Origin of the sequence: Nostoc sp. (genome assembly GCF_036917615.1) — a bacterium.
In the GTDB taxonomy this organism is placed as follows: domain Bacteria; phylum Cyanobacteriota; class Cyanobacteriia; order Cyanobacteriales; family Nostocaceae; genus Nostoc.
In genome coordinates, this window is the sequence record NZ_JBALCZ010000040.1 from 1 (window position 1) to 57,671 (window position 57,671).

43 protein-coding genes and 3 pseudogenes are annotated in these 57,671 nt (G+C 42.1%); 22 read left to right on the forward strand and 24 right to left on the reverse strand.

What is annotated here, in order from left to right; genetic code table 11:
* Window positions 1–247 precede the first annotated feature (247 nt).
* Entirely contained in the window at window positions 248–1,285 is a 1,038-nt protein-coding gene (locus V7K85_RS13930) for a FecCD family ABC transporter permease (RefSeq protein WP_334814241.1), read from the reverse strand.
* A 272-nt stretch (window positions 1,286–1,557) separates the two neighbouring features.
* Window positions 1,558–2,181: a 4Fe-4S single cluster domain-containing protein gene (locus tag V7K85_RS13935; RefSeq protein ID WP_334814242.1), complete on the reverse strand. Its 624-nt coding sequence runs from the start codon at window positions 2,179–2,181 to the stop codon at window positions 1,558–1,560.
* Window positions 2,182–2,461: 280 nt separating this feature from the next.
* Between V7K85_RS13935 and V7K85_RS13940 the strand changes: the two genes are divergently transcribed.
* The 3 genes from V7K85_RS13940 (at window position 2,462) to V7K85_RS13950 (ending at window position 5,979) form a co-directional block, all read left to right on the forward strand.
* A complete protein-coding gene (locus V7K85_RS13940) occupies window positions 2,462–3,655 on the forward strand; it encodes an NAD(P)/FAD-dependent oxidoreductase (protein ID WP_334814243.1) in 1,194 nt (397 codons plus the stop codon).
* A gap of 178 nt (window positions 3,656–3,833) precedes the next feature.
* Window positions 3,834–4,481: an HAD-IA family hydrolase gene (locus V7K85_RS13945; RefSeq protein WP_334814244.1), complete on the forward strand. Its 648-nt coding sequence runs from the start codon at window positions 3,834–3,836 to the stop codon at window positions 4,479–4,481.
* 346 nt (window positions 4,482–4,827) lie between these two features.
* Window positions 4,828–5,979 (forward strand): alkaline phosphatase family protein, encoded by a 1,152-nt coding sequence (locus V7K85_RS13950; RefSeq protein WP_334814245.1) that lies wholly within the window; start codon window positions 4,828–4,830, stop codon window positions 5,977–5,979.
* A gap of 241 nt (window positions 5,980–6,220) precedes the next feature.
* Here the strand turns inward: V7K85_RS13950 and V7K85_RS13955 are convergent, their stop codons facing one another.
* Complete coding sequence (locus V7K85_RS13955) at window positions 6,221–7,564, reverse strand: polysaccharide lyase (protein WP_334814246.1); 1,344 nt, start codon at window positions 7,562–7,564, stop codon at window positions 6,221–6,223.
* Between the two features lie 72 nt (window positions 7,565–7,636).
* Between V7K85_RS13955 and V7K85_RS13960 the strand changes: the two are divergent.
* The 3 genes and pseudogenes from V7K85_RS13960 to V7K85_RS13970 form a co-directional block, all read left to right on the forward strand.
* A pseudogene (locus V7K85_RS13960) lies at window positions 7,637–7,952 on the forward strand (Hsp20/alpha crystallin family protein); the annotation flags it as partial.
* A 254-nt stretch (window positions 7,953–8,206) separates the two neighbouring features.
* Entirely contained in the window at window positions 8,207–8,731 is a 525-nt protein-coding gene (locus V7K85_RS13965; protein ID WP_334814247.1) for a cyclase family protein, read from the forward strand.
* Window positions 8,732–9,422: 691 nt separating this feature from the next.
* Window positions 9,423–10,283 (forward strand): Tab2/Atab2 family RNA-binding protein, encoded by an 861-nt coding sequence (locus tag V7K85_RS13970; RefSeq protein ID WP_334814248.1) that lies wholly within the window; start codon window positions 9,423–9,425, stop codon window positions 10,281–10,283.
* A 278-nt stretch (window positions 10,284–10,561) separates the two neighbouring features.
* On the opposite strand, the gene V7K85_RS13975 is transcribed toward V7K85_RS13970, so the two are convergent.
* Window positions 10,562–10,729, reverse strand: coding sequence for a hypothetical protein (locus V7K85_RS13975; RefSeq protein ID WP_334814249.1), 168 nt, complete (start codon window positions 10,727–10,729; stop codon window positions 10,562–10,564).
* Here V7K85_RS13975 and V7K85_RS13980 point away from each other — a divergent pair.
* Complete coding sequence (locus tag V7K85_RS13980) at window positions 10,728–12,041, forward strand: TldD/PmbA family protein (RefSeq protein WP_334814250.1); 1,314 nt, start codon at window positions 10,728–10,730, stop codon at window positions 12,039–12,041. The genes V7K85_RS13975 and V7K85_RS13980 overlap by 2 nt on opposite strands.
* A gap of 501 nt (window positions 12,042–12,542) precedes the next feature.
* Here the strand turns inward: V7K85_RS13980 and V7K85_RS13985 are convergent.
* The 5 genes from V7K85_RS13985 to V7K85_RS14005 all read right to left on the reverse strand — a co-directional run bounded on the left by V7K85_RS13985 (window position 12,543) and on the right by V7K85_RS14005 (window position 18,975).
* Complete coding sequence (locus tag V7K85_RS13985; protein WP_334814251.1) at window positions 12,543–12,734, reverse strand: hypothetical protein; 192 nt, start codon at window positions 12,732–12,734, stop codon at window positions 12,543–12,545.
* Between the two features lie 283 nt (window positions 12,735–13,017).
* Entirely contained in the window at window positions 13,018–14,163 is a 1,146-nt protein-coding gene (locus V7K85_RS13990) for a glycosyltransferase family 4 protein (protein WP_334814252.1), read from the reverse strand.
* 16 nt (window positions 14,164–14,179) lie between these two features.
* Window positions 14,180–15,433 (reverse strand): O-antigen ligase family protein, encoded by a 1,254-nt coding sequence (locus V7K85_RS13995; protein ID WP_334814253.1) that lies wholly within the window; start codon window positions 15,431–15,433, stop codon window positions 14,180–14,182.
* Window positions 15,434–16,111: 678 nt separating this feature from the next.
* Entirely contained in the window at window positions 16,112–16,411 is a 300-nt protein-coding gene (locus V7K85_RS14000; protein WP_334814254.1) for a WGxxGxxG family protein, read from the reverse strand.
* Window positions 16,412–16,917: 506 nt separating this feature from the next.
* Window positions 16,918–18,975: a serine/threonine-protein kinase gene (locus V7K85_RS14005; RefSeq protein WP_334814255.1), complete on the reverse strand. Its 2,058-nt coding sequence runs from the start codon at window positions 18,973–18,975 to the stop codon at window positions 16,918–16,920.
* A gap of 621 nt (window positions 18,976–19,596) precedes the next feature.
* On the opposite strand from V7K85_RS14005, the gene V7K85_RS14010 reads away from it, so the two are divergent.
* On the forward strand, window positions 19,597–20,886 hold the full coding sequence (locus V7K85_RS14010) for a peptidase (protein ID WP_334814256.1): 1,290 nt from the start codon (window positions 19,597–19,599) through the stop codon (window positions 20,884–20,886).
* Between the two features lie 195 nt (window positions 20,887–21,081).
* Here the strand turns inward: V7K85_RS14010 and V7K85_RS14015 are convergent, their stop codons facing one another.
* A complete protein-coding gene (locus tag V7K85_RS14015) occupies window positions 21,082–21,453 on the reverse strand; it encodes a VOC family protein (RefSeq protein ID WP_334814257.1) in 372 nt (123 codons plus the stop codon).
* 211 nt (window positions 21,454–21,664) lie between these two features.
* Between V7K85_RS14015 and V7K85_RS14020 the strand changes: the two genes are divergently transcribed.
* On the forward strand, window positions 21,665–22,381 hold the full coding sequence (locus tag V7K85_RS14020; RefSeq protein ID WP_334814258.1) for a hypothetical protein: 717 nt from the start codon (window positions 21,665–21,667) through the stop codon (window positions 22,379–22,381).
* A 204-nt stretch (window positions 22,382–22,585) separates the two neighbouring features.
* Here the strand turns inward: V7K85_RS14020 and V7K85_RS14025 are convergent, their stop codons facing one another.
* The 7 genes from V7K85_RS14025 to V7K85_RS14055 all read right to left on the reverse strand — a co-directional run bounded on the left by V7K85_RS14025 (window position 22,586) and on the right by V7K85_RS14055 (window position 32,011).
* Complete coding sequence (locus V7K85_RS14025; RefSeq protein ID WP_334814259.1) at window positions 22,586–24,622, reverse strand: serine/threonine-protein kinase; 2,037 nt, start codon at window positions 24,620–24,622, stop codon at window positions 22,586–22,588.
* A 444-nt stretch (window positions 24,623–25,066) separates the two neighbouring features.
* The gene (locus tag V7K85_RS14030; RefSeq protein WP_334814260.1) at window positions 25,067–26,119 is read right to left on the reverse strand and encodes a serine/threonine-protein kinase; all 1,053 of its coding nucleotides are present in this window, start codon (window positions 26,117–26,119) and stop codon (window positions 25,067–25,069) included.
* A gap of 257 nt (window positions 26,120–26,376) precedes the next feature.
* Window positions 26,377–28,611 carry a glycoside hydrolase gene (locus V7K85_RS14035; protein WP_334814261.1) on the reverse strand — a complete coding sequence of 745 codons (2,235 nt, stop codon included), beginning with the start codon at window positions 28,609–28,611 and terminating at the stop codon, window positions 26,377–26,379.
* A 78-nt stretch (window positions 28,612–28,689) separates the two neighbouring features.
* Window positions 28,690–28,920, reverse strand: a complete 231-nt coding sequence (locus V7K85_RS14040; RefSeq protein ID WP_012408256.1) for a NifU family protein — start codon at window positions 28,918–28,920, stop codon at window positions 28,690–28,692.
* Between the two features lie 18 nt (window positions 28,921–28,938).
* Window positions 28,939–29,103, reverse strand: coding sequence for a hypothetical protein (locus V7K85_RS14045; RefSeq protein WP_334814262.1), 165 nt, complete (start codon window positions 29,101–29,103; stop codon window positions 28,939–28,941).
* A gap of 736 nt (window positions 29,104–29,839) precedes the next feature.
* The gene (locus V7K85_RS14050) at window positions 29,840–31,603 is read right to left on the reverse strand and encodes an ATP-binding protein (RefSeq protein WP_334814263.1); all 1,764 of its coding nucleotides are present in this window, start codon (window positions 31,601–31,603) and stop codon (window positions 29,840–29,842) included.
* A gap of 171 nt (window positions 31,604–31,774) precedes the next feature.
* On the reverse strand, window positions 31,775–32,011 hold the full coding sequence (locus tag V7K85_RS14055; protein ID WP_334814264.1) for a hypothetical protein: 237 nt from the start codon (window positions 32,009–32,011) through the stop codon (window positions 31,775–31,777).
* Window positions 32,012–32,546: 535 nt separating this feature from the next.
* On the opposite strand from V7K85_RS14055, the gene lepA reads away from it, so the two are divergent.
* The 9 genes and pseudogenes from lepA to V7K85_RS14100 all read left to right on the forward strand — a co-directional run bounded on the left by lepA (window position 32,547) and on the right by V7K85_RS14100 (window position 44,613).
* Entirely contained in the window at window positions 32,547–34,358 is a 1,812-nt protein-coding gene (lepA, locus tag V7K85_RS14060; RefSeq protein ID WP_334814265.1) for a translation elongation factor 4, read from the forward strand.
* An 830-nt stretch (window positions 34,359–35,188) separates the two neighbouring features.
* The gene (locus V7K85_RS14065; RefSeq protein ID WP_334814266.1) at window positions 35,189–36,379 is read left to right on the forward strand and encodes an efflux RND transporter periplasmic adaptor subunit; all 1,191 of its coding nucleotides are present in this window, start codon (window positions 35,189–35,191) and stop codon (window positions 36,377–36,379) included.
* A 17-nt stretch (window positions 36,380–36,396) separates the two neighbouring features.
* Window positions 36,397–39,717 (forward strand): annotated as a pseudogene (locus tag V7K85_RS14070) (efflux RND transporter permease subunit).
* Window positions 39,718–39,838: 121 nt separating this feature from the next.
* Window positions 39,839–40,117 (forward strand): hypothetical protein, encoded by a 279-nt coding sequence (locus V7K85_RS14075; protein ID WP_334814267.1) that lies wholly within the window; start codon window positions 39,839–39,841, stop codon window positions 40,115–40,117.
* A gap of 109 nt (window positions 40,118–40,226) precedes the next feature.
* Window positions 40,227–40,376, forward strand: coding sequence for a diguanylate cyclase domain-containing protein (locus V7K85_RS14080; protein WP_442940585.1), 150 nt, complete (start codon window positions 40,227–40,229; stop codon window positions 40,374–40,376).
* Between the two features lie 167 nt (window positions 40,377–40,543).
* Window positions 40,544–41,731: a glycosyltransferase family 4 protein gene (locus V7K85_RS14085; RefSeq protein WP_334814269.1), complete on the forward strand. Its 1,188-nt coding sequence runs from the start codon at window positions 40,544–40,546 to the stop codon at window positions 41,729–41,731.
* A 41-nt stretch (window positions 41,732–41,772) separates the two neighbouring features.
* The gene (locus V7K85_RS14090; RefSeq protein ID WP_334814270.1) at window positions 41,773–41,910 is read left to right on the forward strand and encodes a hypothetical protein; all 138 of its coding nucleotides are present in this window, start codon (window positions 41,773–41,775) and stop codon (window positions 41,908–41,910) included.
* 279 nt (window positions 41,911–42,189) lie between these two features.
* Window positions 42,190–42,627 (forward strand): DUF6918 family protein, encoded by a 438-nt coding sequence (locus tag V7K85_RS14095; RefSeq protein ID WP_334814271.1) that lies wholly within the window; start codon window positions 42,190–42,192, stop codon window positions 42,625–42,627.
* Between the two features lie 1,068 nt (window positions 42,628–43,695).
* Window positions 43,696–44,613, forward strand: coding sequence for a M23 family metallopeptidase (locus tag V7K85_RS14100; protein WP_334814272.1), 918 nt, complete (start codon window positions 43,696–43,698; stop codon window positions 44,611–44,613).
* 454 nt (window positions 44,614–45,067) lie between these two features.
* Here the strand turns inward: V7K85_RS14100 and V7K85_RS14105 are convergent, their stop codons facing one another.
* Window positions 45,068–45,835: a circadian clock KaiB family protein gene (locus V7K85_RS14105; protein ID WP_334814273.1), complete on the reverse strand. Its 768-nt coding sequence runs from the start codon at window positions 45,833–45,835 to the stop codon at window positions 45,068–45,070.
* A 305-nt stretch (window positions 45,836–46,140) separates the two neighbouring features.
* On the reverse strand, window positions 46,141–47,424 hold the full coding sequence (locus V7K85_RS14110) for a type IV pilus twitching motility protein PilT (RefSeq protein ID WP_334814274.1): 1,284 nt from the start codon (window positions 47,422–47,424) through the stop codon (window positions 46,141–46,143).
* 732 nt (window positions 47,425–48,156) lie between these two features.
* Here V7K85_RS14110 and V7K85_RS14115 point away from each other — a divergent pair.
* A complete protein-coding gene (locus V7K85_RS14115) occupies window positions 48,157–48,531 on the forward strand; it encodes a hypothetical protein (RefSeq protein ID WP_334814355.1) in 375 nt (124 codons plus the stop codon).
* A gap of 305 nt (window positions 48,532–48,836) precedes the next feature.
* The gene (gene wecB / locus V7K85_RS14120) at window positions 48,837–49,967 is read left to right on the forward strand and encodes a non-hydrolyzing UDP-N-acetylglucosamine 2-epimerase (RefSeq protein ID WP_334814275.1); all 1,131 of its coding nucleotides are present in this window, start codon (window positions 48,837–48,839) and stop codon (window positions 49,965–49,967) included.
* 685 nt (window positions 49,968–50,652) lie between these two features.
* Here the strand turns inward: wecB and V7K85_RS14125 are convergent.
* The 5 genes from V7K85_RS14125 to V7K85_RS14145 form a co-directional block, all read right to left on the reverse strand.
* Window positions 50,653–51,321 (reverse strand): peptidoglycan-binding domain-containing protein, encoded by a 669-nt coding sequence (locus V7K85_RS14125; RefSeq protein ID WP_334814276.1) that lies wholly within the window; start codon window positions 51,319–51,321, stop codon window positions 50,653–50,655.
* Window positions 51,322–51,591: 270 nt separating this feature from the next.
* A complete protein-coding gene (locus tag V7K85_RS14130; RefSeq protein ID WP_334814277.1) occupies window positions 51,592–52,002 on the reverse strand; it encodes a response regulator in 411 nt (136 codons plus the stop codon).
* A 195-nt stretch (window positions 52,003–52,197) separates the two neighbouring features.
* Complete coding sequence (locus tag V7K85_RS14135; RefSeq protein ID WP_334814278.1) at window positions 52,198–52,908, reverse strand: Crp/Fnr family transcriptional regulator; 711 nt, start codon at window positions 52,906–52,908, stop codon at window positions 52,198–52,200.
* 81 nt (window positions 52,909–52,989) lie between these two features.
* The gene (locus V7K85_RS14140) at window positions 52,990–53,736 is read right to left on the reverse strand and encodes a Crp/Fnr family transcriptional regulator (RefSeq protein ID WP_334814279.1); all 747 of its coding nucleotides are present in this window, start codon (window positions 53,734–53,736) and stop codon (window positions 52,990–52,992) included.
* 136 nt (window positions 53,737–53,872) lie between these two features.
* Window positions 53,873–54,616: a Crp/Fnr family transcriptional regulator gene (locus tag V7K85_RS14145; RefSeq protein ID WP_334814280.1), complete on the reverse strand. Its 744-nt coding sequence runs from the start codon at window positions 54,614–54,616 to the stop codon at window positions 53,873–53,875.
* Window positions 54,617–55,252: 636 nt separating this feature from the next.
* Here V7K85_RS14145 and V7K85_RS14150 point away from each other — a divergent pair.
* Both V7K85_RS14150 and V7K85_RS14155 read left to right on the forward strand, forming a co-directional pair.
* Window positions 55,253–56,290 (forward strand): annotated as a pseudogene (locus V7K85_RS14150) (NADP(H)-dependent aldo-keto reductase).
* A 168-nt stretch (window positions 56,291–56,458) separates the two neighbouring features.
* Complete coding sequence (locus tag V7K85_RS14155) at window positions 56,459–57,511, forward strand: aliphatic sulfonate ABC transporter substrate-binding protein (RefSeq protein WP_334814281.1); 1,053 nt, start codon at window positions 56,459–56,461, stop codon at window positions 57,509–57,511.
* Window positions 57,512–57,671 lie beyond the last annotated feature (160 nt).

Genomic DNA, 57,671 nt, shown 5'->3' on the forward strand with positions numbered 1-57,671 from the left:
GAGAAACGTTAGTTGAACCACTTCGGCTACTGTGTCAATGGTCAATAGCTCATTTTCAGGAAGTAGAAAAGAAGAGAGAAAGTAAAGACAATCATGTAGAAAGATAAATTATCATTGTTCAATTCATCAAACACTTTTTGGAAATTTCACTGTTAAGCAAAATTTGTGTCCCATTTATTGTCAAATTCCCAGTCGCTGCACTGGTGGTGGGATGGTTTTAAGCCACTTACTTAGAAAGCGTATTAGCTCAAAATTTATTAAACCCAGCAGAACGACGATAAAGTAACCAAATAAACAACGGTGAACCCAGCAAGGCGGTGACGGAACCTACTGGTAGTTCTACTGCTCCTAGCCTAGAGAGTAAATCTGCAAAAGTCAGTAACCATGCACCTGCAAGGGCGGAAAGTGGTAAAACAAAGCGATGATCTGTACCAACAATCAGGCGGACAGCGTGCGGGACAACAAGACCAACAAATCCAATCAAGCCACTAATGCTGACTGCACCTGCGGCTAAGAGAGTGGCGATACCACCAATCAAAAGGCGCGATCGCATCAACGAAATCCCCAAACCCACAGCTAAATCATCTCCCAAAGCCAGCACATTTACCGATCGCGCCAGCAAGCATCCCCCTAGCAATGCAACGATGATGTAAGGGCCAGTCGTCGCAATTTCTTGCCAACCGCGTCCGTTGAGACTACCAACTAGCCAACTCAGCGCGATTTGAATTTGACCGTCTTCAGCTAAAAGTAGCAATGTACTTTGTACAGCACCAAATAAAGAACTCACCGCCACTCCGCCTAAAATCAACCGCTCAACTGAAATTCCCGACCCCGCACGACCAAGTAAAATAACGATCGCTGAAGTCAAAATTGCTCCTATCCACGCTGCTAAAGGAATTGCGATCGGGAATATTTGCCACACGATCATCACAATCACAATTAATCCTGCACCCGCTGAAATGCCCAGAATAAATGGATCAGCAAGACTATTACGTAACATTCCTTGCAGCAAGGCTCCTGACATTCCCAAGGCTGCGCCGACAAGGAGAGCAGCTGTAATCCGCGGGAGACGCAAATCCCAGAGAATTGTCTGTTTAACCGGATCGCCTTTGCGGAGTATGGCTTGCCAAAATTCCGACATACTTAAGGGTACTGCTCCTTGAGAAAGCGACAGCGCTAGCGTTACCACCAGTGCTGTACCAAAGAGTAAAACAGCCCAAAATACGCGGTGTTCAGTAAAAATTGTTTGAAATGGTCTAGTCAAATTCCGGTCTAGTATTTTCATTTACTATAATTCGTCCCAAACAAAGCTGCATTTAAAGAGAGCTTCTCTTTAATCAGGAAGTGGTGAGTGTGGGGAAGTAAAAGTTGAGCCTTTGAGGCTGAGAGTTGAGCCTTTGAGGCTGAGAGTTGAGCCTTTGAGGCTGAGAGTTGAGCCTTTGAGGCTGAGAGTTGAGCCTTTGAGCCTGAGAGTTGAGCCTTTGAGCCTGAGAGTTGAGCTTCAAAGACTCAACCTTTAAGTTTTAGCTCTCCCTACTTCCCCTGCTCCCTCATCTTCTACGTTAACTCCAGCCCACCTTGATAACCGGTGACAATGCGGCTACCGTCCTTGAGGATGTGGACTTCTATTTGGTCGCTAGCCCAAGTAATCTGGTCTTGGAAAGCTGGGTTTAATACACGAACCCGTTGATTGCTAGAAGAGACTGGAGAGTTGGGAGAATTAATTGCCAGAGATTGTACAAAAGGCCCGTCAATCAGGATATCGAGTTGTTCTAACAATGCTTGGGAACCTGGCGGTGCGGATTGGGACTGTAGCTGTTTAAGAGTGAACCCAGTAAAAGACATTACATTTAACCCAGCAGTTTTTACCTTCTGAGCTAAAGACGCCAGTGCAGTTGCTTGCCAAAAGGGTTCTCCACCAGAGAACGTTACACCCATATTGCGGGGATTGCTGAGAATGTTCTCGGCAAGGGTATCAACAGCAATTAATTGGTTAGCTTTAAATGACCAAGAGTCAGTATTAAAGCAGCCAGGACACTCACGAAGACAACCTTGTACCCAGACGACTGCACGACAACCAGGGCCATTAACTTCTGATTGATCAACGTAACCCATAATATTGAGATAGCTAGGGGGAATTTCTATGAGTGGTAGCGATGGGTCAGTTGGCTTAATTTCCATCTCTTTAAATCCTTTTAGCCGTTGCCTGTTAACCGTTAACTATAGCGAATCTCCAGTTATATAACTGTGACTAATGACTAATACTTCTCTACGAGAGGCTGCGCCAACGGCTTCTCTACGAGACGCTACGCGAACGCTCAGTACAAGTGACTAATGACTAATGACTAATGACTAATTGACTAATCCCTGAAAAACTTTGGGGGGTTTGGAAAAGTCCGCTTTAACTTACTAGACTGAAGTTAGTTGCCCAACTAGCATGACCGTCCCATAGATAGAATAGATGACTCAACAAACTTCTAGAATTTGTATCCTTGGCGGAGGCTTTGGTGGTCTCTACACAGCCCTGCGCTTAAGCCAGTTACCTTGGGAACCTACGCAAAAACCCGAAATTGTTCTGGTAGATCAAAGCGATCGCTTCCTATTTTCTCCTTTACTTTACGAATTACTCACTGGTGAACTGCAAACCTGGGAAATTGCCCCGCCGTTTGAAGAACTTTTACAAGGCACAGGGGTGCGTTTTTATCAAGGGGTTGTGTCTGGAATTGACATCGACCAGCAACGGGTAAATGTACATGAAGGGCCGGAAATCCCTTACGACCGATTAGTGCTGGCGCTAGGAGGTGAGACACCGCTAGATTTAGTACCTGGTGCATCAGCCTATGCCTACACATTCCGCACAATCTCTGATGCCTATCGTTTGGAAGAACGCCTGCGATTTTTAGAAGAATCGGATGCTGATAAAATTCGGGTGGCGATCGTTGGGGCTGGTTACAGTGGTGTAGAGTTAGCCTGTAAGTTAGCCGACAGACTAGGGGAAAGAGGACGCTTTCGGATCGTTGAAATCGCTGACCAAATTTTGCGAACTTCCCCAGAGTTTAACCGGGAAGCAGCAAAGAAAGCAATAGAAGCGCGTGGCGTGTTTCTTGACTTAGAAACCAAAGTCGAATCAATAGAGCAAAATACCATTTCTCTAGAGTACAAAAACCAGTTAGACACGATTCCCGTGGATTTGGTAATTTGGACTGTGGGAACTAGGATTGCACCTGTACTGAAATCTCTTCCCCTCAAGCAAAATCAGCGTGGTCAAATCAGCACTACATCCAATCTGCAAGTCTTTGATCATCCAGAAATCTTTGCCTTGGGAGATTTAGCAGACTGTCATGATGTTGAAGGACAGCAAGTCCCCGCCACTGCACAAGCGGCTTTCCAACAAGCTGATTATACTGCTTGGAATATCTGGGCAACTCTGACTAATCGCCCCCTACTTCCCTTCCGCTACCAACAGTTAGGAGAAATGATGACACTAGGAATAGACAACGCCACTCTCACTGGTTTAGGAATTAAACTAGATGGGCGCTTGGCATACGTCGCCCGGCGTATTGCCTATTTATATAGATTGCCAACTTTAGACCATCAACTCAAAGTTGGTTTTAATTGGCTAGTCCGTCCGATCATAGAAACACTTTCTCGGTAACTTCAAGTTGGGCGTTGGGCATTGGGCAAACAGGGCATTGGGCACTTGTACTGAGCGGCGTCGGAGTATTGGCCAAACAGGGCATTGATGCCCCATTCCCTATTCAATTTTGAGTTAGTCGAGTACTAAAGTAACAAGCCAAAATCTAAAATTCTAGATTTAAAATCTTCAAACTTTGATGGAACAACCGAAAGTTATTTTTTTAGATGCTGTGGGCACACTTTTCGATGTTAAAGGCGGTGTGGGTGAAGTTTATAGTCAGATAGCACAGGAATTTGGCGTTACAGTTTCAGCCGAAACTTTAAATACAACGTTCATCCAAAGCTTTAAAGCAGCGCCGCCGCCGATATTTCCAGATGCAGAACTGCAAGATATTGCCCAGCGCGAGTTTGATTGGTGGCGGATAATTGCCCTAAACACTTTTGAAGGTGCAGGTGTTCTCAAGCAATTTTCTGACTTTTCGGCTTTTTTTAGCGAACTTTACATCCACTTTGGCACTGGCGAACCGTGGTTTATCTATCCTGATGTCTTACCAGCTTTAGCCAACTGGCGGCGCTTGGGAGTTAGCTTGGGGGTGCTGTCGAATTTTGATTCGCGGATTTACTCAGTATTGCAAAGTTTAGGGTTGAGAGAGTTTTTTACCTCCGTCACCATTTCTACCCAGGTACGTGCAGCTAAACCTGATCCTCAAATTTTTGCTATTGCCTTAGACAAACATAAATGTTCCCCAGAGGCAGCATGGCATATTGGCGATAGCATTATAGAAGACTATCAGGGAGCTAAAGCAGCTGGACTCAGAGGCGTTTGGATCAACCGTGGAAAATAAGGGAGATATTTTGACTGCCAATTTTAGATTTTAGATTTTAGATTTTAGATTAAAGAAGAAAGAATTATTTGGTTCACATCCTTTCGCTACGCTCAAAGTCAAAGGTCAAAAGTAATTATTTTTTTGACTTTTGACTTAAGAGAAGGGGTGGTGGGCGGAATAAATCCAAAATCCAAAATCCTCGCATTCCCATGCCCCGTAAAAGAGTGGGCGGAATAAGTCCAAAATCCAAAATCCAAAATCCAAAATTGATTGACGCCATTTTTCTAGAATCTCAACACAATTGATATCACAGAAAACACAGCATATACTCAACAGCTGATAATACTAATAATTCATAGTGGTTATGTCAGCACGCCAAACGCCTCAAAAGACTATTTTTGGGCTTTGTTTACTTAGTTTGAGCCTGAGCGCGATCGCTTGCTCGTCAAAGTCTCAAGTATTCACAAAGACGGAACCCACCCCACAACCCATCACAAATGAAAATACAGCAGTAGTAGCCTCCGTCCCCACAAAAGAAGATAAAGCAATCCCTAAATACGAACACATTTTTGTGATTATTGAGGAAAACAAGTCCTACGATCAGATTATTGGCAACTCCAATGCACCAATAATCAATCAACTAGCAAAAACTTACGGCTTTGCTAGCAACTTCTACGCTGAGGTTCATCCCAGCGAGGCTAACTATGTCGCTATTTTAGGTGGTAGTACTTTTGGTATCCATGAAGATGACGCTTTTTATTGTCAGGTTGGTAGTTTCGACATGTTTTGTCATAATTTTCCAAAATCTGACTACGTTAGTCACACTATCGCCTCTAAAAGCTTAATCGACCAACTAGAACAGAAAGGTCTAACGAGTAAGGGATATTTTGAAGACATCCCCAACCCAGGTTCTAAAGCAGTTGTTGCTCCTAGCTGGAACCGTGCGCTGTATGCTTCAAAGCATAACGGTTTTATCAACTTCAAAAAAGTACAAGACGATCCTAATTTGTCAAGCAAGATTGTGGGTTTTGACCAGCTTGCTACTGACCTGAAAAGTGGCAATGTTCCCAATTACAGCCACATTCTACTTAACCAATGCCATGAAATGCACGGTTTACAAGAATGTCCCAATCTGCAACAACTAATTAAAACTGGTGACACAATGATTGATGAAGTTGTCAAACAAATCACCACCTCAAAGCTTTGGGCTGCGTCAGGGAATAATGCGATCGTCATTACTTGGGATGAAGATAACAATCCACACGACAAAAAAGGCACTCAAGGTTGTTGCGGTTTTGACCCCAAAAGTAATGCTAACTTTGGTGGTGGTCACATTGCGACCATTGTAATTACCAACCAAGGTTCACGGAGTGTAGTAGATAAAACACCCTATAATCACTACTCACTGTTGCGAACCACCGAGGATGCTTTTGGGATCTACGAATACCTGAATCTTGCGGGCGATACAGCTAAAGGAGTCAAGCCCATGACACCCCTGTTTGCTAAACAAGAATAGGGATGGAGAAATGGGGCAGAATAAAGTTATCTGTTGAGGCTGACATTGCAGGGGAAGCAGGGCAGAGAATAAAAGCTTAACCCAAGCGTATTGGCACAGGACTTACCGGGACTTAGATAAAAATTAAGCCCAAATAAAGCCCAAACTGGCAATATTCGCGGCAAATACGTCATGATGGGTCAACCAATCAAAAAATCGATCAGACATAGCTGTTCTAAAGGCTTCCCCCAATAAGCGAATTTCATTGCGGAAGCTCATACACAAAGAAATTATCAAATGACACACTATTTGCAGAACTACTAAACCCTACACGTCCCAATATCGGCACATTACCTCCTACTTGTCCTACTAACTCATTATTCCTCCACACCTCAATCATAGGCCCCGCTTGTTTGAGCTCAATATGATCCCATTTGCCAGCCTGTATTGCTGAAGTAAATGTTGCAAGCGTTGTCAAAACTCCGTTTTTCACAGTAAATATTCCATTAAAGCCTCTACGATTAACTAAACTAAAATTTATATAAGAAAAATTACGTAAATCTTTATAATTAAACACTATCGAATAATCTCCTACACTATTAGTGGAGTTAACTTGAGCATCTATCTTTAAATTGAAATTAGTAGGAATAGTTCCTTTATTAAGAGCGAGGTTAGCAGTCACTAATCCGTTTGATTGTACAGGCGATACAAGATCGTAACGTTCTAAACGTCGAAGCCACGTCCCTCCTGTTATGACCTCAAATGGATTTATTGTTGAAGTGAATGTATCATTTATGTAGGGAGTACCTAAGGTGCTAATCTTAGCGTAATTTGAGTCTTTAGAACCAATTCTAACATCATCAACATAAAGTACTCGAGTATTCAATGTTGACAATTGAGGCCTTATTTTCCAATCATATTTATAAATTCCAAATTTTAAATAAGGATAGCGATCGTCATTATAGCGATTAGGACCTACTTTTTTAATCTTCTGAACACCATCCTGCCATAGCTCAATTAATCCGTTCTCATCAAGTGCCCATCGAATATGAACAACAATATTTGTCCAACGATTAAGGTTGATATTTCCTAAATCATAATTTGATTCACCATCATATTTATCATCACCAATTTTTTTAAACTGCCATCGATTTGTCAGGTTAAGTTTGTTATTTGAAACCCATAAAGAAAGCGATGGCCTTTGCCAAGGCTCCCCTGGATCGGGAATATCATGCCACTGGGCGATAATTTCAGGAGACTGCTCAGATGTGTAGTTTTCTGGAAACAGATAATTAAGATTAAACCACATTTCTTGAACCAAAGGAAAAGCTGTTCTTGCTTCCACTCTCTTACTTGTTGTTACATCAGGATCGCTTCTTCTCAGCTCAAATCGTGCTCCGTAACGCCCATGCCTAGTAATCATAGGTATTGTAGAGAATGAATAAGAACAACAAGATTCAAGCTGTGGGCTACCTAAGCCTTGTTCAAAATCACCATCAAACAACGGTAGTTGCTCCGCGACTGCTAAATCTTGAGCAGTTAAAAAAGAGAGTGTGATCAGAAATGTACGCAGATAGTGAAAAGAAGATAGGCGTGGAATAATCATATACTACATTCTATTGTACGGTTTGATTCATGGTGATGTTACCACAAATCTGCACGGTTTGAAAAAGGCTTTATCACAGTTCCGGCTGCTGAGTTGCATTCGTCTAATGATGCGATTCATCTGAAGTTATAACTGCCAAAACTGGAAGCTAAAGACTTAGATATTCAAGTGACTGAAGACGCTGTTCACAGTTTTTGTTGAGCGCAAGTCTGAAACTAAAACTCAAAACAATGGCACTAGCAAGAGCGAATTTTTTTATGATAAATTCCAACGTGTAATTCCTCTATCTGTTCGGATTAAAAATACCAATATTACGGCAGATTATAAAGACGGCATTTTGAACCTGACACTGCCCATATCCGAGCAAGAAAAGAACTGGAATCAATAAAACAGGAATGACTATTAGAACATTAGTTTTATGAGATAGCAGCGTTGCAAATACGACAAAATACCCCGAAATATCTACAGCATAAACAATGTAGCAGTTTGTGGTAAAAAAATTAGAGTCTTCAAAAGTAATAAGAAAAGAAAAAATGATAAACCATTCACATTTGAAGCAGAAACTAGATAGATTTTGGCGTCAAATATTTCAAAAAACTTTCTGGGGAATTGTTTGTTTAATAGTTCTGTTTAGTACTGGTTTTGTGTCTGCCAACGCTGTACAGCCATGACTATCCAGCTATTGATGAATTGCCAGCTACTTTTGCTGTTCGCCCTCTAGTAGTAATTCCAATTCAAGATCAAGTTGCCCTAGACCCCAATTATCACCTGAGTATCAAAGATATTCAGGATTGGGAACGCAAACATGGCAGGATTCCACCGGGATCTGTTGTGTTTGTTCGCTCTGATTGGTCTAAAGCATGGCCAAACCCCGAACTAGCTACAAGAACTAAGTTTCCTGGAGTGAAGCTAGAAGCTTTGCAGTTTCTGCACCTTCAGCGCCAAATTCTTTTCCACGGACACGAACTCCTAGATACAGACAGTACCCCAACGTATGAAGGAGAAGCTTGGCTGTTGAAAAATGGATATACCCAAGCAGAGGGTGTTGCAAATCTAGATCAGGTGCCAGAAACAGGGGCCTTGATCTCTATTGGGTATGCTAAATTTAAAGGTAGTTTAGGAGGTTATGCTCCTTACATTGCTATCTGTCCGTCAGACTGGAAATAGGGCGTTTCAGTAGGGCAAATACCGGAGTCTCCCCTACAAAAAGCAGATAAATCCCTCCACTGGGATACAAAATAGGGTGTACGGTTACGGTGAGATGAAGCAATTCAGTTATTTCTTCTTCACTTGAATGATCAGCGATCGCTCATATAGCATTCCTAAATCATTTGTAAAATAAATTAACCGCAGAGGCGCAGAGAAGCCAGTGCGTTGGGCGGGTTCCCCGACTTGTTCGCGCAGCGTCTCCCCTTCTCCCTTTGGGAGAAGGGGAGACTGATGCCGCGCATAGCCCAGCGTAAAGCCTTCTCTTCTCCTTTGGAGACGCTGTTCGCGTTCGAGAGGCTTTTCATTTGGGAGTTACTTTGATGTGAAAGCTATGCTAATCAAGCATTATAGCCAATTTTCATTGTTATTTTTGTTTAAGTCCCATTAAAGGCTCAACCTTGCCAATCCACACTCCCCCACTCCCAAAACAGTTCGGTTAAGATCCCCCCGCCTGCGGCGACCCCCTTTTTAAGGGGGTAAAGGAAGAAAATAGCCCCCCTATCGGGGTGTTGGGGGGATCTTCGCAGGGTAAACAAGCTAACCGAACCGTATTGCCCCGACTCCCCCCTCGCTTATTCCCCATGCTGCCCTAACACTCGTATGATCAAAATATTAGGAAAACATAACAGCCAGATTTTTACCGCAAAACATGGGCAGTATTTGGGAAATCGATTTTTACTCCCGTCCGATTTTGGACGCCAATCAGAAAAAAATTTGGGAAGTCTTAGTCTGCGAAAGTCCCTTGGATATCAGCACAAAAGCAGATTCTTTGTTTCGCTATGCTCAATATTGTCCCAGTACCCAGGTAAATTCGGGCTGGTTGCGGACAGCATTGCAGGAAGCTATTAACCAAGCTGGAAAAGCACCAATTAAAATCCGCTTTTTCCGCCGCCAAATGAACAACATGATTACTAAAGCTTGCCAAGACTTGAGCATACCCGCCCAGCCTAGCCGCCGCACTTTGGTTCTCAACCAATGGTTAGAACAGCGGATGGAGGAAGTGTATCCTCAAGAACCAGGGTATCAAGGGGGGACTAATCCCTCAGTCCGCTTGGAAAAACCTTTGCCGCAACGTTTACCAGATGCTTTGGAAGGACAGCAATGGGTATTTGTTACCTTAGATGCTGCGGATTTGGCAGAAATGCCAGAGTGGGAAATTGGCTTTGGTGAAGCTTTCCCCCTAGAATTGGCGCAAGTTTCACCCGAAGCCCGTATTCCTGGTATTTTGATTTTCTCACCGAGAGCGTTGCCCCTAGCAGGCTGGATGTCTGGTTTGGAGTTGGCTTTCTTAAGATTTGACACCAGCGAAGAGGCGAGATTGCTTTTAGAAACTGGTGTAACTGAAAGCTGGATTGTGGCAAATATCAAAAAACCTCAAATCTTAGCAGAAGCCAAAGGTTTTGAAGAAGCCAAGCAAAAAGCTAACGGAGTGCATTTTATCGGTATCCAGTCTGATCCCAAAGCAGAATCTTTTGCTGGTTTTTGGCTGTTGCAAGAGGTTAATCTCTGAAAATAGGCATTGGGCACTTGTACTGAGCGTAGTCGTAAAGCCTACGGCATAGCTACGCTTAGGGCGCAGCCTAAGAAGAGAAGTATTGGCCAAACAGGGCATGGGGTACTTGTACTGAGCGTTGCCGTAAAGCCTGCGGCATAGCTATGCTTAGGGCGCAGCCTAAGAAGAGAAGTATGGGGCATGGGCAGAGAATGACTAATGATTAAGAACTGAAAATAGCGATCGCTAAGATCCGTCGAGAGATGGCGATGATTTGGGATAATAAACTGCGTCCATCAGCGTTGATCTGCGGTTCCAAATCGCAACTGCCGAAACACGCTGATGATTTTTGGATAGTTATCTGCGTCCATCAGCGGAAAGTCTAATCGTCGGCTTTTGGCGATCAGATTTTCAACAGACAGCGTTGATATGCGGTTCAAAATCCACAATTCACTAAGGCTCATGGGTTCTGAAAATTTGTCACAAGATACACTAGCCGAACAGCTGCTGGAACTAGCGATAAAATCTGGAGCAGAAGCTGCTGAGGTTTATCAGTCGCGATCGCTTTCTCGTCCAGTGTTTTTTGAGGCAAACCGACTCAAACAGCTAGAAACCAACCAATCTGAAGGTACAGCACTACGGCTTTGGCGAAACGGGCGTCCGGGACTTATGGTGGCTTACGGTTCTGTCCTAGCCGAAGTAATGGTGGAAAAAGCTCTGGCACTGAGTCAACTAAATCAACCAGAAACAGTAGAATTAGGCTCTAACTTTCAGCCCTCCTACCCACACTTGGGGGAAAGTGTGCCGATAGAGGTTTTGGTAGACTGGGGCAAAGAAGCGATCGCACTCATCCGCGATGCCTATCCAGACGTTGTTTGCAATGGTGACTGGGAATGTGATGTTGAAACTACTAGACTAATCAATACCAAAGGTTTAGATTGTCACTATACCGACACTACCCTCAGCTGCTACATGTCAGCAGAATGGGTGCGTGGTGATGATTTTTTGAATGTTTCCGATGGACAAACTCAGCGGGGTGAACTCCACTCAGAGAAATTAGCTAATCAAATTTTACAGCGGTTAATTTGGGCCAGAGAAAATGTCTCACCTCCTACTGGTCGCGTCCCGATTTTGTTCACTTCTAAAGCCGCCGATATGCTTTGGGGTACTGTGCAAGCAGCTTTGAATGGCAAGCAAGTTTTAGAAGTAGCTTCGCCTTGGGCAGAACGCTTGGGTAATCTAGTAGTTGCACCCAGCCTCACTCTCTACCAAGACCCGGAAGCCGGCCCTTACAGTTGTCCTTTCGATGATGAAGGTACTCCTACTAAATCTTTAGTATTTATCCAAAACGGGACTTTACAGCATTTCTATGGCGATCGCACCACCGGAGGCCAACTGGGTACTGACACCACTGGAAATGGTTTTCGCCCTGGTTTAGGTAGCTATCCCACCCCTGGTTTATTTAATTTTCTGATCCAGCCAGGTTCGGCATCGCTACCAAATTTGATTCAACAACTAGATGATGGCTTGATTGTGGATCAAATGTTGGGTGGTGGCGGCAGTATTTCTGGAGATTTTTCGATCAATGTTGATTTAGGCTACCGCGTGCAAAATGGTCAGGTAATTGGGCGCGTTAAGGATACGATGGTTGCAGGTAATGTCTACACAGCCCTCAAGCAATTGGTTACACTGGGCAACGATGCTGATTGGAATGGTTCTTGTTACACTCCATCTTTGATAGTAGAAGGGCTATCTACCACGGGGAGAAGCAATTAAATAATTCGTAATTCCTAATAGACATCTCCAGAAAAGAATGTAGAGACGCGAAATTTCGCGTCTCTACAAGGGTTTGAGTGAATGCATAATTAATTTTCCCAGATGTCTAATTGAGGACAGTGCTTGTGTAGTAGCGAATTATATCTTCCAATGACTTTTAAAACATTCTCTGAGATTTCAGTAACAGCTTTTTAGTAGAGACTTGTAGTCCAAAATCTAAAATCGTTCAGCTGAGGCTCACGGCGAAGTCTAAAATCAAAAATTGCGATGAATCAGCGCTTTCGCACCTGGTAGCAGCCTAAAAGAGGTTTAGCGATCGCCCAGCATCGGCAGTGGTAGATTATTAGTACCAGTAGCTAATCCCGAAACAGCGGGTATTTTATTACAAATCGCAGCAGCCATTGCCCGCGATCGCCTCTGGTGTAGAAAGTACAGTGATTTGGGTTAGGGGTGCAATTAATAATTAAAAAAAGAGGGATTACAATATAATTATTGATTTTACTAATAATAAAATATACCAATAATCAGAGCAACAATTATTGGTATTAAGATTGGAATAGCCACTATTAGTCCCCACTTCCCAAACTTAATTTCCTCACCCTCAGATTTTAAAAACGCAATCCAACCTACAACTCCCATCAAAATCCAAATACACCCAAAACCCAGAAATATAACAAACACTGAATCTTCCATTTTTCACCAATTAAATGTATATAAAAAAACTGGATAATAAATTTTAATTCATCTCTTTTTGAGTAAATAGCTGAGATGTTAGCTATTTACTCACAGTTTTTATTGCTACATTTTAGCAACTACCTTTCATCGACCGCTTGGAATGAATATTCTCTCTCTTAACAGTTAAGCGTTTCATTGATTTAGAATGGGTGGTTTCCTTACGCTGTGCTGTACTAGAGCATCGATAGATAAATCTGCAAATATCTCTATTGAGAATTTCCTCATTTCCTTAAATTCTAACTTAATCACCACCCAATAACTTTGCTAAACTTGCACGAAACTGGCTAAAATCAAAAGCTTCAATAGTTCTTTGTTGCAAGTATTCTGGTTGGTAAACCACTGGGTTAGAGCAATCACCTTGCAGGATTTGAATTAGATTATCTGCAATTTCTTCTACGTTGTCAGGATCAACTAAACATCCCAACTTCCCCTCAGCCAGGGGATCTACAGAACCATCTTGATTACCCGCCAGCACAGGTTTACCACAAGCTAACGCTTCTAGATAAACAATACCAAATCCTTCTCCTTTACTAGGCAAAGCAAAAACATCGCAGAAATTGTAATAAGCACACAATTCTTCATCTGGTACAAATCCTGCAATAGTCACACAATCTTCTAGATTTAAGCTGGTAACTAAAGTTTTAATTCGAGGTATATCATCTCCTTTACCTGCAAGAATAAAATGAACATTAGGGACATGCAAGCGGACTTTAACTAAGGCATGAAGGATTTGGTCATAACCCTTGTATTTTGCCATGCTTCCCATCCGCGTTACTGTTAGAATTATAGGCTGTTCATTTGTTAAGTTATATCGCTTGAGCAAGTAGGCAGGCTTAGGATTTATTTTAAATTCACTGGAATCAAACGTATTAGGTAAAATGACTATTTTATCTGAGTCAATATTTTTATATTGAAGCAAGCGCTGGCGAGTGTAATTACTAACACTAATAATTTTATCTGCTTTTTGTAATGCTAATTTTATAGCATTATTTTCAATATCCCAAACTTCTAAGCCATGAGCAACTACCCAGTAAGGAATCCCAGTGAGAAGTTTTAGAAAATAACAAGCAATCGCATAGTTAACATGAGTTGATATGACTATAGTGGGACGTTCGATAATAGCCAAAATAATTATTTTGGCAGCAAATAAAATAGTTTGCAATAATCTTGGTAAATTTCCAAAATAATGGAACTTTGTTAAACTTAAAAATTGCAAGTTTTGCTGCTGTCTTAAATTACGCTTGTCATACTTCAAAAATACATCATAATTAGCTTCAATATATACATCTTGTATAGCTTTCAGCAAAAATAATGAGTAAACTTGAATACCTCCTTTAAAATCAAATATATTCGGAAATATTAAGTAAAAATGATGTTTATCAATCATAGTTTTTTTGAAAACTTTAAATAATTTCAGGCTTTAATTGCATAACAAAATCTTTTCGAGAATTGATAGCTGCTGCTATAAAATAAAATTCAATAGTTGTAAAAGTATAGTCTTCAGTAAAAAAATCTAACATTTGAGACGCTAAAAACATAATAATCGAAACAGTAACTAGAGAATTAGCATATTTAACTTTAAATATTATTTTTACTAAAAAATTAGTAAATAGTAATAATCCAGGAATTCCTTGTTCTGTTAACACATTTAAAAATATATTATGTACATGAAAACCTTTATGTCCCCAAACTTTTACTCCTATCTGTTCTGCAAAAACTCCTATGCCTATACCAGTAAGTGGCCTTTTAATAGTTTCATTAATAGCTGCCTGCCAAATTTCAAACCTTGCCAAGCCTGTTGTTATTATAGTAAGAAGCGTTTTTTTATTTGGATTTACTAAATTTGAATTTTCTGAAAATACCTTAAATACATTAATTAATGGAAATATTTTACTATCTGCCAAACCAATTCTCTGTGTAGAAACTGGTACGGTTACAATGCATAAAAATAAAAAGCTAGTTAAATAAATCATTTTCCTAAAACTAATAATTTTATATATTAACAAAAGAAACATGCCAATTATGAAAGTTAACCAACCATTTCCGCTTGCAGATAAAGCTAAGGAAATTATAAAAATTAATTCGCTTAGATATAATTCAATTTTAGAAATCTTATTCTGCTTTTCTAAAATCAGGCTTAAACATAATCCAATGGCTACTATTACCCCAAATTGATTAGGGTTTTGCATAATTGAACCAATCTCGGGATAAAAGCTGGGAAATTTTAATAATTTGAAAATCCAGTAGCTGGGAAGTAAAACTTCTAAAAAACCCAAAACTGCAATTATCTGTATTAAATATAATATGCAACGATAGTAAAATGTTAAATATGGTGTTTTTGTATTCTTAAAAGCTAACACCAAAAAAGCAAAAAATAGGATAAAGTAAACTGAATATTTTATACTATAGATAATCGCAATAGTTGGAAATTGGCTCATTAATGAGGAAAGCCACATCCACAAATACATTAAACTTATAGATATCAAAATTCCTTTATGCTTTTTAACAACTTCTGGTATAGATTTTAAAGACAAACTAATTATACCAAAGCTAAATGCCGGAAGTAATAAATAATGAATACCAATATTTATTCCAGGAAATTTAATCCGCCCTAAAAGCGAAGAAAATAGTATGAGTAGGAAAAATATATTAATCATAACTTTGTCGTTGTGAATACTTGTTTGACAACAAAAACGCTAAATTAAACCCACATTCGCAGGTTTAAGCAGAGATTATGATATTTTTCTCAGAGGATGTTTTAAAAGTAGTTTGCTGTAATTTCAAGCACTTATTGATCCCCCCTAACCCATGCCAGTGGCTCATGGGAGAAACCACTCTTGTTGCACGTGGCGTGGATTTAGGGGGATCTAAAATGTTTTGCTACCGACCAGAAAACTTTTAAAATATCTTCTCAGCTAAAATACTGAGTACGTAAAGAATATTATCATATTACAGCCATTGCCGATGTACGTAAACTTAAAAGCGATCGCCAGCCCCTAGATTTACCAAAAATAACCACCGTTGAAGCTCTGAAAGCTATACTAGGAGGGCAGTTTTGTTCATCAATTTTATTTTTGAGAAATCCCAACAGTACTTACGCAAAATCATGAGAAAACGAACCGCATAGACGCAAAGCGGCTTCCCGCAGGGTAGGAATAAGAGTTTCAGAGAGTTCTTGTATAAGTCCTGCCCAATTAACAATTCAACCGGGAAACTTGGCACACCCTCACTCCCCAAGGGTTGAAGTCATGTAAAGGCACAAACAAAGCCCGCATTGACAGGCTTTGTTCGTAATTATCTTGAGAACTTACGCCAAATTAGAACGCAACTCGTTATTAATAATTAGAATGGGAGCTAGAGGAGCCTGCCACATTAGAGTCACCATAACCTACAGTCTCATTGTCTCTGCGGCTCTTACGACCAAACAAACCAAATAAACCAAGCAAGCCCAGTAAACCCCAATCACGATGCCGATAATTTCCGTCGGTAGCAGTGCGGTCTGTAGTAGTATTTGTAACAGTAGCATCAGGAGTAGTTGTTGTCTGAGCAGAAGCAGGTAGAACTGTGGGCAAGGTAGCTAAACTTAGAGCTAGAACACTACTTCCCAAAATTTTGGAGAGATTAAAGCGTTTCATGATCACATTCCTCAATTTAATTGCTGTCAGTAATAGTTAAAGCTTATGCAATTCTGACAGCGCCAGCATCAATCTTTAGCTGCAAATATAAATCCGCTTAAAGTTGCATTTGTAATTGAGTGAATAAGCATTTTGGCATACAATAAATTACCGTGCATGGTAAATTATGCAATACTGAAGTCGCTGATTGCATGAAAGCTAGCTCGATTCCAGAAGCTAAAATTTTTATTTTTAAAACTGAAAATTACCTCTTCAGGTATGACGGATACCGATAATTGAAAGCAATATTTCCGAAGCGATCGCCTTTGGTTTATAAAATACAGTGATTCTCGTCAGGGGTGCGCTTAATATTAAAGTATTTCATAAATGCGGGATAATTTTATCGGTTTTCCTTTGCATCTTTGCGTGAGACTTTAATGCCATAAATGTGCATACCCACAATTCACAATTGACATTTATACTAAAATATGAATTGCATTATCTCTCTACAAAAATTTCTGCACTTTTCAGTGAATCATCTGCCAAACCTTGAGAATGTTCTCACCACTCCCACCAGCGGCAATAGTTTGTCCATCTGGGCTGATGGCAATGGCATAAATATATCCAGAACCCGTTTCTAAAGTGCGGATTTGCTTTCCGGTTACCGGATTCCACAGTTTAATTGTCTTGTCACTACTACCACTGACAAGGGTGACACGATTTGGAGTTGCACTGGGCAAAAAGGCGACGGAATTAACATTATCATTATGTCCCTTTAGGGTGTGGATTAACTTTCCTGTTTTCAGATTCCACAATTTAATTGTTTTGTCTTTACTGCCACTGGCAAGGGTGACACTATCGGGAGCAAAAGCGACCGAAAGAATCCGCTCACTATGTCCCTTTAGGGTGCGGATTAACTTTCCTGTCTCCAGATTCCACAATTTAATTGTCTTATCCCAGCTACCACTAGCAAGGGTTTTGCCATCAGGACTGAAAGCTACGGAATTAACTCCATCGCTATGTCCCTGTAAGGTGCAGATTAACTTTCCTGTCTCCAGATTCCACAGTTTGATTTTCATGTCCTTACTAGCGCCGCCACTGGCAAGAGTTTTGCCATCAGGACTGAAAGCTACGGAACTAACTCCGTCGCTATGTCCCTGTAAGGTGCGGATTAACTTTCCTGTCTCCAGATTCCACAGTTTGATTGTCTTGTCCGCACTACCACTGGCAAGGGTTTTGGCATCAGGACTGAAGGCTACAGTCCAAATCCAATTGGAATGTCCTTCTAAAGTCTGGATTTCCTGTCCACTTGCCAGATTCCATAGCTTAATTGTCTTATCATCACTACCACTGACAAGAGTTTTGCCATCAGGACTGAAAGCTACAGAATTGACATCGCTGGAATGCCCCTTGAGGGATTTGGGCACAAAAAGATTTTTCGAGACGCTTTTTTTGGGCTTAACAGGTTGAGAAATAGGCTGAGGAAACTCGCTTTTATGAGGCCGAGACTGTAAATACCAAACTCCCCCCAATCCCATCACCAAAATGCTAGTACCTAAAAGCAGTTGACTTTTTAGCTTGTTATTTGGTTTTGGTGAAACTGGCCTTTTGTTTATTGGGGTAGCTGGAAATGTTGGTGTAAGTATAGTTGGAGGTACTGATGGCAATAGTGGTAGCCGAGGTGTCAAGTCAGTGATGACTTCATCAGCCGATTCGTAACGCTTTTCGATGTCTAATTGCAACAGCTTATCCAAAACTTCACCCAACTCGATAGACACAGAAGCCCCATCCCTACCTGAACTAATCAAATATTGTCGCCAAGATGTAACCCAACTATAGCCCTGCTGTATCCACAGTTGAGATGGGCGAACCCCAGTCAGTAAATGAAAACAAGTCGCCCCCAAGCTGAATAAATCACTTGCTGGATAAGCTTTTCCATATTGCATCTGTTCAAGTGCAGTGTAACCGTGTGAGCCAATAACAGTGCCCATTTTAGTCTGCACTGTTGCCGTTAGCTGCTTGGAGGCTCCAAAATCAATTAGCACTAATCGCCCGTCACTTTGACGGCGAATAATATTTTGTGGTTTGATATCCCGATGAATCACTCCCCGTACATGGATAAACTTCAGCACGGGCAGTAAATCTAGCAAAAGTTCACGAATCTCTGTTTCGCTATAGCTTCCCCGCCTCTCCGATTCCTTAAGCAAGTTTTGCCCATCGACAAACTGCTGTACTAAAAATAGATAGGTATTTTGCTCAAAATAAGCCAATAAAGTTGGAATTTGCGGATGTTCTCCGAGTTCTTGCAGTCGGCTTGCTTCTTGTTTAAATAGCTCAATGGCCTTTGTTAGTGCCTTAGTTCCCTGAAGTTTTGGTGCAAATTGCTTAACAACACAGCATTCATTCAGTTTGTGTACATCTTCTGCCAGATAGGTTCTACCAAATCCGCCCTCATCTGACAACACCTGAGTGGGATGATAGCGACCTCCCAACAGGGGTATCAATTCCGCTCTACAACTGTGGCAATACTTGTTTTTATCAGGATTTAGGGGTTTTTGGCAATCGGGATTCACACAACAGAGCATACTGGGAATCCATTTCCATGTGGGAGTATATATTCATTTTAAGTCATGCAGTATAATCTCTCTTGTTAGTCAATATCACTGAGATACCATACAAATCCCCAATTTCCTTACCTCATCAGGTATTGAACAATTTAAAAAACTTCGAGGAAGTTGTGCTTAAGCGATGCTTTTTGACGAATTGATCGGCGTCAACTAAGTAAGTGGGCGGGAAAATTTCCAAATATGTAACGAAATATAAATTCAGTACATACCTCACAAATACGTTATTTCACCGTTTTTACAAAACTAAACATATGTCGGTATATGTCGGTTTTATCGTACTTACCTACTTAGTCCGGCAGCAATTCACTTAATTTCGGAAATATATCTGGGCACAAATCCGAAAAGCGGCAATTTCAACTTGTAGCTAAGTATATACTTACAAAATTGAGATTCACTTGAGTAAAGCTTGGTAAAAATCCACCTACCATCTCAAACCAGACAATTGCTTGAGCAAGTTATTAAAGGTAGGTAAACTTCCACCACAGTGTACTAGCAATCTAAATTGGAATATAAATTTTTAGACTTCAAATTCATCTATCTCTTAAATACAAAATCATCAGCCAAATTAGGAGCGTAATTATGCTAGGAAAAAACAATAACTATCGTCGCAAATTAAGTCGCATTTTAATTTCTTGCTTGAGTAGTAGTTTTTTGCTCACAAGTAATGTGCTACCTATAAGTGCTTTGGCAAAACCTCAAAGTTCTCAAGACTTCATAATTGCCAAATCACCAGATGAGAGACAACCAGAAGCAGTAGAAAAAGCAATTGAGCAAATTCCTGCTTCTCAAGCGTCAGTATCTCCAAGACGCAAGACATCTATTGAGTCACCAATCCAGTCTAATGTATCTTCTGACACAGGTAACTCTAACCAAGCAAGCAATAGTTCCAATGATGATTCGACTTCTAAACCATCCAGACGGAGAAATTATAGCCAAGCAAGCAATAGTTCCAGTGATGATTCGACTTCTAGACCATCCAGACGGAGAAACTCTACCCAAGCAAGCAATAGTTCCAATGATGATTCGACTTCTAGACCATCTAGACGGAGAAATTATAACTCAAACTCTGTGTCTTCAAATTCAGGCAGAGTTCGCAACTCGAATTATAACTCAGGTAGACGTAGCAACCAAAATCTCGACGATTCACGGGTTTATACGTCGGTGACACCTACTTTCAAGAAAATTAACTTTGTAGATGTTGCATTGGGTATTCTGAGTAAGCGTGACTTTCAATCTCAAGGTAGATATTTTCATTTCTATCAGTTTGACGGCAGAGAAAATCAATTAGTCCAAATTAGGCTGATTGGTAGTAATGATACACGCAAAACAAATAACTTGAGTTTAAAACCCTTGTTATTTCTGCACGATCCTGATAATAATATCATCGTCAAAAAAGGCACTTTGGAAAAAAGCAGTGATGGCGATGATGCATTTATTTTTGCGCGACTGCCGAAGAACGGTACTTACAAGATTGCAGTTACAAGCCAAGATCCCGGAGAGATAGGTCGCTATAGTCTGGCTTTAAGGAATGACAGAGCTAGCTATACTTTAGATGAATCAGGTCAACTAACTGCCAAAAGCTCAACTCTTAAACAAAATGGAGGCGCTTACAATGTTTCTAATTTTCAAGGGAGAAAAAATCAGCTTGTAAGTATTCGTGTAGATAGTGTTGATGAAGAGTTTTCGCCTTACATAGCTTTGTTAAATTCTCAAGGAAAGACGATCGCTATAGTTAAAGACAAAGACAAAGATGGTGCGTACAGTGCCTTAATTGACCGAGCTAGGTTGCCTGAAGATGATACTTACTATATAGTTGTTACTTCCAAGAATCCCCAGGAACGCGGTAAATACAGATTGACTATCTTCTGAGAATTTAGGTTACTTAAAACTACCGCTTTATTGCCGTGGGTTGGGGGATCTTAGAGGGTTATGTAACAGCATCTAAAAAGCTAACAATCTTAACTAACCTGCGGAATGTAGGCTAGATGCACAGCTTGGGGATTAGGTAGTAACATGAGTTCAGTTGCTGCCTAACTCCCCGATTTCAGCAGTTAATAGTTAAGACTACGGATTTTGCCGAAGCCCCAACAAGTTTCCGTCAATATCCTTGAACACAGACAATTGAACTCCGTGACCGACATCTGTAATGGGCCCAACTTCAACTCCTTTTTCAATAAGGCTTTGACGAGCGGCAACTATATTGTCTACAACAAAGGTATTAACAGCACTACCTGTTTCAACTGACTTACTTAAGTTCAGTCCAATTGCAAAGCGCCCAATATCAGGGATACTAAACTGTCTCCAGCTAGGCGTGTCATATTTTGATTCAGGGACTAAACCGAGTTTGTCCTTGTACCACTCGACACTAGCTTCCAGATTAGTAACGTCTACTTTACTGACAAAACTATATTCACCAAAGGTGTTTTTCAATGTCATAATCTACTGTGCTAATCCAAAACATTTGCAATATAGCTATTATCAACCTTTTTCGGGACGAAAAACTGTAAACCTATCGTTAAACAGTAGTTTAATATTTAGACGCAGATCATGAAAATTCATCCCAAATCAATTCTTCTTTTAGTTCAGTAATTCTCCTTTGGAAACATTTATACTGAGAAAAAAGTCAAAAAATAAACAAAAAAATATAATGTTTACGTATATCAATGCTAACTTCACGCGGATAGATGAGATAGTTCCTAGTATATATAAGCTTTCTATCTCAAATAATAAAAAGTTCGTTTTCAGTCAATTCCTTATCCTTGATGAGCGCCCTATGCTGATTCATACGGGTCGCTCAAATTGGTTCGAGCAAACTTATGAGCTTGTTTCGTCTGTCTGCGATCCTTCAAAACTTCATTACATTGGTTTATGTCACCTTGAAGCTGATGAGTGCGGAGCGCTTAATCAATGGCTTGAAGCAGCTCCGCAAGCGCAAACAATTGTGAGTCCTCTGAATCAATCGAACATGGATGACTTTGCACTGCGACCAACAACGGTTCTTAAGAATAACTTTGCTCTTTCCTTGGGCAAAAGAGATATCATACTGCTTGAAACTCCTCATTTCCCTCATGGATGGGAGGGTTGTATATTTTATCAGCCGCAAGAGGAGATCCTTTTTTGTTCCGATCTTGCGGCTCATCCTGGTCAGTTCGAGGAACCTGTTACCGAAAAGGATCTTACAGAATCTATCATTAACTTTCAGCAAAAAGTCGGGTTTATGTCTGAAGGGAAAAGCTTCACTCGAGGAATTGAGGCAATAGAGAATCTACCCATTAAGTACCTTGCAACAATGCATGGTTCTATTATTCACGGGGAGTCCATCTCGAAGCTTCTTTCAAAAATGAAGCAAACCTTTGGGTCTTAAGTTGATTGTAGTCCTGAAGAAATATTGAGCTAATGCTACGACAAAAGTGTTCTTGAGTGGAGCGAATGATCGCTCTCCATGAGTTCTGCTTTTGAGGGATGCCGTTTTGGTCTGATCTTTAAGATTAATCAACCAATTTTGGATTTTAGATTTTGGATTTTGGATTTGATATCACCTCTGTTTCCTCTACCAGAGGAGAGGTTTTTACTGAGACAACCGCCAAATCTTAATAGTATTGTCCTCACTACCACTGACGAGGGTTTTGCCATCAGGACTGAAGGCGACGGATGTCACAGTGTTGGTGTGCCCCGCCAATGTGAGAATTTCCTCTCCTGTGGCTGGATTCCACAGTTTGATGGTGCGATCGCGGCTACCACTAGCAAGAATTTTACCATCGGCACTGAAGGCTACGGATGTGACAGTGTTAGCATGTCCGGCTAGCGTGCGAATTTCTTTTCCCCTAACTAGATCCCAAAGTTTGATGGTGCGATCGCGGCTAGCACTGGCTAAAGTTCTACCATCTGGGCTGATGGCTACGGTTGTTACTGTTTGAGAATTTCCTTCTAGGGTGCGGATTGGGTATCCCTTTGTGAGATTCCAGATTTTGATAGTCTTGTCAAAACTGCCACTGGCAAGAAGCACGCCATCGGGGCTGAGGGCCACTGATCGCACCCAGAATGTATGCCCTGCCAGTGTCCGAATTTGCTCTCCTGTTGCCAAATCCCATATTTTAATCGTGTTATCATCACTGCCAGTAACCAAAGTCTGGCTATCAGCACTGATGGCTAGGGCATGAACTAAGTCAGAATGCCCTGTAAGAGTACGAATTTGTTTTCGCGTTGCTAGATTCCAAATTTTGATCGTGTTGTCATCACTGGCACTAACCAGAGTTTTGCCATCTGGGCTGATCACTACGACATTTACCTGCTGAGAATGCCCGTTGAGTGAAAAGATTTGTTTTCCGGTTGCGAGATTCCAAAGTTTGATTTTGCGATCGTCGCCACTGCTGGCAATGGTTTTGCCATCAGGGCTGATGGCGATAGATAAAACCGAGTTTTCATGTCCTTGGAGGGTATTAGCTAAGGAAACTTCCCCCAAAGTAATCTTTGGTGGTTGACCTAAAAGCGCGTCATCCTTGCCAGGGCTATTGTGCTGACTCAGCCTAAAGGTCAAACTGGTCTGAATCCGGCGAAAATGTTTATACCAAGATTCTTGAAACCCGAACAACAGAATCAAAGCACTTATTAAAATTAAGATTCTCAGTAAGGGATAACTTTTTGGTAAATATGGGGCTTTCGTTGGTGGTATTTTCCCAGACGACTTCCCCGCTGGTGGCAGTGCGAGGAGTTGTTTTGGAGTCAAGTCTCTGAGGACTTCATCGGCTGACTGGTAACGTTGTTGGATGTCTTTTTTCAAAAGCTTGTCGATTACAAAATCCAACTCAGGATTTAATGGACTCCGCAAATATTCCCGCCAATTACTCACCCAGGCGTACCCAGATTCCATCCACAACTGAAAGGGGGAATTTCCTGTTAGCAGATGAAAGCAGGTAGCCCCCAAACCGAACAAGTCACTGGCAGGAAAAGCTTTACCATCTCTAATCTGTTCTAGGGGAGAATAACCATGTGAACCAATGGATGTGCCAGATTTCTGCTGAACTTTTGCGGTGAATTGCTTTGAGGAGCCAAAATCAATCAGGCTTAATCGCCCATCACTTTTATGGCGGATAATATTTTCTGGCTTGATATCCCGATGAATGACTTTGCGATCATGGATAAATTTCAGAATGGGTAGTAAGTCTAGCAAAATAGATTGAATTTCCCTAGCGTTATACGCCTTGCGCTGTTGCAACTCCTTTAACAAATTCTCCCCATTGATAAACTGCTGCACTAAATACAAGCAGCCGTCTTGCTCAAAGTAAGCTAGCAAAGTCGGAATTTGGGGATGTTCTCCAAGGTCTTGTAGTCGCTGTGCTTCTTCAGCAAACAACTCCATCGCCTTTTTTTGCGACCAAGTTCCTTGAAATTTTGGAGCTAATTGCTTGATAACACAGCGTTCATTAAGTTTATCTACATCTTCTGATAGATAGGTTCTGCCAAATCCCCCCTCATCTGAAAGGACTCGGATGACACGGAAGCGATTTCTTAAAAGTGACACCAATGGGGTGCTACAACTTTGGCAAAACTTCTTTCCATTAGGATTCAGGGGATTTGGGCAATCGGGATTTAAGCAGCAGATCATGATCTGACAGGCGCGACTGCATGACAACTTAGGCTAAGTTTGCCCCGAACTTTCCCTTATGAAAATTGACTCTCGCTTACTTGTGGTAGAAAACCCTGTTCTGGGGATTGGGGAATTACTTAATATAGTTAGCGTTTGTAAATAGTAGTTAGTCTTCCTTGTCTGTGGAAAACTACGAGAGCCATAAGATTAATTATTCTATCGATTATATAATAATCTGAATAGAAATTTTTTTTGATGTGCCAGCCCTAGTAATTTTGCTTGTATATTGGCAAGCGACAAGTGACTAAGTATTAAAGATAAACCCTCTTCAATCAATGATTACTGACTAAAAAATCTCGTCAAAATGCTTACTAAATTTGTTTTTGATATTTTCAAGTGCCGATGATTAATTGTTCATTTGATACTTTAGATTAATCAGGCTTAAACTTAATACCACCTTGTTTATTTTAGCCTTGCTCTCCATTTCCGAATAGCACTAGCAGTTCTGGCGGCAGGTGGGATGTATACATCAGGGGTTTCGTGAGAATTTTCGTGTTGTGTAATACTTTTATTATTTAATTTTTGAGTATTTAGACAGTTAGCCAAAGTAGGCAAATAGCTTTGATTACCTAAAGCTTTTATCACTTCATCGGCAGTCTTAAAGCGATCATTTAACGTAATTTTCACCATTTTTCCTAAAATCTGGGCAAAACTGTGGCTGATATTTACCTCTTTTTGCCAGCAGATTTCAGCAGTATTAGCGTCGTACTCAAATTCTAAAGGACTTTTAGCAGTCAACATATAAATACAAGTTACACCCAGTGCATAAATATCACTGGCATAAACTGGACATAGAGAAAACTGTTCTGGTGGTGCAAATCCCTTAGTCCCGATAAAGTTGGTATTTGCAGGTTGATTGATTGAGTTTTCACAAACGTCAACTAATCGCTCTTTCACCGCACCAAAATCAATCAGCACTATCCGCCTGTCATACTCACACCGCAATAAATTCTGGGGCTTAATATCCCGATGAATCACGTGATGTTTATGAAGATACTGTAATACAGGTAATAATTCCTGTAAAAACTGTTTAACTGAGGCTTCACTTTTGGGCCCAGTTTGCCGCACTTCTCGTGCCAAAGTCAAACCCGGCACGTATTCTTGAATTAAAAAAAACTCCCCATTCGCCTGAAAGTAGTCTAAGAGCATGGGAATTTGCGAATGACTACCGAGTTGACCCAAAGTTCTTGCTTCTTTTTCAAAGCGCATACATGCCCTTTGCCAACTTTGAGGATTAGTCACTTTCGGACAAAGCTGTTTAATGACACACAGGGGATTCCCAGGTAATAAGGTATTTTTGGCTAAAAACGTGACGCCAAAACCACCTCGACCCAAAATTTGCAATATTTCATAGCGATCGCGAAATAGCCGTTTGGAACCACACATCTGGCCAAGTTGAGTTTGCTCTGAAATGCTCTGTTGAGAATTCGTTATTTTCTGAAAAAAGTGATTCATTACTATAAAATATTTACTTTTAAATGTCTCTAATCTTACGACAATTATTTCTTGATAACAGTAAAATTACTGTAACTTTGCCAAATCATTAAAGTATTTCAAAAAGTAAAAATAAATTTTTATAGAATTTCCGTATTGACAATAAAGCCTAAATGTAATAAAAACTTTACCACAGATGAATCTGCTGTAGGGGCGTACATCTGTACGCCCCTACTAGGTATTTTGTAAGTGTGGTATAACACCAAAGGTATTGAGTTTTAAGGCACCTCAATCGGAATCAAAGCATTTTCTGGCAAGTAGTTGCAAAAACGCCCCTCATCTGCAAGCACCAAAATCAGGCGCAGCGGATAATCTGGCGGAACTTGCAAGTCTGCCCACGGTACTGCCAACTCTAAACAATTATTTAAAGCTACTTGAGCGCGACTGAAACGGGGCTGCCATTGATAATTGTCTCCAGCTTCCCGAAACTGAATCGATTGTGTCAGCAAGTTAATTTCTAGAAGATGATGGAAAAGGTAGTTAAGTGGGGCTGCATCAGGTACATCTGCCAAGGGAACTGGGCTGTTGAGCATTGTTTTTTCTGGATAGAACCACAGCAAATTCAACTCTGCTGGCAAATCCTGCCCTAGTGCAGCGCCACTTTTAAAGTCCAGCCGCAAATAGAAATTCAGGTGATCCACCCCATACCAAAGTCGCTGGATGACACTACTATTGTGCATCGTCCCTCGCGCTCCGCCGATTTCTATGCGTCCAGCTTTGTCCCAGTCTTGTTCATCACCCCTACCATCGATGACGGGATGAATAAACCCTTGTGGGGTGTGGTTTCCCTGTGCTTCGTGGATTTCCACTGGTTGCTTGAGATAGGGCGGTACAGGTTCATTTAATGCCTTGTAAATGCCAAACAAGTGTTCTCGAAACAACCCGTCAAAGATGGCATCTTGATTTGAGGAGTGTCCTGCACCAAACCACCAAAACCAGTCGGAACCCTCTGCGGCATACAATGCTTCCCATGCTTCTGGGTTGTTTTCTTCCGTCGCTTCGGGATGACTTGCGAGCAGATTCCTGGCTTCTGTCAGATAATCCCAAGCACGATTTTTGGCGGGATCGCCGATCCAAGTGGTGAAACTGCCATCCACCCAAGAACCGCTATGTAGTTGCCCTCCGGGAATGGTGGCTGTGGCGGGAAATTCTTCCAGAAATTCGGAGACGGTGACTAGTTTGAGGCGGGGTTCATCGCTCAAACTTTGATACAAAGCTTCTAGGAAGGGTTTGCCATCTTGGGGATAAAATTCCCAGCAATTTTCCCCATCCAAGGCGATGGTAACTAGCCAAGGTTTTTCACTTTGACTGTCTCTTTGCATTTTAGCGATCGCTTGCAAATGTCCCACTAAGTCTGCTGCTGCCTGTTTTGCTGGCATCGCACTGTAGGTAAAGCCAATCAAATCTGATAATCTGTGGTCACGAAACACAATTGACAAGTCGCCCTCTGCGGTTTGCAGGCGATACGGTTGGTACAGCAGTTCTGGTTGCTGCACATTCCCCGCCCCATCCCGATGAAAAAACTGTTTCAGCGTCCAACCTAAGACGGCTTCATCCGAGCATATCCACTTAAATCCTTGGTTAATAATGTGTGGAAGTACTGCCGGACTTACTGACTGTTCCGAAGGCCACAAACCACGAGGTATCTGTCCAAAGCGGTCTTTATAAAAGTTCCAAGCTTTCCGCAAGTGGCGGGGAATATCTTCTGCCCACTGAAATCGCTGCTCAGGTAGTGTCATATTGGGCACAGCTACCCGACCTGAGTTGGTATCAGCTAGCAAGGGTAAAATCGGGTGGGTGTAAGGCGTGGTGGTAACTTCTAGCTGCCCCGCCTCCTGCATTTTTCGATGTTGGGGGATAATGCGGCTGAGGATTTCTCGCTGTTTGGAATAAATGCGCTGGCGATCGCTTAAAGTGAAATTCCGACCCTGCTTTAACCAAGCAGCAATTTCCGGGTCATCCCAAAACAGCGGATCGATCCAAGCCAAATTGTGCCAAGCTAGCAAATCACCATAATCTGGCAATTCCCAATTTGCTAAACACCAAGCTTGTCCCTTCTCCTGTCTTTGCTGGTACAACTCGGCATAGCGGGGATGAGGGTCAATCAGGGTGTGGTGATTGGCATCGAAAAAGTGTTGAATAATGAATTCCCGCTGTTGCTGGTTGAGTTGTTCATCTGGTGTCAAGCTGGCTGTGAGGTAAGGGTCAAAAGCAGTGCCAGCAATATAATCTTCCAATTGCAATATCAGCGATGGTACTAAATTCACCGTTTGGTGTAACTTAGGATACCGCTCTAAAAGCAATACCAAATCTAAATAATCTTTAGTCCCATGCAAACGTACCCAAGGTAGACGATACTGCTGACTCGGAGATAGCGAAACGCCGCTGCCAGGAGATTTGTACAGCGGCTGATGTTGATGCCAGATAAAAGCAATGTAGAGAGGATGGGACATAGGAATAGTTAGGAGTTAAGAATCAGGAGTTAGGAGTTAATTGAAAACTCATAACTCCTAACTTCTAACTCCTAACTTTTACACCACTTGCTCAATTTCTGCAATTTCGGGAATCATTTCCTTGAGGCGGCGCTCAATACCCATTCTCAGGGTCATTGCAGAACTGGGACAAGAACCACAAGCACCTTGTAACCGCAGTTTTACAACAGGCCCATCGAGTTCTACGAGTTCCACATTGCCGCCATCAGACATGAGATAAGGGCGCATTTCATCTAAGACTGTTTCAACGTTGTCAATTGTGAGTTCCATAGTTTTAGACCTGCTAAGTTAATCATGGGTATTGGGCATGGGGCAGCCAGTGCCTTGTGGAGGTTCCCGACGCAAGGGTAGCGTTGCATTAGCGACTGTGCGTAGCGTCTGACTCGCTACCGCTTCTCTACGAGACGCTGCGCGAACGCTATCCGTTGTTCTGTGAGCATCTCCCCTTCTCACGTTCGTGAGAGGCTAGCGCCTGCCGTAGGATGCCCGAACCCTAACAGCGTCTCCTTTAGGAGAAGGGCTGTAGGGAGAAGTAACTGGCGTCATTGAGTATGGGGCATGGGGCATGGGGTCATTGAATAATAATGATCCCTGTGCCCTATGCGCCGTTACTCATTAACCATTATCCAAAATCTTATTTTCAGCTTTGTTAAATCGATCCTAAATCTAATTGCCGCTAGATTGTCAGGTGTCAGTTTTTAATGACTTTTGACTCAACCATTGCTGGTATTAGCAATTTGATATTAGATTAGCTGAAACATTGTTTTCGTGTGAACCTCCTACTTTACTCTAGCCTTTAGGTTCTGCTTTGGAATATGGCGGAAGGCAGGATCTGATGCTTCTAAGTACACCTTTGCCTAAAAAGGGGTCAACAATCTATTTTTCGTCGGTTGAGTAGAGCAAAGCGCAAGCCAACATTTAGGCGTTTGTTGTGTTTTGTTCCTCAATCCAGCCTATAATTATACGATTATAGGGGCTAGTACCGCAACGCGGAAGTCAAAAGTCACTCATTCAAAAGTATTATGGAATAAGCTCTTTAGGGCTTTTCAATGGTCTGCTTATTTATGCCGTGCTGTACTAGGGATAGAATTCTTTCCAATTTAGTTATTAAATAATAATTGCTCAAAAAATTTAAAGTTAAAAACTCAAAACCCAGTATTGCCAGGTATCCAAACTCCAAACTCCAAACTCAGCACTCACCACTGTCTGTTGAGTCGCTATCACTAGATGAAACCATGACTGGTTGTTGATATAGTGGCACTGTAAATGTGACTGTTGAGCCAAGTCCTTCGCCCAGACTATAAAAATGTACCTCGCCGCCCATTGCCTCCACTAGCTTCTGGGATATTGCTAGTCCTAAACCTGTACCGCCGTACTGGCGCGTGCGGGAGCCATCCACCTGAGAGAATAATTGAAATAATTTATCTTGTTTGTCCAAAGAAACACCAATGCCAGTGTCTGCTACACGGACTCTCACCATGCCAGGAAATTGCTGATCTTGAAAATTCGCCTTTTTGAGTACTAAATCGGCGCTGACAGTGACGCCACCCTCATGGGTAAACTTGAGGGCGTTACCTACCAAATTCAGCATAACTTGTAGCAACCGTTGGTAGTTGCTTTGGACAATGATTTCATCGGAGGTAGGAGGCATTTGCATCCGGAAGCTGAGGTTTCTCATTTCTGCTTGGGGATGCATGAAATTTTCTACATCACTGAATAGCTCATCTAGCTTGACTGGAGCGTAAACTAGCTCCATTTTGCCAGCTTCGATTTTGGCAATGTCCAAAATATCGTTGATGATATTCAGTAGATGTATCGATAATTGGTGAGCTTCTGCCAAAAATTGGTTTTGTTCTTCTGGGTCATCTGCCATCCCTTCCAAAATCAGCTTCAAGAAGCCAATCATGCCGTTGAGGGGGGTACGAATTTCATGGGATACATTAGCCAGAAACTCGCTTTTGAGGCGGGAAGCTTCTTCAGCTTTTTGACGCGCTGCTTCTAATTCTTTATATAAAGTAGCATGAGCGATCGCAGTTCCCAATTGATCTGCTGCTTCTTTTGCCAGTTCTAATTCCGATTCTGTTAATGTGTAGCATTCATCCTGCCAATTCAAGGCAACCAATCCATTCGGCTGGTCTTGATAGCAAGTCGCAATCACCAGAGTTTTTTGCCATCTAGACTCCGTGTATCCAGACACTTCCATCACAACTGGTTCTAGGGTTGCCAAGACCTGAGCAAAGGCAGGCTCAGAAGTTATATCTATTTCTGAGCCAAGCATTGATTTGAGTTCTGGCTGGCGATATTCAGCCTTCACCTCCACTTTTGAGCTAAAGGGCTGATAAGGACAAATAATGCAGCGCTCTAGCCGCAGTGCTTTCCCCAAACTATCAACTGTTTGCTGCCAAATAATATCTAAATCTAATGTCCGCCGAATATTTCTGGTAATCCGATTTATCAGTTTTTGGTGTTGCTGTGAACGTAAAGCCAACTCTATTTGTGTGGGCGTTTTTGATCCTACACGCACTTGTTTTTTGTTGAGTGTCGCTTGCACTAACCGTCCCATCACTAAAACTGTAGTGGCAGTAGTACCCAAACTTGGCATAATCGGACTAATCACTAAGTCCAACTCAAATAATTCCTGGTGGTAGCTAAACCAACACTGAAACCTTTCTGGCACCAAACTTGTCAATATTCTGTGCAATCGTTCCAAATAAGTAACCTTATCCACTGGGGAAAAGGTTTGGGTCTGGTTGAGATCGTCAACTATTTTTTCGGTATTTAACCCCAGGAGTTCGCTGTGCTGCCAACAAAAGGTCAGATAGCGCCCTGCCCCATCTTGCGTATACACCAACTCGGCTCCTAGAGTTGGTAATGAGCCATCAGTTTTACTGGTAACAGATTCCAGATTTTGGGAAAATACATTCGGCAATTGGGAATTGGCAGTAATAGTCATTAATTGAGTTGGATATACAAAGGTATCCGACCGTAATTTTACTAAAGCTGCTCAAATTTTTGCATAAATTTTTACAGCTTTTTCGTTTTTTATTGTGTATTTCTTGTTGTTTTGAAATCCAGATTGGCAAACTTTACTTTTTTAACTTGCATTGACATCTGACTGATGGCGTTAATCGTTCCATTCACCGCGAGGAGGAACGGGGGTACGCACAGGAGTGCGCGTCAGTTCATCATCTCTGAGGATTTCACCCCGCAACCACTGGCGAATCGCCACCTCAATCACTTTACTTGGGTCATTGGTGAGATGCTGAATTTGCTCTAGCAGCTCCGAGTCTAGGCGGACAGCAATTTCTACCTTATCGGCTCGTGTGTTTTCCGCTTCGGTAGTTTTTTCTCGCATATTCATAGGTTTATATACTCTGAATTGGTTTTGTCTAAAGCTTTGTAAAGTAGTTATATTGATCATTTGGGCTAATTCACTGAAAATCTTCAGGGGCACAGTTAGATAGTTCCCTGAAATAGCACCAAAGTAACAGTTTTAAGTTTCAAATCGCATTTTTCATATAACTGACTAGACAATGGCTCTAGAAGTTTTCTCGGTAAATCAGTGATTATGGGTAATTACGGGTCGCAATTGCCCATGCTCCCTACATGATCCCTACATGTACTGATTTACATTTATTGTACGCCCCTAGCTGATGAATACTAGCAGCGACAAATAGACTTTCATAATATTCTTAAAAGTCCACCTATTTAGATCGAAAGTTAAAGATGGGGTGAAGAGGGGCAGGAGAGTAGGGGAAGAATAATAGCTCCTAACTCAGCACTCACAACTGGGCACTGGGCACTAAAAGCTAGCAGCGTCTTGGCTAAGAAAGCATTAAAATACATTAAGTAAATTGCTCTTTTAACTTTGGTTGCTGCTAAGGCAAAGATAGTATATGACTGACGTTCCCGCAGTTCGCATTCGCAATTTTTGTATTATTGCTCACATCGACCACGGGAAATCAACCCTCGCCGATCGCTTGCTACAAGCTACTGGCACTGTTGAAGACCGACAGATGAAGGAACAGTTTCTCGACAATATGGATCTGGAACGGGAGCGCGGCATTACAATTAAGCTGCAAGCTGCCCGGATGAACTACACAGCCAAGGATGGTCAGCAGTATGTGCTGAACTTGATTGATACTCCGGGGCATGTGGATTTCTCGTATGAAGTTTCCCGCTCTCTTGTTGCTTGTGAAGGAGCGCTGTTAGTAGTAGATGCGTCCCAAGGTGTGGAGGCGCAAACTTTGGCAAATGTATATTTAGCCTTAGAGAATAACCTGGAAATTATCCCGGTTTTGAATAAAATTGATTTGCCAGGGGCTGAACCAGAACGGGTAATTGGCGAAATTGAAGAAATTATCGGTCTAGATTGCAGTGGTGCGATACTCGCCTCTGCTAAAGAAGGAATTGGTATTGATCAGATTTTAGAAGCAGTTGTCGAGCGGATACCGCCACCACCCAATACGATAAATGAACGCTTACGAGCGTTAATATTTGATAGCTATTACGACAGTTACCGGGGAGTAATTGTGTATTTCCGGGTGATGGATGGCACCGTCAAAAAAGGCGATCGCATCCATTTAATGGCATCTGGTAAAGAATTTGAAATTGATGAGTTAGGTGTCCTTTCTCCTATTCAAAAGCAAGTTGAAGAACTGCACGCTGGGGAAGTAGGCTATTTGGGAGCGGCAATTAGAGCTGTAGCCGATGCCCGGGTGGGAGACACAATTACCCTAAGTAAAGCGAAAGCGGAGTCACCCTTACCAGGCTACGCAGAAGCGAACCCGATGGTTTATTGTGGGATGTTCCCCATTGATGCCGACCAATTTGAAGACTTGCGGGAAGCCTTAGAAAAGCTCGAACTCAACGACGCAGCGCTACACTACGAACCAGAAACTTCGAGCGCCATGGGGTTTGGTTTCCGTTGCGGGTTCTTGGGTTTGCTGCACATGGAAATTGTCCAAGAACGTCTAGAGCGAGAGTATAACCTAGATTTAATCATTACAGCCCCCTCGGTGGTTTATAAAGTGATCACCCTGAAAGGCGAGGAACTGTACATCGATAATCCCAGCCGTTTACCTTCTCCTAACGATCGCGAAAAAATTGAAGAACCCTACGTCCAAGTAGAGATGATTACGCCGGAAACCTATGTCGGCAGCTTGATGGAGTTGTCACAAAATCGCCGTGGCATTTTCAAAGATATGAAATATCTCACCCAAGGACGAACCACCCTCACTTACGAACTCCCCTTGGCGGAAGTTGTGACTGACTTTTTTGACCAGATGAAATCGCGATCGCGCGGTTACGCCAGTATGGAATATCACCTCATCGGCTACCGTGAAAATCCTTTGGTGAAGCTGGATATTATGATTAACGGCGATCCCGTAGATTCCTTGGCGATGATTGTACACCGAGATAAAGCTTACAACGTCGGCCGGTCAATGGCAGAAAAACTCAAAGAACTAATTCCTCGCCATCAATTCAAAGTGCCAATTCAAGCGTCTATTGGCAGTAAAGTTATTGCCAGCGAACACATCCCGGCTTTGCGGAAAGATGTGCTAGCCAAGTGCTACGGTGGTGACATCAGCCGGAAGAAGAAACTATTACAGAAGCAAGCAAAAGGTAAAAAGCGGATGAAATCTGTAGGTACAGTGGACGTACCCCAAGAAGCCTTTATGGCAGTACTGCGCTTGGATCAAAGCTAATTTAAAAGTGCTTACTCAGAGACAATTTGCTGCTTGCGGCTACATCTCAACCTGAAAAAACATAAAACAGACCTAACCCTCCAGCCCCCTGACCCTAATCCCCAACGCCAGTCGCCTCAAGTCGGGAAACCCGCCCACAGCGCTGGCTTTTCCGTGGGGGTACCGAGTTCCCTTGTAGGGAAGGGGGAGTCAAAGCCTCTCTCCTAAAAAAAGAGAGGTTTGAAGAGAGGTCTTACATTTAATTAAAGTTGAGTTACTGCTCAGAAATAAGGGTAGGAATATTTCTGGTTTAACATCCGTTAATTTTAATTAGAAAGGCTGTCAACAGCAGCCTCAAATGTAGGATTTTCAGGTTTAGCTTTCAGAAAGCGCACCAGGTTGAGACTGACTCGCTATTGGCTCAACATCCTTGAGTGTGCCTCTAATGCGGGATTTATGACAGAAAAAATGATAATTTATTGTATAAATTCAAAAATCGTTGATATCTACCCAACAAACTTAATTATCTCTATCTTTAGTATTTTTTTTAATCCGTTGAACTCACGTAGTATTAATCCAGAGATTTCTCAAAGATGAGTTTGTTTGAGCTAAAGCCGCGATTAGGAGAAAAGATATATCTAAATGCTCAACAAAATATCTAGCTAGACATATAGAAAATTTCCTGCGGCAAAGCTGGAGTTGTTAGGCTTTCTCAATCCCTTGGCTTGAGACAGAAAAATTATGCAGTATATAAATTTAGCCCAACAGTATTTTATTTCATGTTAAAACGTGATTATCTATTTAAATATTTAAGCCTATTACTTGCAAATCCAGTATTAGGTATCACACTAATGCTTTCAGCATTAACGAGTGCTTGTCAAAAAAACGATCCGACAGCAAATGCTCAAAGCCCGCCACCATTAGCCGTGAAACTTCAAAGAATTGACGCAGGCACAATCGTAGAAAGTTCTGTGTTTGTCGGCTCATTGGAAGCGCAACAAAAAGTTACGCTACAGCCCCAAACTCAGGGCCGAATCGAATCAATTCTGGTGTCGAGTGGACAGCAAGTGCAGCAAGGTACGCAGATCGCATCGTTGAGTTTAGATCAAACTCAGGCTAATGTTGCCAGTTCGATCGCTGCGGCTAGTTCAGCGCAAGCAGCTTTATTGACGGCTCAAGCCCAACTTCAACAAGCCGAGGCCCAGCGCACCAAATCAGCCGCAAATGTTCAGCTGCAACGGACACAATTCAATCGTAACCAACAGTTAGTCAACGAAGGAGCCATAGCCAGGCAAGAGTTAGACGTTGCCAGAAATAATTTACAAGCGGCGATCGCGGATTTGCAAGTCGCAAACAAACAAGTTGCTGCATCAGGGGCAGGCATTCGGCAAGCACAGGCAAATGTGCGCTCTGCTCAAGCCAGTACCGCTGCCTCACAAGTCAACCTTAATTTCAAACGAGTGGTAGCACCGATTACTGGTGTAGTCGGTTATTTTCCCGTGAAAGTGGGAGATTATGTCAACACCGGACAAACGATCACCACGCTGACGCAAAACGATTCACTGGATCTCAATCTTTCTGTACCCTCAAATCGATTGAACCAACTACGAAATGGATTGCCCGTTGAGTTGATCGATCCCACCACGCAGCAATTGATTGGCACGGGCGCGATCAACTCCATTTCTCCCTCAGTCAGTTCCGATCAGCAGTCAATTTTGAGCAAGGCACGCTTTGGGAATTCACAAGGGCGACTGCGTGATGGGCAATACGTTAAAGCTCGGGTGATTTGGAATCGACAACCAGGTATCTTAATTCCCACTGTCGCAATTTCTCGCGTTGCCGGACAAAGTTTTGTGTTTGTCACCGAAAACAAAACCGTAAACGGCAAACAGCAGCAAGTTGTGCATCAGCGTTTAGTGCGCCTTGGTGAGATTCAAGGCACAAACTATCAAGTCCTCTCAGGACTTAAATCCGGCGAAACGATCGTGACTGCTGGCATTCTCAAACTTAGAGAAGGCGCACCAATTCAACCGCAATCCTAAATCCAGGACATCTGATAATGTCGATCGCCAACACCTTCATCAAACGCCCAGTATTAACTACCGTTTGTACCTTAGTGATTCTGATTTTGGGGGGAGTGTGTATTCCGCTACTGCCGCTCAATTACTTGCCAGATATTGCGCCGATTCGCGTTCAAGTCTCAGCTTCCTATACTGGGGCAGATGTGGAAACTGTCGAAACTGCGGTGACAACCACGCTGGAGCGACAGATTAACGGTGTTGAGGGAATGCAGTACATGACCTCGAACAGTTCAGCAGGTAGTAGCCAAATTTCAGTGTATTTCGGGTCACAGACGGATAAAAATATTGACCAAGTGAACGTGCAGAATTGCATTGCCCGTGCTACACCTCGCTTGCCAACGACTGTACAACAATTCGGTGTGACAGCGCAAACGTCTTCAACCAGCATTTTATTAGTGTAGGCGCTTTATCCCCAAAATAATGAGTATGATGCGCTGTTTATTAGTAACTATATTGACCTCAATTTGCGGGATCAACTGCTGAGAACACCGGGAGTTGGCGATATCACGATTTTTGGTGAAAAAGAGTATGCGATGCGGTTGTGGCTCGATCCAAATGCACTAGCGAGTCGGCAATTAACCGTGACAGATGTGTCAACGGCACTGCGATCGCAAAACATTCTCGCCGGAGCCGGAACGTTGGGTCAACAGCCTGTGCCTCCAGGTCAAAGTTATGAAATTCCGCTGCGAATCAATGGTCAATTCAAAGATGCATCAGAATTTGAGAATCTCGTCATCAAAGCCGGGAGTGATGGCAACTTAATTAAACTCAAAGATGTCGGTCATGCCGAACTCGGCTCGGAGACTTACGCTAGTAATGCGAGAAATAATGGCAAGCCGGCGATCGGCATCGCAATTTATCAGTTACCAGGTAGTAATGCGCTGGATGTGGCGAAAAACGTTCAGGCGCAAATGAATGACCTGATGAAAGACTTTCCGCCCGGATTAAAAGCCAAGATTGTTTACGATACCGTTGGGTTTGTGCAAGCCTCACTCGAAGAAGTGGTGAAAACCCTCGTCGAAGCGATCGCGCTGGTCGTATTGGTGATTTTTCTGTTTCTGCAAAACTGGCGAGCCACGATTATTCCGATTGTTGCGATTCCGGTTTCGCTGATTGGCGCATTAGCATTTGCTTACGTGTTTGGATTCTCGTTAAACAATTTGACCTTATTTGGTTTAATTTTGGCGACAGGATTAGTCGTAGATGATGCAATTATCGTTGTTGAGGCAGTCGCCCGTAAAATTGAACAGGGGGTTAGACCGTTTCAAGCGTCGGTCGAGGCGATGGACGAACTTACTGGAGCAGTGCTGGCAACGTCGCTGGTGTTGATGGCGGTGTTTATTCCAGTAGCGTTTTTTCCGGGTTCGACTGGGAGAATGTATCAGCAATTCGCGTTAGTGATTGCCTTTTTGATCGCGATTTCAGCGTTTAATGCGCTTTCATTCAGTCCCAGTATGTCGGCGATTTTGCTGCGTCCGCCACGACCCAAACGCGGCCCGCTTGGCTGGTTTTTTAACAAATTTAATCAAATTTTGGCATGGATCATTCAACGATATCTAGCGATCGTCAATTTTCTGATTCGCGTTCGTTACTTTGTCATTGGATTGTTTGTGGTCGGTTTAGCTGCGACTTATTTTATGTTTACGCATGTTCCGACCGGATTTGTTCCGAGTGAAGATCAGGGGATTTTGTTAGGCATTATTCAAGCCCCGGATGGAGTTGCTCTTGGCTATACCGATCAAGTACTCGAAAAAGTTGAACAAATTCTCCAAAAAGAACCAGAAATTAATAACATTTTTGCGACTTCGGGATTTGGCTTTGCAGGCAGTGGGTCAAATCGAGGCGTGTTCTTTGCTAAACTCAAGCCGTGGGAAGATCGCAGCAAATCCGATCAAAGTGCGTCTGCAATTTTAACCCGAATTAATGGCGCATTTCAAGGGATTCCCGAAGCCGTGATCACCGCAGTCAGTCCCCCACCGATTCAAGGCTTTAGTACGTTAGGTGGATTTGAGTTGCAGCTGGAAGACCGCACCAACGGGCGACTGACAATCGATGATTTTTTCGCCAATGCCCAAGCGGTTCTAGCGCAAGCGAATCAACAACCAGCTCTTAAAGGCGGCGTGTTTACACAGTTTACCGCCAGTACACCACAATTTGAAATCGACTTTGATCGCGATCGCCTCGAAGCACTCAACGTCAATTTTCAGGATGCTGTCACCACACTTGGAACCGCCATTGGTTCGCAGTATGTCAATGATTTTATCCTCGGACAGCAGAGCTATCGCGTTTATGTTCAGGCAGACGGCAACTATCGGCGATCGCCGAATGATATTCGTCAGCTTTATGTGCGATCAACAAATAACCAAATGGTTCGATTGAGCGAGGTTGCAACACTCACGCCGATTACAGGTCCATCTGTAATCAATCACTACAACGGCTTCCGCGCCATCGATCTCCAAGGCAGAGAAGCATCCGGTTACAGCAGTGGACAAGCAATCCAGGCAATGCAGCAAGCGGTCAGCCAAGTAGCAACACCGGGGGTTGGCAGTGACTGGATCGGAACTGCCCGCGAAGAATTAAGCGCAGGTAACTTGGGCATTCTAATTTTTGGCTTCGGGATCATTATGGTGTTTCTCACACTTGCTGCTCAGTATGAAAGTTATATTGATCCCACGATTATTTTATTGACCGTACCGTTGGCGTTGTTGGGTGCGTTGAGTGCGCTGGCGTTGCGCGGTTTGGTAAACGATGTCTACGCGAATGTGGCGTTGGTAATGCTGATCGGACTCGCCTCGAAAAACGCCATTTTGATCGTCGAGTTTGCTAACCAAGCCTATGAAGGGGGCATGACAATTCGAGAGGCAGCCTTGACCGCAGCCGAAGAACGGTTTCGACCAATTGTCATGACTTCGAGTGCGGCACTGCTGGGATTTTTCCCTCTGGTAATCGCCACCGGAGCGGGTTCTGCCTCGCGCTGGTCGTTGGGAACGGCTTTGTTTGGCGGGTTACTCGTGGCAACGATTTTAAGTTTGCTCTTTGTTCCAGTGCTATATGTAATCATCAAGAGTTTGGAAGATCGCTTGTTGAAACATAAAAGAGCTAATCGCTCCCAACCACCAGCCTCAGATGGAAACGAGGATGGACAATCAACAGCGATGCCTTCTCCTGTCGGAGACGCTGCACAAACGGCAACGTCTTCTGGTGCGTCGGCTATGCGAACGACGAACGCGCCAGCTAATTCGGCTACGGTTGGAACGCAAAGTGCCGATGACAACGCGGCTAATGATTCTACTAAATAAATGAATCCAAGAGGTTGATATTACAAGAGGTAAAGATTAAGCTGCGACTTTGTAAGACACTGAGACAATGAGAGTGTACCCTAATAATTTAACAAGGGTATTAAGCATTGAAGCAAAGCAAATGAACGTCAAACTAATCGCTTTTTCTGGCTTTGTGACCGCATTTTTGGGCGCAGGAATTGGCTTTATTGTTGCTAGTTTACTTCCTTGCCCCTACACAAGTAAAATGTATCAAAATTTGGATCAAAAATACGCCATTGTCGGTGCAGTTGCAGGCTTGCTAATTGGTTCGAGTCAGGAAATGATTCGAGAAATGAAGCAAGAACGGGATGCGGAAGAAGACTTGCTGCGGGATTTGAACAAAGCTATTCACTCAAGTACAGATAAAAAAAATTACTGATCTGTTAGTACAAAACATCGTTCTTTCAAAGAGCAATCTATGTAGCTCAAACTATTGGACAAGCAGTACGCGATTTGGCCATTTTCCATGCTCAGTCTAGTGTGTCTGACTGTGTAACTGTAGTCTAGGTGTTGTTAGCATTGTGCCAAATTCCAAAATATCACCGCCAGACTTGATTAATGCAGCAGACAAAGCACTTTATATAGCCAAACAGCACGGACGCGATCGAGTTCGTGCTGTTTGCTGTTCGCCTCTTTAGTGCTTCTTATCCCTAGCCCAGAGTTTATAACTTTTGATAAGCTTTAACAAAATAACTGTTAAAAAATCTAAAAATTTGAGGAAATGCACTCAAGAAAATTGTCAGACTTGTATTTTTAAATAAATCTAGTTTTTTATATATTTGTAAAGTGTCGGGGAATCTAGCAGATGAAGATACTGGTACTGAGTTGGGAGTTTCCGCCGAGGATTGTTGGGGGAATTGCGCGGCATGTAGCGGAGTTGTACCCGGAACTGGTAAAACTAGGGCATGAAGTCCACCTGATTACAGCGGAGTTTGGTCAGGCCTCAATGTATGAGGTAGTTGAGGGAGTAAACGTACATCGGGTGCCAGTGGCATATAGTAACGACTTTTTCCACTGGGTAGTCAATCTCAACCTGAGTATGGGACATCACGGTGGTAAGTTGATTTTAGAGGAAGGGCCCTTTGATTTAATTCATGCCCATGATTGGTTAGTAGGAGATGCCGCGATCGCTCTCAAACATAATCTCAAAATACCACTAATTGCCACAATTCACGCTACCGAATACGGACGCCATAACGGTATTTACACAGACATCCAACACTATATTAGTTACAAAGAAAACTTGCTGGCTTACAATGCTTGGCGGATTATTGTTTGTAGCGACTATATGCGCCAAGAAGTAGGACGAGCACTACACAGTCCTTGTGACAAAATCGATGTCATTTATAACGGTATCCGAGCCGAAAAGAAACAGCACCATGTAGATTTTCATGCTCCGGATTTTCGCCGCCAATTTGCCACAGATGATGAGAAAATCGTTTACTACCTTGGTCGCATGACCTATGAAAAGGGTGTACCTATATTACTCAATGCCGCACCCAAAATACTTTCCCAAATGGGAGGTAACGTTAAATTTGTGATCGTTGGAGGTGGCAATACTGACCATCTCAAACGCCAAGCCTGGGATTTGGGAATTTGGCATCATTGCTATTTTACAGGTTTTCTCTCCGATGAATACTTAGATAAATTCCAAACTGTCGCTGACTGTGCCGTTTTTCCTAGTCTTTACGAACCCTTTGGAATTGTGGCTTTAGAAAGCTTTGCTTCTCGTGTTCCTGTAGTCGTTTCTGATACTGGTGGTTTACCGGAAGTGGTGCAACATAGCAAAACAGGCATTATTACTTGGGTGAACAATCCCAATTCTTTAGCTTGGGGAATTTTGGAGGTTTTGAAAAATCCAGGTTATCGGCAATGGCTGGTGGATAATGCTTATGAGGATTTAGAGCGGCGTTTTAGCTGGCCGAAATTAGCCAAGCAAACCGAGGAAGTTTATCAGCGAGTTGTACAAGAGCGATCGCAAATTGCCTGGTAATCAATCAAGTATACTGTTCTACAGATGACAGAACTGAGTGGGTGAGGTTTAATAGCGACAGCCAGGACTACAGCCCTGATTTTACGAACCATCCTGGTTATGACACCTTTGCAGATCGCAACAACCCCAATGATTCCGATGGTATGCCCTTCCGTACCCATCTTGGCATTGGGACTTAGAGGATATCTGAAAAGTGTACGAAAGGTATAATTTGTGATTCTGAGCGTAAGGAAGTGGAGCGTTCGCGTAGCGTCTCGTTGGCGCAGCCTCTCGTAGAGAAGAGAAGAATCGCAATTTACCGTGGGTTGATGAGATGCAACACTTGGCTATCGCTTCATGCAGCATGAGATTTTTAACTTCTCAGACATCCTCTAACTCTGATACCATTTTCTGTAATTTCCTGCTTGCTAAAAAAATTAGTCGAATAGAAATTAAGTAATTAGATAAGGAAGAGTGAAATGGGACTTAACGACGGACTTTTGAACCCGACTAAAAAGGCTATGGTCGTAGATGACTGTTGCAAGATGATAGAAGGACAGCTTGCAGCCAAGTCAGGTATGAGCGGTATCGCTTTGAAAACTGCCTTCGCCGCCCTCAAGGGGGTTAAGCCAGGGTATATCCCCTACGTCGTTGAGCAAATCCTGCCGCAGTGCTTTACGGCACTTGATCCCGTCTGGAGTGAAGGCGTAGAGAAAGGCAATCCAATTGAACACCTGAGTGCGAATCGCTCTCATACGGCAGACGCGCTACTGGGTGTTACTGATGCCAGAGTCAAGGACGTAAAGCGCCAAATTGTGCGAGGAACCTATGAAAAACTTCGCGGTTCAGCCAAAAAGCACGTAGAAGAAGCAGTGCCAGACTTAGCCAAAGTAATTGATAATTACACTAAGTCCTGAGCCAGAAGGGAAGAATCACAATAAACGTATGCCGCCGTTCGATATATCGGTGGCTGGCATACGGAGCATATATTATACTTGTAAATTCAAAGTGTTTGGCGAGAGTCTTAGAGATGCGATAACTCAATACGCTTGGGTTAAGGATAATTGTATGTTGGGTTTCACTACGTTCAACCCAACAAAGTCCCGAAAATGTTGGGTTTCGTTCCTCAAACGCCACTTGTTAAAGAGCGGGAACGCTAAGAGCGAACAACGGGGGGAAAATACGCAACGCAGTGGCTACCCAACCTACGTAGGTTAAGGTTTTTGGCTTTAACCCAAGCGTATTGTGCCATAGCTACTAAATAGAAAAAGTGCAGCAGTTATTTGAGGTAGATACTGCACCGTTCAAATGCTGAAATTTTTATTGGCTTGTCAGCAGTTGTAATTAAAAGTTGCAAATTAATATAGCGCTTCTGATTTGAATGAGATACAAAGTAGGGATGCATAGTTGATCATTGATGTCAACTTAAGTGAAAGCCAGTATAAAACCAGCTTTTAGAGATTGTCTCGAAAACAAGTCTCTGATTCTTAATGCCTAATGGGAGACTCCGCCTCTTGACTTGAAAAAGAGCCGTAATCAGGAGCATTAAGAGCTAGAGGCTCTTAACGAGGTTTTAAAGGGGTTTAGGCTGAAGTTGACACGGATGATAGCTGATTAGTGTCAACTTAATCAGAAGGCTTAATATCCGTGAAACATGCGCCAGGTAAAAAGCTGATTGTTCAAGGAGAAAATTTCGAGCGTTTAAAACAGAGATTGTCCGAACCACAAGGATTTCACAGCTATAGTCAAATTCAACAATGGCTATAAACCGAGTTGGGACTTAACATGGCGTATAAAACGGTTTATCAGTTAGTTCCTTACCAACTCAAAGTCAAACTAAAAGTTCTTCGTCCTCAAAGCACTAAACAGCACCCACAAAGTCAGTCTTACTTTAAAAATTTAATTTCCTGATATTTACCGAGTCAGCTTGAAACAGAAAATAATCAGAAACTATCTGAATTATTGTTTTAATCGGCTTGCAACTTATGAAAAAAGTTACCGTTTATCGATATCGTACTTATGGACTAATAATTGGGTTAATATCCTTAACCACCTTATTTAGTACAACTACATCTGCCCTAACACAGTTAGCAGGCGATTCCTCAATTGGGCAAACTCCTATCCCTGCTTCTAAGTTAATCTGGCCGACTCAAGGGTTTATTTCTCAAGGTTTCCGCAAATATCAACATGAAGGAATTGATATTGCAGGGGCATCTGGAACTCCTATTGTTGCTGCTGCATCCGGTACAGTTGTAAAAGCAGGTTGGGATGATTGGGGATTAGGTAATGCCATAACTATTAAACATCTCGATGGCAGCATTACTGTTTATGGTCACAATCGTCGTTTGTTGGTGAGCAAGGGTCAACAGGTCATTCAAGGTCAAATTATTGCCGAGATGGGATCTACAGGCAATAGTACAGCACCTCATCTGCATTTTGAAGTTCATCCAAATGGTCGAATAGCAGCTGACCCCCTTCGTCTATTGACATCCTTAACTGCAAGTGTTACCTCTGGTTCTAAAGTTCAGCAAGTGGATAACCCGAACCGCCCAGTCTCCACACCCCCAGTAGCAAAGCAAGTTTTACCTTCACAGCCAATTCCAATAGGTTTTGCACCTGTTAGCACTGATACTAAATGCAATGGTGTTACCATCATTCAGGGTGAGACTGCAAGTATTCGTGTAAAAGTCTGTGAAGAAAATGGTCAGTTGTTTTATATTGGGCAGTTGAAGCAAGACACAAGCAAGCCTATAAAAATCGCAGCTTTGAATATTGGTAAAGGCAGATATCGAGCAGATAATGGTAGTTTTTATTATTTAGTCAGCCCTGAAAAAGTGGAAGTTTGGCGAAATGGTAGTCAGATGCGTTCTGACAGTTTTTATAATTTAACGAAATCGCCATAAAATCCCTCGCAAATAGTTGTTTATAACTATCTGCATTGCAAGCGATCCCTTGAGTTGATCAATTTGCTAAGTAATTCCACAATTATCTGTATATTGCTGTAGCGATTATCAATTGTGATGCGATCGCCGGAGTTCATCTGTTAACTTTCATTTCAATATCTAATAGGGATTTTAGTTGATTGCGATTAAACTGTTGGGACTACGCCAACACTTAAAGTCAACTCGTTTCAATCCCTAATAAGGATTTTAGTTGATTGTGATAGAAGGAGTTGAGGAACTAGAAAAAGAAGACATGGAGTTTTAATCCCTAATAGGGATTTTAGTTGATTGCGATATTTTCGGTTGATGAGTTGTGAGGTTTACTGTCGCAGGCATTGCTTGCACGTAATCTACTTAAAGCAATGCCTGGGTTGGGCAACACCTACGCACTTTTATAAAGTTATCGTTATAAAACTTAAAATTTTTCCTTAGCAGCTAACATCTGTAAAATCTTTTCTACATGATCCAACTCTCCAACGATTCGTCGAATTGGGTGAGGCCAAACCTTGATAAGGGTAGGAGTTGCAGAAACCTGATTGAGTTCTGCTTGTTCCGGATGAGTTAAAACATCAATCACTTTTAGAGTATAAGGATGTCCGAGCGATCGCTCTAACAATTCGTGTAAATTTTGGAGAATGCGTTCGGTGGTACTGCTATGTCCTGCAACAAATAAACGGAGAACATAGCCTTGTGTTATTACTTCCTTTTTTTGTATTATTACTGGTTGGTGGTATTTTGGCACAGGTTCAGAAAGGTCTAGACGGACAATTAAATCGTGATCCTCCCAAAGCTGTTCAAATGAGGAACGATAAGTTGTTAACACCATGCGATCGCACAACTCCTCCTGCCAGGGAGCTGCTTGCCAGACTAACTCCCCTGTGCCAAAAATGGCATTAAGCAAAGCTTGATGTCTAATTACAGCCGGATAAGCTTCAGCAAAAGTTCGCACTTGTTGAGTGCGCGGATCTAACCAGTTGTCAATAGTCGCAGTATAACAAGGCACTAAAAAGTGCGGTGGCTCTGGCAAATCTAGGATTTCTTGCAAAGCCGAGCACAAATGCAAGTGCCATCGGCCTTGCTTGCTAGGGTCGATGCAGTAAATTAAATCTCCTCCGGGTGTAAATAGCGCAATGCCTTTAAACAACTGGGGTTTAGATAGTTTATTTGTCGTCAAGTTATTCACAGAGGCTAGGAAGCTAAAAGTAAAAAATTCTCTCTTTTACCTTTTACCTTAGCTATAACCTCAACCAGGAACACAAAGATATTTGGGATTGAGGATTGAATAGTGGGGATTGGGCATAAGGCATTGGTCAATAATTAGTAGTCATAGGAGTGAAAATGAATGTAGAGACGTTATATATAACGTCTCTACAAGGGTTTCAGGTAACGCATCATTAATTTCTGGAGATGTCTAGTAGTCAGTAATTATTCTTCCCCTACTGCCTCATCTCCCTAATCTCCCTAATCTCCAGTCCCTAGCCCCCAATCTTAAACTCGACCTCGGAGAAACTGCGCCATTTCGTTAGGAGTTGGTGACATTTCCAAAGCAGTTTCTTCAGTGATGCGACCGTCTTGATAGAGATTGAGCAACGACTGATTCATCGTAATCATGCCGTCAAAGCCAGCTTGTTTCATCAACTCGCCAATTTCATCATACTTACCGTCTTTAATCCATTCTTTAATTGCCTCAGTATTGATCAGCACATCGTGGAAAGCAGCCCGTTTACTGTCAGTTGTGCGACACAAACCTTGAGCAATTACTGCCACTAAAGATTCAGAAATTGCTACCCGCATTGCATCCTGTTCGTCACCAGAGTAGAGATTGAGAATCCGCTCAATGGTTTTGACAGCGCTATTGGTGTGCAGGGTTCCCATGACCAAGTGACCAGTCTGAGCGGCTTTTAGGGCAGTGTTAACTGTTTCCTTATCCCGCATTTCCCCCACCAGAATCAAATCTGGGTCTTCCCGCAAAGCTGCTTTCAAAGCGTTGTCAAATTTCCGGGTGTGCATTCCCACTTCCCGCTGTTTGACTAAAGACTTGCGGCTTTGATGAACAAATTCTATCGGGTCTTCAATAGTGATGATATGCTTGGCCATCTCCTTATTGATGTAGTCAACCATTGCTGCCATTGTGGTGGACTTACCAGATCCAGTGGGCCCAGTCACTAAAATTAAACCTTTGTGATGATGACAAATATCCCGAAAAATTGGGGGTAAATTCAACTGTTCCATAGTTAGGATTTTCAGCGGAATCAACCGTAATACCATTGCAGGCCCTTTGAGGGAGCCAAAAACATTAATCCGCACGCGAGCAAAATCATACTGAGTTGCTCCGTCAAATTCTAAGTGTTCTTCAAAGCGCTGAATTTCCCCCTCACTCATCACCTCCCGCAACCAACTCATCAAAGTTTCTTTATCTATTTCTGGATAATCCGTTGATTGAATTTCTCCTCGGCTGCGGAAGCGGGGTACTTCACCTACACCTAAGTGCAAGTCAGAATATCCCTGATCGTAAGCTTCCCTGATTAACTTCGCTAAAGTAAGTTGTGGACTGCTGTTTTGAGGGCGTGAACTAGGTATTGGCGGTGGACTACCCGGACGATGACCAGCAACAGGTGCGTTGGTGCTTCTATCCATTGACATATCTAATGTTTGTGTCATTTGCCGCTGCGTACTAGAGGTTGGCGGTGGTGGCGGCATTGGTGGCGGCATTGGTGGCAGGTTACGTCCGGCAGCAGAGTTAGAATTTAATGGAGACTGTAATTCTGTCATATATCTTCACATTTGGCAGTTAAAAAGTTGAATTAGCGAGAAGTCAAGTCACTTGCTTCGATGACTTTTGGAGGATGCTTGCGTGCAAGCCCCAGCGCTGATGGGAGGCGATTGAAGCTCTAGAACCACGATCAATCCATTTTATCCACCTCAATTTGTATCTTTTTTTTCTGAGATTTCACTTCTCAGAATATTTAGAGAAATTATTTAACTTATCTAACCTGGTTTAACACACGCAGGGACTCAAAATGTATCAGTAAGAACACATAAACCTATAAGTAGGTTATAATACTTTAAATAAAAGATAAATATTCTCAGTTTTTAGATGAGAAATTTATCCCAGGCATGGATACAAATTGCCAGCAATTAACAGCACAAATACTAGCAGAGCATTTATTCAGCCCATCTATGAATTATGAGAACCGATACTAATTTTTCTAAGAAATGTTAAGTTGAATCGGAGCAATATCCTGGGGATCAAAGTTAAAGGCTTATACCTTTTAGCTTGTATACCTGAAGACAGATGCAGGAAACAAGTTTTTTTAATAGATATAAACTTGACTTTAAATTCATAATTACAAAAAATTAACTGTAAACTTTAGTAAACAAATGCTCATTTTCCCGATTAGTTTTTATATACTGAATTTCACTGAGAAACAAAATCAGTTTCCTCGCGAAAAGCGAGATATGACTGAAATTAAAATTTGTTGTGTATTTTTGGGAGGAAAAGTCATGGTTTCTGCTGAAAGCTCTAATCAAGGAAAGACCTACTCCTTGTTGATGATTAAAAGCTTTTTAATATGGACTTTTACATTAGCAGTATGCTTGTTGGTTGTCGGTTTTCCACTAGTTGTATTGATGGCTACGGTCGGATGTCTGTTGTCGATTATCTTGCAATCGGTAATGCCTGTTAGTGCTGTTTTGCTTGTAGCAGGCGCTTTAATCATGTTTAATGTTATGGCAGTTGTATTGGCTGCGGGTGTGCTAACTCTTAAAGGAGTTCATCCTAATGAAATCAAATGGTTAAGCTGGCTGCATGGAGAGACAGACCAAATGCAGACTACTGTTTATGCTGCTTGCCCTTTAACTTGTGAGATTAAAATATAGTCATTACAGGTGAATTCGACAAACAGTGCGTCTGCCCGGTTAAACCGGGTTTTTTCATGCACTTTGGGATTTTAACTTGTGAGAGCAAGATCTAGTCATTACAATTGAATTCGACAAACAATGCATTTGCCCGGTTAAGCCGGGTTTTTTCATATTTGGTCTTTATATTTATGATTTGTGTGATGATTTCCCGCTGACTATTGACTATTAATCGCTGACTATTGACTATTAATCATAGACCATTGACTATAACCATTGGCAAAGGACAGATGACTAATAAGCAAAGGACAGATGACTAATAACAAATGACTAATCAAAAACGGGTTTGCATTATCTTGGGTACTCGTCCGGAAGCGATTAAACTAGCTCCAGTGATTCAGATATTCCAGAAGTCTTCAAGTTTTGAGTTGCAAATAATTCTAACTGGACAGCATCGGGAGATGGTTGAGCAAGTTATGCACCTGTTCAACATCAAGGCAGATTATGACTTGGAAATTATGCAGGTTCAGCAATCTTTAAATGATATTACCTGCCGCAGTTTACAAGGGTTAGAAGCATTATTCCAGGTGAAAAAGCCAGATTTAGTGGTGGTGCAGGGAGACACTACTACGGCTTTTGCCGCAGCTTTGGCAGCTTTTTATCAAAAAATCCCAGTCGGTCATGTAGAAGCAGGGTTAAGAACTGATGATATATTCAATCCTTACCCAGAAGAAGCTAATCGGCGGTTGATTTCTCAAATTACTCAGTTGCACTTTGCGCCGACTCCTTGGGCTGTGGAAAACTTGCACCGTTCTGGTGTTTTGGGTGAAATTCACATGACGGGTAACACAGTAATTGATGCATTGTTGAATATAGCTGCAACCCAAGTAGTTTGTAATGTACCAGGTTTAGACTGGGATTCATATCGGGTTCTGTTAGCAACAGTTCATCGTCGGGAGAATTGGGGAGAACCTCTGTTAGCGATCGCTCAGGGGTTTTTAAAAATTTTAGATAAGTTTCCTGATACAGCTTTGCTGCTACCATTGCACCGTAATCCGACAGTGCGAGTCCCGTTGCAAGCGCTTTTAGGAAATCATCCCCGAATTTTCTTGACAGATCCTCTAGATTATGGCGAATTGGTGGGAGCAATTGGGCGATCGCATCTTTTGCTCACGGACTCTGGTGGGTTGCAGGAAGAAGCCCCCAGTTTGGGAAAACCAGTACTGGTTTTGAGGGACACCACAGAAAGACCAGAGGCTGTTGCAGCCGGTACAGCCAAACTTGTAGGCACTACGAGTGAGAACATTTTTGCAGCCGCTGCTGAGTTACTCGATGATCCAGATGCTTATCAAGCAATGGCAAATGCAATTAATCCCTTTGGCGATGGTCATGCAGCAGAGCGGATCTTGCAGATTGTGCAAAATTACTTGGGTATTTCGTCAGAAACATCAACTTAAGAACTCAGATTAAACAAAGTGCGAAATTTCTATTTTTTAGGGTACATAAAACCGGCTTTTCTCCCGGTTTTTCATTTTTTTAGTAATTTTACTAGTTATTGTACGGTGATCAGCTAAACCACATCTAGTTTGCATAATCTGAAATTGTACATTTGTTGTGGGGTGGGCGACACGAGCGCCCAATATATGCTTTGGTTTTTGTGGAGCAGCTTACCATTGACAAAAATCTTTGCAACAGATGAATCTGCTGTAGGGGGTACAGCTGTACATGCGTGTCAACTTAAGCCAAAACCGCTTTCAAACTCCCTTTCCAGCCAGAGGTTGGAAATGCTCCTGATTGCGCTGCTGCCGCGAGTAAAGGAGGCGGAGCCTCAATGAGGGGCATTCCCAGTCTCTGACTGGGAACGAGGGGAACGAGGTAATGTCTGAAAGCATTCTCGCTTACTAGCTTTCACGTTAAGTTGACACCAATGGCAGCTGTACGCCTCTATGTATCTGTATCAGGTATTTCGTGAAATGGTATGAGGTTGTATTACCCATCTGATAACAGGCGAGGCACTTCGTCCCTTGCGCGGCGACCATAAGAGAAGTTTTGATCTAACACTTCCTGAACTTCTGACTTCTCTCCATCCTACAAGAAAACAGGTAGAACTTGGAAAGGAGATTTTCAAAGGGTGGCTTCTGGCTAAATACCTAGAGCTACTCGAGTTTCAGGGCCCACGACACCATCTACAAGTAGACCTTTACTTGCCTGAAAGCTTCGGACTCGGCTAACAGTTTCTGGACCGTAAATTCCATCAATTGTGAGATTACCTAAAGCTGTTTGAACGTCTTTTACAAGTAGACCTTTAGAACCAGGAGTCAGAATCACCGAACCACCAACACCACCAGGTCTAGTCGCAGGAAGATTGTTAGGTTTATCACCAATCCATCGGGCAAAAACGTATCTACCCGTAGAAAGCCTAGCATAACCGTTTTCATATCTTTCAATTGCTGGAAGTGTTGCACCATTTGATACACAGTCCACATATGAGTAGTTGGTGCTTGGGCCTGTACGGATACGTAAACAACTGCCGTTAGTTTTTACATATGCAGCCGAACTCATTTGAATTTGGGTAGCAGCAACAAGTAATACACCAACGCCAGCTAAAGCTAACCAAGCTGAAGATTTAAGCAGTTTTTTCCAATTGAATTTAGATTTGCTGTTTTCAGATGCCTCTTCTTTAGTAATAACTATGTCAGAAGATTTAAGAGGTTTTTTCCAATTCCATTGAGATTTAGGGGAATTGTATGCGGTGTTTCCAGATGCCTCTTCTTGAGCAATAAACATGTGGGAATAAGCAAGATATTCCATAATATGCTCCTTTATATGAAAAAATGAGTATTCACAGAGAAATACTTGACTTTTCTCTGTATATATTCTTAGTATATTTTATATCACTGTGTTTTAAAAAGATTTTTACTGGTAGCGAAATTAAGAAAAAATAAAATTAGTCAAAAGATTCCTGAGAAAATGCGATGTCTGTCTTGGACTTTTCAAGACAGACATCACCTTCTCAAAATAAATAAAATTGAGTTAAAGCTTTCTTGCTTACTGGCTTCTGCCTTGTTGCATCCAAATATCTCAAGCGTATTGTTCGAGTCCAGTTAAACTAGCAACCACAGAAGCTAACTCGTCTAAGTCTATTGGCTTGCATCGGTATATATCATAACCTGCTAATAATGCACAATTACGGTCTTCGTCAAAAGCAGATGCCGTCATAGCAATAGCTGGAATCTTTCTCCCTCGCTTTGCTTCCAAATTTCTGATCTTTAAGAGCAGTGAGTAGCCGTCTTCATCTGGTAAATAAATGTCACTAATTAGGATGTCTGGTTTAAAAAATGACATTATTGCTATAGCCTCACCTGCTGAACCAGCTGTGACTATCTCTGCTCCGTCTAATTCAAACAAAAAAGCAAGTAATGTTCTCGTATCAGGGTCGTCATCAACAACGAGCAATCGCAGACCTTTAAAATAGATCGATTGATTAGACATTATTCTCACCGTCGTCTAGCTCAAGCATTGAAAGTAGCAATCACATTAAAAAACACATGTTTGTAAATGCCATTTTATGCCTACTTTATTAAATATTAATGGAACTAATTAGCAAGCGTCTGTCCGGTTTCGGACATAGAAACTAAAAATGATTCATTGGCGATGTCTACGACGGGCTACGCCTACGCGCCTTGGCTAATAGCCCAGCAACCGAGCAAATTCGCCTTGTATAACCCCATAACACTCGCAGGAAGTTGCTGACAAATTCTCTCGGTTCAGGATACTAATATGACCACGCTGATAGCGAATAATTCCGGCTCGGCTCAGGGTCTTAGCTGCTACTGTCACACCGGAGCGCCGTACACCTAACATCTGGGCGAGAAATTCTTGGGTGAGCGGAAAATCCTCTGATTGCAAGCGGTCAGAGAGTGTCAGTAGCCAACGAGCCAGCCGCTCCTCTAGGGTATGAAAACGGTTGCAGGCACATCCTTGCGTCAATTCAGTGTATGCAGCTTGTACATAGCGCAGCAGCAGCTTTTGAATAGCTCCACCCTGATTTAACTCGGTTTTAAGTACATCTGCATCCATCTGCATAGCAGTACCTGGAACCTGCACAAACGCTTTTGTGGTTGTTGTGTTCTCTCCTAAAATTACTGGGATACCCACCATCCCTTCACTGCTCACTATTCCAACTTCCATGATCGAGCTATCTTCCATATTAGTGACTAAAGAAATTACTCCGTGTTGGGGAAAATAGACGTATGCGATCGGTTCTTTTGATTCGTAAATGACTTGCCGAAGCGAAAGCGAAACTAACTTCAGGTGTGGAACAAGACGCTGATAATCACTAGTTGGCAAAGCCGCGAGTAACCTATTTACTTGCGGCTTAAAAATGTTTTCGCTCACTGAACATTAAAATATAAATTTGCTTAAATATAGTTTAAATTAAGTTATTTTTGCGAGTCTGTTCGGTTTCGCACACATAATTCAAAAAAGTTTTTTGGCTAGGTTACTAGACTTTTTGCCCAGTAACCTAGCCAATTCGTTTTGTATGACTTGATAACACTCGCAGGAAGTTGCTTCGAGATCCTCACGGTTCAAGATGTTAATATTACCACGGTGGTAGTTGATCATTCCGGCTCGGCTGAGGGTGCTAGCTGCTACTGTCACACCAGAACGACGTACACCTAGCATCTGAGCGATAAATTCTTGCGTAAGCGGAAAATCTTCTGATTCCATACGGTCAGAGACTGTCAGTAGCCAGCGAGCTAACCGTTCGTCCAGTGTATGCAGACGGTTACAGGCAGCTGTTTGCACCAGTTCAGAATATACAGCTTGTACGTAGCACAGCAGGATGGTTTGAAGCGCTTCGCCCCGTTTGAACTCGGCTTTAAGTATATCTGCATTCATCTGCATAGCAATGCCTGGAATCTGGACAAATGATGTTGTGGTTGTGATCCTGTTTCCTAAAATTACTGGGATACCAACCATGCCTTCACTGCTCACTATCCCAACTTCCGCCGTTGAGCCATCTTCCATAGTGGTAACTATAGAAACCATTCCCTTCTCAGGAAAATAGACATGTGTGATCGGTTCGCCTGCTTCGTAAAGGACTTGCGGAATTTCGAGCGCAATTAGCTTTAGATGGGGGACAAGACGCTGATAATCACTGGCTGGCAAAGCTGCGAGCAGCTTATTTGATGGTTGCTGAAAGAGGTTTTTATCTAATGGCATTAGAAGCCACTCTCCTTAACGTAGGTGACTTTAGAAAAGCCAACTCAGGGCACAAGGAAAGGATTTAAGGATCAGATCCTAATGTCAAAAGGTGCATTCCCTAAAGAAACACGGGAACAGTCTAGAAAACCTTAAATTAACACACTTCCTTAAGTCTGTGCGATACCGTACATAAAAGTTTTAAAAAATTATTTTCTAGAATCTGATAACATTCACAGGAGGTTTTTTCTAAAGCCTCTCGATTCAGGATCTTAATCTGACCACGGTGGTAGGCGATCATTCCAGCTTGGCTCAGGGTGCTAGTTGCTTCGCCGGCATCAGCGCTATGTACACCCAGTATCTGTGAGATAAATTCTTGGGTAAGCGGAAATTCCTTTGATTCCAGACAGTCAGAAACTGTCAGCAGCCAACGAGCCAGCCGCTCCTCTAGCTGATGAAGACGGTTGCAGGCAGATTCTTGTACTATTTGAGTGTATACACCTTGGACATAGCGCAACAGCAGGCTTTGAAGCGCTGCACCCCGATTAAACTCGCTTCTGAGTATATCTGCATCGAGCTGCATGGCAGTGTCTGGAATCTGCACCAATGCTGTTGTGGTTGTGATGTTGTCTCCTAAAATTACGGGCATACCCACCATGCCTTCATTACTCACTATCCCAACTTCCACAGTCGAGCCATCTTCCATAGTGGTAACTATAGAAACTACTGCTTTATTAGGAAAATAGACCTGTGTGATCGGTTCGCCTGCTTCGTAAAGGACTTGCCGATTTGATAGCGGAATCAGCTTCAGGTGGGGAACAAGACGCTGATAATCACTGGCTGGCAGAGCTGCAAGCAACTTATTTGCTGGTTGTTCAAGGGCATTTTTGTCTAATGACATTGGAATTTTCCTGAATGTAGCCGTCTCTAGAAAATACTTATTACTTAAATCAGATTGCTATAGATATGAGTATTGTTAGAAGCGATCGCAGCAAAAATTCCTAGTTATGCAAGTACTTAAAACCCTAAGTCTTTGTTATTGCTACTAGCTATTGTGAACTCTTCTAAATAATACTAGTATGTTATTATACCATAAACTTAAGTTATTTAGAAATAAATATATCAATATAAACATTTGTTAAGACTTAATTATAGAAAAATTTTAAGAATTTCTGATATACTACGGTAAATTGATTGAGTAACAGTAGTATTAATTCTGGCTAAAACAGCCTATTTCACAAAAACTCAATAAAAGCAAGTATTTTCTACTACAATTTTAGATTTTTTCTTACTCCCAACTAACTTACTTATCTGGTTCATCTATGCAATAATAAACAACCATATCCATTTAATACGTTTTGTCTATCGGTTTACGGTAGTATGTGCATAATATTAATTTTGTGAAAAAATTATATTGGTTTATTGTCAAATTAAGTGTCGTTTGGAGCTAATGTATCTAAAAATAGCGTCCTGAGAAAAAAGCAAATATCCAACAAAAATATCACTTTTGAATCAACTGAAAAGCAACGCAAAAATTATGAAGTATAACCAACTTGGCAAGAGTGACTTAAAAGTTTCTGAAATTTGTTTGGGCACTATGACATACGGAGAGCAAAATACCATTGAAGAAGCCCACGAGCAGCTAAATTATTCTATTGCCCAAGGAGTTAACTTTATTGATACGGCTGAGATGTACCCTGTGCCAACGAGTGGCGAAACTTATGGATTAACTGAAACTTATATTGGGGAATGGTTAAAACGTCAACAAAGAGATCAACTGATTATAGCTACTAAGATTGCTGGGCCTGGTCGAGGCTTTAAATGGTTACGTGGTGGAGCCAAAGCAATTGATCGTGATAATATCAAACAAGCTGTAGACGATAGTCTAAAAAGATTACAAACAGATTATATTGATCTGTACCAAATTCACTGGCCCGATCGCTACGTGCCACGGTTTGGACAAACGGTGTTCGATCCGACTCAGGTGGCATAAACGGTTCCTATTACTGAACAGCTAGCCGTTTTTGCTGATGTAATTAAGGCAGGTAAAATTCGCTATATCGGTTTGAGTAACGAAACCCCTTGGGGAGTCGCCCAGTTTAGTAATGCTGCTAAACAATTAGGATTACCTAAAGTTGTTTCGATTCAAAATGCTTACAACTTGCTAAATCGAGTATTTGACGGAGCCTTAGCAGAAGCAGTTTATCAAGAAGAAATTGGATTATTAGCTTATAGTCCTTTGGGATTTGGCTTCTTGACTGGCAAATACCTAAACGGCAAACCAGAGAAAGCAAGAGTCACTTTGTTTGAAAATTTTGGTCAGCGCTATTTGAAACCAAAAGTAGATCAAGCAGTAGCAGCTTATGTGGAAATTGCCAAGCGCTATCAACTAAGTTCAGCGCATCTAGCTTTAGCATTCGTGCGGAGTCGTTGGTTTGTGCATAGCACAATTATTGGTGCTACGACATTGGAACAACTCAAAGAAAATCTGGAAAGTGTAAATGTAGTTCTCGACAAAGACATTTTGGAAGAGTTGGATATAGTTCATACTCAATCTCCAAACCCTGCGCCTTAACAATTAAACATTAAAAATTAAAAATTAAAAACAAAGGAGAAATAACTAATCTCCATTGCCTCGTTACCAGGCTCCAGCCTGGTAACGCCTTTCGAGAGCCTCTGGCTCTGATTATTAATTGACCGTTTATTTGGAATTGTCTCAGTTTTATGGAGCAGTAAATCATTGATGAATAAATATCAAAATTCTCATTTGCTGTGTACCTTAAAAGCAGTAGTCTGGCTTTTACTAGCCCAATCGGGCTTGAGTTTGATAGTTTCTGGATGTAGTCTGACTAACTCTGCTAATTCCACTGTTAAATCTGTGAGTGACCATCAAGGTTCTTCAACAGCACAAAGTTCTGTACCTGAAAAACAGACAGTGGTTCGCATTGGTTATATTAAAGGAAGTCTGTCAGCGATCGCAAAAGAACGCGGGACTTTAGAGCGTGAACTAGCTCCTAAGAATATAAAAGTTGAGTGGGTTGGTACATTCCCATCTTTTGCACCTGTATTAGAAACAATCAATGCTAAAAGTTCTGATTTAGGAGCAGGCGGCGATATTGCTGGTTTGTCTGCTTTATCTGGTGGGATTAATGCTTGCATCATTGCCTACCGACCGGCTAATCGCAACTCAGAGGGGATTGTAGTTAATGCAGATTCTCCCATTCGGAAATTTGATGATCTTATTGGTAAAAAGGTCATTGTGAATCGAGGTGGAATCAGCGAACATTTGCTATTGAAACTATTAGAAAAAGAAAATATCCCCAAAGATAAAGTAAGTCGCGTTTACATGAAACCTGATGAAGCCCTACCCGCTTGGGCATCGCATCATGTCGATGCTTGGGCAGTTTGGGACCCTTGGGTTGCTAGTGCTGAAATCAACTACAATGCCCGCCAAATTCCTTTGCCTGCACAAGTCCCGCATTACTCCCTTTATATGGTGGATAGGGATGCACTAAAAGAAAAATCTGAGGCGATTAAGGAAGTTATTGCGATTCTTGCTAAAGAGGGTGAATGGCTAAATAAACATCCGCAGGAGAATCAAAAACTATACCAAAAAGTATCAGGTTTACCGCCTGAAGTTGTGAAGCGGACATTTGAACGCCGACCTGTTGATGGAGTGCTTCCCTTAGAACCGAAAGTGATTGCCGATTTACAGAGTGCTGCTGATTGGATATACAAACAAGGAATTGTTCAGAAACGAGTAGAGGTGCGTGATGCACTTTGTCCCAGTTCTTAGAGGTTGTTTGAAAAGTAATTGGTTGTGATTTTAATTGAATTATTACCCCCCTTAATCCCCCCTTAGAAAGGGGGGAAACCAGAAAATCTAGTTCCCTGCTCAATACATCGGGGAGGGTTAGGGTGGGGTAAAAAAATATTTGATACATCAATCATGACTT

Bases quoted from the DNA above. Each gene is read 5' to 3' on its own strand.
- V7K85_RS13930 (WP_334814241.1), bottom strand. From the start codon at position 1,285: ATGAAAATACTAGACCGGAATTTGACTAGACCATTTCAAACAATTTTT.
- V7K85_RS13935 (WP_334814242.1), bottom strand. From the start codon at position 2,181: ATGGAAATTAAGCCAACTGACCCATCGCTACCACTCATAGAAATTCCC.
- V7K85_RS13940 (WP_334814243.1), top strand. From the start codon at position 2,462: ATGACTCAACAAACTTCTAGAATTTGTATCCTTGGCGGAGGCTTTGGT.
- V7K85_RS13945 (WP_334814244.1), top strand. From the start codon at position 3,834: ATGGAACAACCGAAAGTTATTTTTTTAGATGCTGTGGGCACACTTTTC.
- V7K85_RS13950 (WP_334814245.1), top strand. From the start codon at position 4,828: ATGTCAGCACGCCAAACGCCTCAAAAGACTATTTTTGGGCTTTGTTTA.
- V7K85_RS13955 (WP_334814246.1), bottom strand. From the start codon at position 7,564: ATGATTATTCCACGCCTATCTTCTTTTCACTATCTGCGTACATTTCTG.
- V7K85_RS13970 (WP_334814248.1), top strand. From the start codon at position 9,423: ATGGGCAGTATTTGGGAAATCGATTTTTACTCCCGTCCGATTTTGGAC.
- V7K85_RS13980 (WP_334814250.1), top strand. From the start codon at position 10,728: ATGGGTTCTGAAAATTTGTCACAAGATACACTAGCCGAACAGCTGCTG.
- V7K85_RS13975 (WP_334814249.1), bottom strand. From the start codon at position 10,729: ATGAGCCTTAGTGAATTGTGGATTTTGAACCGCATATCAACGCTGTCT.
- V7K85_RS13985 (WP_334814251.1), bottom strand. From the start codon at position 12,734: ATGGAAGATTCAGTGTTTGTTATATTTCTGGGTTTTGGGTGTATTTGG.
- V7K85_RS13990 (WP_334814252.1), bottom strand. From the start codon at position 14,163: ATGATTGATAAACATCATTTTTACTTAATATTTCCGAATATATTTGAT.
- V7K85_RS13995 (WP_334814253.1), bottom strand. From the start codon at position 15,433: ATGATTAATATATTTTTCCTACTCATACTATTTTCTTCGCTTTTAGGG.
- V7K85_RS14000 (WP_334814254.1), bottom strand. From the start codon at position 16,411: ATGAAACGCTTTAATCTCTCCAAAATTTTGGGAAGTAGTGTTCTAGCT.
- V7K85_RS14005 (WP_334814255.1), bottom strand. From the start codon at position 18,975: ATGCTCTGTTGTGTGAATCCCGATTGCCAAAAACCCCTAAATCCTGAT.
- V7K85_RS14010 (WP_334814256.1), top strand. From the start codon at position 19,597: ATGCTAGGAAAAAACAATAACTATCGTCGCAAATTAAGTCGCATTTTA.
- V7K85_RS14015 (WP_334814257.1), bottom strand. From the start codon at position 21,453: ATGACATTGAAAAACACCTTTGGTGAATATAGTTTTGTCAGTAAAGTA.
- V7K85_RS14020 (WP_334814258.1), top strand. From the start codon at position 21,665: ATGTTTACGTATATCAATGCTAACTTCACGCGGATAGATGAGATAGTT.
- V7K85_RS14025 (WP_334814259.1), bottom strand. From the start codon at position 24,622: ATGATCTGCTGCTTAAATCCCGATTGCCCAAATCCCCTGAATCCTAAT.
- V7K85_RS14030 (WP_334814260.1), bottom strand. From the start codon at position 26,119: ATGAATCACTTTTTTCAGAAAATAACGAATTCTCAACAGAGCATTTCA.
- V7K85_RS14035 (WP_334814261.1), bottom strand. From the start codon at position 28,611: ATGTCCCATCCTCTCTACATTGCTTTTATCTGGCATCAACATCAGCCG.
- V7K85_RS14040 (WP_012408256.1), bottom strand. From the start codon at position 28,920: ATGGAACTCACAATTGACAACGTTGAAACAGTCTTAGATGAAATGCGC.
- V7K85_RS14050 (WP_334814263.1), bottom strand. From the start codon at position 31,603: ATGACTATTACTGCCAATTCCCAATTGCCGAATGTATTTTCCCAAAAT.
- V7K85_RS14055 (WP_334814264.1), bottom strand. From the start codon at position 32,011: ATGAATATGCGAGAAAAAACTACCGAAGCGGAAAACACACGAGCCGAT.
- lepA (WP_334814265.1), top strand. From the start codon at position 32,547: ATGACTGACGTTCCCGCAGTTCGCATTCGCAATTTTTGTATTATTGCT.
- V7K85_RS14065 (WP_334814266.1), top strand. From the start codon at position 35,189: ATGCTTTCAGCATTAACGAGTGCTTGTCAAAAAAACGATCCGACAGCA.
- V7K85_RS14075 (WP_334814267.1), top strand. From the start codon at position 39,839: ATGAACGTCAAACTAATCGCTTTTTCTGGCTTTGTGACCGCATTTTTG.
- V7K85_RS14085 (WP_334814269.1), top strand. From the start codon at position 40,544: ATGAAGATACTGGTACTGAGTTGGGAGTTTCCGCCGAGGATTGTTGGG.
- V7K85_RS14095 (WP_334814271.1), top strand. From the start codon at position 42,190: ATGGGACTTAACGACGGACTTTTGAACCCGACTAAAAAGGCTATGGTC.
- V7K85_RS14100 (WP_334814272.1), top strand. From the start codon at position 43,696: ATGAAAAAAGTTACCGTTTATCGATATCGTACTTATGGACTAATAATT.
- V7K85_RS14110 (WP_334814274.1), bottom strand. From the start codon at position 47,424: ATGACAGAATTACAGTCTCCATTAAATTCTAACTCTGCTGCCGGACGT.
- V7K85_RS14115 (WP_334814355.1), top strand. From the start codon at position 48,157: ATGGTTTCTGCTGAAAGCTCTAATCAAGGAAAGACCTACTCCTTGTTG.
- wecB (WP_334814275.1), top strand. From the start codon at position 48,837: ATGACTAATCAAAAACGGGTTTGCATTATCTTGGGTACTCGTCCGGAA.
- V7K85_RS14125 (WP_334814276.1), bottom strand. From the start codon at position 51,321: ATGGAATATCTTGCTTATTCCCACATGTTTATTGCTCAAGAAGAGGCA.
- V7K85_RS14130 (WP_334814277.1), bottom strand. From the start codon at position 52,002: ATGTCTAATCAATCGATCTATTTTAAAGGTCTGCGATTGCTCGTTGTT.
- V7K85_RS14140 (WP_334814279.1), bottom strand. From the start codon at position 53,736: ATGCCATTAGATAAAAACCTCTTTCAGCAACCATCAAATAAGCTGCTC.
- V7K85_RS14145 (WP_334814280.1), bottom strand. From the start codon at position 54,616: ATGTCATTAGACAAAAATGCCCTTGAACAACCAGCAAATAAGTTGCTT.
- V7K85_RS14155 (WP_334814281.1), top strand. From the start codon at position 56,459: ATGAATAAATATCAAAATTCTCATTTGCTGTGTACCTTAAAAGCAGTA.